Raw genomic sequence first — 57671 nt, forward strand, 5'->3', positions numbered from 1 at the left:
GTTGGAAAAAATCTTGGTGGAAGTCTAAGTGATATGACAGTTTGGATGCTAGAGCGTAGTATGAAAACTTTAGGATTGCGGGTAAAAACACAAACAAAAAACGCTAAGAAGTTAGCAAAATGGTTAAATAATCACCCAAAGGTTTCAAAAGTATATTATCCTGGCTTAAAGTCGCATCCAGAACATCAATTAGCTAAATTACAAATGAGTGGTTATGGAGCAATGCTATCTTTTGAATTGATAGATAGTTTAGACTCGCAGCAATTTCAAAAACAATTAAAGCTCATAAAGTCTTCTATGAGTTTAGCAGGAATTGAGAGTACTATGATTTCTCCGCATTTAACGTCTCATGCTTTATTAACACAAAAAGAGAGGGATAATGTTGGTATTAGTAATCAATTGATTCGGTTTTCCGTTGGAATTGAGGAAATTAAAGATTTAAAACGCGATATAAATCAGGCAATAGGTAAATTAAAAGAATAAAAAAGAGCCCATTTCTGGGCTCTTTTAACATGGAATTATTAAACATGGTCGTTTAAGTGATGATGTTCATCAATTAATGGACCGCCTTCAATGATTTGCTCTGATGCTTCACTTGCAAATTTTTCAAAGTTTAAATGAAATGAATGTGCCAATTGAATAGCTTTACTAATGTAACCTCCTTTTTGCAACCAAGTATTCATTGGGTCCAAAATTTCCGTTGGAACATTAGGACAATACTTAGGCATAAATAATCCGAAAATTGGATGTTGTTGGTAATCTACATTATCTAAATCTCCGTTTAAAATTGAAGAAATCATAGCTCTTGTATATTTTAATTTTATACGAGAACCAACACCGTAAGGGCCGCCACTCCAGCCTGTATTAATTAACCAAACATTAACGCCAGCTTCTTGCATTTTTTTACTTAGCATTTCGGCATATACTGTTGGATGTAAAGGCATAAAAGGCTCTCCAAAACATGCTGAGAACGATGGTACTGGCTCTGTAATTCCAGCTTCGGTACCTGCAACTTTAGCAGTGTAACCAGAAATAAAGTGGTAAGCAGCTTGTCCTGGTGTTAGTTTAGAAACTGGAGGTAACACGCCAAAAGCATCTGCAGTTAAGAAGAAAATATTTTTTGGATTGCTAGCGTACGATGGCTTTTGAATATTGTCAATATGATAAATAGGATAACTTACACGTGTATTTTGAGTGATAGTACTATCCATATAATCCACTTCTCCGTTTTCTTTAAATACTACATTTTCGAGTATAGCACCTGGTTTAATAGCTCTAAAAATGTCTGGTTCTTTTTCTTCAGTTAAGTCGATAACTTTTGCATAACAACCTCCTTCAAAATTAAAGATGTTATTTTTAGCTGTCCAACCATGCTCATCATCACCTATTAGTTTTCTGTTAGGGTCAGCAGATAAAGTTGTTTTTCCAGTACCAGATAATCCAAAGAAAATAGCGGTATCTCCATTGTCGCCAACGTTTGCAGAACAATGCATAGGTAATACGTTTTTGTCAACTGGTAATATCATATTTAAGGCAGAGAATATACCTTTTTTTATTTCTCCTGTATACCCAGATCCACCAACCAGAGCGATTTTTTTAGTGAAATTTAAAATTGAAAAATTGCCTTGGCGAAGACCATATTTTTTAGGGTCGGGTGATTCGTAGCCTGGTGCACATAGTACTAACCAGTCTTCTTTAAAATTCTCTAATTCAGATTCTTCAGATCTTAAAAACATATTGTAAACAAACATGTTAGACCAAGGGTATTCTGTAATCGTTCTAATATTTGTTTTATATTCTGGATCTGCACAAACGTATGCGTCTCTTGCATAAATTTCTTTCCCGCTCAGGTAGTTTACAATTTCTTTTTCAAGACTATCAAAGTTCTCTGGTGTGATTGCTTTATTAGTTTTTCCCCACCATACTCTGTCTTTGGTGTAATTGTCTTTAACAATAAAACGGTCTTGTGGTGAACGTCCTGTAAATTTTCCTGTATTGACAGCTAATGTACCATTCGCTGTTTCTTTTCCCATTCCTTTTTCTACAGTAATGGCTTGTAATTCTTCTGGTGAAAGATTCCAATGCACTTTCGTGTCTCTCAGTCCATACTTTGTTAGGTCTCTTGTCTTCATAATTGTTTTGTTTAATAAAGCTTCCATGATTTAATCTTTTTTAGGTTAAACTTTCGATTTAAAATGGCCATATTATTGGCGCTAATAATGTTAAAATTGTTCTTAGATAATAGTAGAAGGACCAATGCGCCTACTTAAATTATCTTTAAATTTGAAACCAATAGGTGATATTACCGTGGTATTTTTTGCAGTATAAAACAGTGCCAAGAATGCAGTTAAACTTATTTCCGTAGGAATCAGAAAAATTGCTACTTTAGAAATTTTGGCAATAAGGCTTGGTGAGAATTTCCTCCAAATTATTGAAGGAATTATAATAATTGATATGGCAATTACTAAGTTCAAACCAAGATGATATTTTAATTAGTATCGTAAAGGTAAAAGCATTAATAAATAATATTTATGACGAAAGTCATACTTTTAGTAAATAGATGATTTTTTAATTTATTGTTGAATTGAGTCTATAAAACCTTTATTTATGTAAACGAAACCGTTTGCGAAATAGAAGAAAATTAGTATTAGGCACTATTGTTAATATTTTTGATAATTGAAGTATGTCTAAAACATTCATTAAATTATATTATTTAAATAGAATAAAGATTTTATATGTTCTATCTTTCCTTCCGGAAAAATTAAAACTATGCAGATAAAATTAGACATATTAGCGATAGGAGCACATCCAGATGATGTAGAATTGGGATGTGGAGCAACTTTAGCAAAAGAAGTTTCTAAAGGAAAAAAAGTAGGAATAATAGATTTAACTAGAGGTGAATTAGGAACTAGAGGTACAGCTGAAACAAGAGATGAAGAAGCTTTTAATGCGGCTAAAATTTTAGGAGTTCAATCTAGATTTAATATGAGATTTTCGGATGGTTTCTTTTTAAATGATAAAAAGCATCAACTTGAAATTATAAAAATGATTCGTTTCTATCAACCAGAAATAGTTATTTGTAATGCTATTGCCGATAGACACATAGATCATCCAAAGGGAAGTGATTTGGTGAGTGATGCTTGTTTTTTAAGTGGATTAAAGAAAATTGAGACAATTTATGGAGAGAGTAAAGAGCCGCAGCAACCATGGAGGCCAAAGGCAGTTTATCATTATATTCAATGGAAGGATATAGAGCCAGATGTTGTAGTTGATGTTTCGGGTTTTATGGATAAAAAAATGGAATCGGTATTAGCTTATAAAACACAGTTTTATGACCCTAATAGCAAAGAACCTGAAACTCCTATATCTAGTAAAAATTTTACAGATAGTGTAGAGTACAGAGCAAGAAATTTAGGAAGATTAGTTGGTGTAGAACATGCTGAGGGTTATACAGTTGAGCGTTTTGTTGCAATAGATTCTTTTTTTGATATAAAATAAATATAAAAACACTTTGTAGAAAAATGTAATTATTCTACATTTGCAATCCAATTTAAAATGGTGGTTGTAGCTCAGCTGGTTAGAGCGTCGGTTTGTGGTACCGAAAGTCGCCGGTTCGAACCCGGTCTTCCACCCAGAAATGCAAAGCTTCTCTAATTAGAGAAGCTTTTTTTGTGGGTTTAAACCGATAAAAAAAGTCCTTTTTATTAAAGAGGACTTTTTTTACAGAATTTTATTGCAAACTTTTTATTGGGTCTTGTCTACCATAATGCGATTTTCTCTATTAGCAAGTTCCCATGCAGTATAAAACACTAAACGTGATCTTGTTTCTAATAAATCGTATTCAATCTTGTCTGGTGTGTCAGACGGTTGATGGTAATCATCGTGTGTGCCATTGAAGTAAAAAATTACAGGAATATTATTTTTAGCAAAATTGTAATGATCAGACCTGTAATAAAAACGGTTAGGGTCGTTATCATCATTGAATTTATAATCTAATTCCATTTGTGTGTATTTTAAGTTTGCTTCTTCAGAAATATTATGTAATTCTGTGCTGAGTTTGTCGCTACCTATGAGATAAATATAATTTCTAGTCCCAATTGTCCGTTTAGGGTCAGTTCTACCAATCATATCAATATTAAGATTTGCAACAGTATTTTCTAATGGGAAAATAGGATTATAATCTGCATAGTACTTTGACCCAAGAAGCCCTTTTTCTTCACCTGTTACATGCAGAAATAATATAGTTCGCTTTGGTCCATAACCTGCTTTTTTAGCTTCTTTAAAAGCTTGGGCTATTTCTAATATTGCAACAGTGCCAGAGCCATCATCGTCTGCGCCATTATATATTTTGCCATCTTTTATTCCTTCGTGATCTAAATGCGCAGAAATTACTATGACTTCATCAGGTTTTTCAGAACCTTTAATATAGGCTAATACATTTTCAGAGTTAATTGACTCAGATCTATTTTCAATCTCTAAATTAATAGTAGATTTAATTTTTTTAGATATTGTATCCTCAGAAATGGAGTTGTGTATAGTTTGAGCTAATTCTTTATTTATTAGTAGCGTAATTAACTTTGTATCCTTGCTTTTTATAATGAGTTGTTTAGAAACATTGGATTCTAGTTGACGCTTGTAAAAAGGCGCATATTTTGTAAATAAATCGTTATCCATATATAATAGCCCTTTAGCTCCATTTTCTTTTGCAGCTTCAATTTTATTTGATAATGATTTATAGCCACTAGACCATATTGTTTCTTCGGTAGTTCCTGAAGTAATAAAATTGCCTTCTAGGTCTTTTGGCTCACCAGTTTTTGCTAAAACAAATTTGCCTTTTACATCTATATTTTTATAATCTGAATAGTTTTCATCATCAATGCCATATCCTACATATATAATATCATCTAAGGTTATGTTTTCATTTTTAGTAACACTCATTACTATAAACTGCTTAAAGTTTTCAAACTTTTTTCCGTTAACATTTAATTGAGCATCAGCCACTTTTTGTTTTTCTAGAGGCACTTCTTGATAATAATCATCTTCACCTAAAGGCGAAGAAATAGCCATTGATTGATATTTTTCTTTTAAATATTCAACTGCCATTTTCTGTCCTTTTTCTCCAGTGTTTCTGCCTTCAAATTCATCTGAAGCATATTTATACAACATGGTCTTTAATTCATCTGACGTAATGGTTTCAGCAAATAGAGTGGGATCAATTATGGATTCTTTTGCAAGTTGAGTATTAGTTTTTTTCTGTGTTGAACTACCACAACTTAAAATTAGAAAAGCAATACAATTTACAATTAGTATCTTTTTCATTATTAGCTTTTGTTAAAATGTTTATTCAATTTAAATGATTTCAGCTTTTAGCCGTTCTGAAGAATTTGCTAAATACCAAGCTGTTGCAAATATCAATTTCGTTCTTTTTTCTAATAACGGATAATTGATTTTTTCTGCAGTATCAGTTGGCTTTGTATAATCTTCATGTTCACCGTTAAAAAAGAATATAACAGGAACCCCTTTTAAGGCAAAATTGTAATGATCGGATCTATAATAATAGCGGTTTGGGTCATTATCGTCATTATATTTATAATCTAATTCTAAATTTGTAAAAGTTGAATTCGCTTTTTGCGCTATAAAATCTAATTCTGTACTCATTTTATTTGATCCAATTAGATATATATAATCTTCATTGTTCTCATGTCTTGGGTCAACTCTACCAATCATATCAATATTTAAGGTAGCGACAGCATTCTCTAGAGGGAAAATTGGATTTTCCGTGTAGTACCTAGATCCGTGTAGTCCAACTTCTTCACCTGTTACATGTAAAAAGATAATGCTTCGTTTAGGTCTGTAACCATCTAACGTGGCATTACTGAAAGCTTCAGCCATTTCTAATACAGCAGCTGTGCCAGAGCCATTATCGTCTGCACCATTGTAGATTTCTCCATTTTTTATGCCTTCATGGTCTGAGTGTGCAGAAATATAGATGTATTCATCAGGAAATTCAGATCCTTCAATATACGCTATTATGTTTTGCGAACTATTAAGGTCGTTAGGAAGTACTTCTTTAGGAACAATTTGATAATAATTTGGATTCGTTTTTGGAGGAAGAATGTTTAGACTTACATATTTATTTCTTATAAAATGACATACCTGATTATGTCCTTCTTCTCCTGTCATTCTACCTTCGTATTTATCAGCAGATACTTCAACAACATAAGACTTTAATTGTTGGGTATTAATAGTGCTTAGATATTTTTTTACAATATCTTCATCGCTATAATAAATGCTCTCTTTAAGATTGTCAATTTTCTCGCTATGTCTTATTGTGGCGCATGAACCGACCAAAATAAGGGCAGAGGCAATGAGTATTTTCATGTATAATTCTCTTTGGATTTTTAATTGCGTTTCTGTAAACGATTGATTTTGGTAAAAGTAAGATAATTTGATTGAAATGTTTGCGCGGACTAAATTGAAATTAAAAAAATGAAATTTGATTAAATCTTTCCTTCTATTTGTTTTAATTCAGATTCAGATTCAGAATCTATGGATTTATTTTGGTCGATTTGTTCCGTTTCAATATTTTTTGGTTTAACGGTTACATTTTTATAAATAGTTAAGGTTAAGGATATAATAGCTAGAAGGAATATATATTGAATTGATTTTGTATTATTTTTTACATTTTTACTAATAAATAATAAAACTAAACCACAGACAAAGGCAATAATAATAGGAAGTATAGAAAAACTGTAAAATTTTGAAGAAGATAGTATTGCAGCAACAATTGCTGAGGTAAACCCAATAACGACAAGAATATTTTTCATGCTAATATAATTTTTAATTGTATGACAGTCATTAAAAATGACATTTAAGTAAAATTAATTAAGAATATTAATCAAAATTATAAATAAGTCATCACTAATTATGCCTAATATAAAAATCCCCTTCAAATAGAGATAATTATGACGTACAAAATTGTGAATTTATTTTTTTTGAAAAAACTAGGTTAAAATATTTGCCGAAAACAAAAAGGGGTTTATATTTGCACCCGCATTTAGGGAATACCTAATGAGACTAAACACTGGAGAAATGGCAGAGTGGTCGAATGCGGCAGTCTTGAAAACTGTTGAGGGTCACACCTCCGGGGGTTCGAATCCCTCTTTCTCCGCAAAACGAAACCCATAACGAAAGTTATGGGTTTTTTTTATTAAAAAAATATTGAGTTTGATAAGTTAATTTAGATTATAAATTATTTTGATTCAATATTTTAGAAAAATATAATTAGTTAAATTGAACTTTACTTTTTTCTAAAATTATTTTTGCTTTGGTATAGCCTAAATTGAAAATTGTATCAATATTATTCATATTAAAAGTACTAAACTTCACTAATTCTTGAGGATTAACTACAATATCACAATCTTTAAATTTGTTAATAGACTCTGCCGCTAGTTTTATTTTATAGGCACGTTCTACTATAGAATACGTGTGTTTTAAATCTTTTATAGCAACTTTTTTTAATGGACTTACATTTACGCCAATAATTTTATCACAAATGGATATTAATGGCTCTGTTGGGAAATTATTCAATGTTCCTCCATCTACATAATAATCACCATTGATTTCGGTAGGTGTAAAAACTCCAGGAAAAGAAGCTGATGCAATTATAGGTTTAATAAGTTCTCCTTCACTAAATATTTTTGAGGTTCCTTCAACAATATTTGCAGCAGTTACAAACAAGGGTTTTTCTAAAGCATCAAAGTTATCTCTTGGAAAAAAAGCTTTTAGGTCATCATAAAAATTAACTGAATTTATAAATCCAGGTTTATTGCGAGCGTATCTATAAGCGCTAAAAATAGTGATAGTTTTAAAAAAACGTAAAATCTCAGACCAAGAAACACCAGCTGCATATAATCCACCAACTATAGCTCCTGCGCTAGAACCAGAAATATGTGTAGGAAATATACCTTCTTCTTCCAAAGCTTTTATAACACCAATGTGAGCAGCTCCACGTGCTCCACCTCCAGAAAGTACAAGTCCAATATTCATAGTGTGGTATATAATTGTTAAACCAAAGGTATTAAGTAGAATTTATTATATGCTGATAATCATTAATTGATTTATTCTGATTTCAAGAACTAAATTAATCTAAAAAATTAAGATTATAAAACAATACTAAATACGTCGATAATTCCTTATATAATCATTTTGATTTTAGATTTTATCTAATCTACAATATGTCTTTTTTGGTTTGGAGTTCTTTTTTTAATAATGGTTAAGTCTTATGCTTGAGAAGTTACAAAAATAATGAGCGTGTTTTTCGCTCAATAATTTAATAAAATTAAAAGATAAATTATACTGACAAACGTCATGTTTAATTCTGCTTCTGATCTTTAATTTTACTCAAATTTCATTATTAAATTTTCAATTAATTGATGAATGAATTTATTCACTTGTTATCCATAAAAATGATGCGTCTTATTAATACAACATTGCTAATAATACTTTGTATTGTTAATACCTATGGACAAGAAAGAAAAATCAGTCTTTCTGAAGCTTTAGAAATGAGTTATTCTAATAACGAGAATATAAAACGCTACGCAGAACGTGTTGAGCAAAAGAATTACGAGGATAAAGCCGCAAAGGGTAATTTTTTACCTTCCATTAATCTTCTTGGAGGTTATACTTATTTAAGTGAAAATATGGAGGTAAATACATCTCAAGTTCAAAGTTCTTTAGATGATTTAGGAGGAAAATATGGTGCTGCTTTCATACAAGCGTATGGAGATCAGATAGGCCTATCTGGAGTATCTGCAGAAAGTGCATTCAGTACTTTAGTCGGAGTTTTAGAGCAATTTCCTGCATATCCCAATGTAACTGTGGACAACCAACAGATTTATACTGCTGCATTAACTGCGACACAACCCATTTTTACAGGTGGAAAAATTATAGCAGCTAAGAAGTATGCCAAGGCAGAGCTAGAATCTTCTGAAATAGAATTTAAACAAGTTAAAGACGAAATAGCAACTGAGCTTATAGATCGTTATCTCACAGTTGTTTTGTTAAAACAAGTAATTAAAACACGTCAGCAGGTTTATGATGGTATGGAAACTCACAAAGCACAGACAGAGCGTGCTATACAGTTAGAAATTTTGCCGAAGCATGTTTTATTAAGAGCAAAAGTCGCTGTGGCTGATGCAGAAAAAGACCTTAATAATGACAAAAACAAACTAAAACTAGCTGAGTTAGCATTGCGAACTACTATGAATTTACCAGAATCTGAAGTGTTTACAGTAATGGATAGTATTGGTTACCAAAATCTTTATTTTGATTTTAAAGAGCTATTAGATACAGCTAATTCTAATCAGCCAATATTAGAATTGATTGACCAGAAAGAAATTATGGCTAAACAGGCTTATGCGTTAGAACGATCTAAGTTTATGCCTAATATTGCTGCTTTTGGTACTTATAACATGTTTCGTGAAGATTTACCCATTATTCCTCCAAAATTTATAGTTGGAGTGCAAGCACAGCTTAATATTTTCAATGGTTTTAAAGATGTCAATAAATTAAAAGCTAGTAAACATCTACAACAGGAAGTAAAGAATGCCAAAGCGTATACCTCACAACAAATTAAACTCCTCGTGGAAAGCAATTATATTAATGCATTGAATCAACAAAAATTATATAATAGCCAAATAGCTACTGTAGAACTCGCTAAGGAAAATTTGAGAATTAATATTAGACGTTTTGAAGAAGGTCTTGGTAAATCTATCGATGTTATTGATGCATCTTTACTTTACGAAAAGTCTAAAATAGAACAGCTTGTTGCTTTAGATGGTTATTACAAAGCTATTGCTCATTTGTATAGTGCTATTGGACAACCAGAAAGAATAATACCAATCATTAGTAACCAAATTTTACCATGAAAAAATCATACATCATATTAGCTATTCCGATACTTATTATACTATTCTCTATTGTATATTTTTTGGTTAGGTCTGCTACTCCAGAACAAGAAATATATGTTGGTATGCTAGAAACTACAGAAGTGAATGTATCATCAGAAATTCCTGGACGTGTAAATTCTATTTTAATCGAAAAAGGAAGTGTTGTAGAAAAAGGACAAGTTTTAGCAACACTAGAAGCTGATATTTTAGATGCCAGAAAAGGCCAAGCGGAAGGTATGGTAAAAGCTGCACAATCTTTAATTGAAAAAGCACAAACAGGTGCACGTAAAGAGGAAGTTAGTGCATTACAAAATCAATACTTAATGGCTAAAAGTCAATTTGATTTTGCCGATAAAAGTTATAAACGATATCAAGCACTTTATGCAGATAGTATTATTTCTAAACAAGAGATGGATGAAGTACAGTTTAAATATGATGCCGCTAAAGAACAAAAGAATGCTGCAAAATCCATGTGGGAAATGGGTAAAAAAGGCACTAGAATAGAAGATATCAAAGCAGCGCAAGGAAGTTATGAAAGAGCGCAAGGTGCATACAATGAAGTAGAGGCTTATTATAACGAATTAGATATTGTTGCGCCAGCATCTGGTATTATTAGTAATCAAATTGCAGAAGAAGGTGAGGTTATGGCTTCAGGCTATCCAATTGTTACAATTCAAATACCCGAAAAAATATATGCTATTTTCAATATAAGAGAAGATCATTTATCTGATTTTAAAATGGGAACAATATACAAGGCTAAGGTGCCTGGATTAAATAATGAAGTGGTTAATTTTAAAGTCACTTATATTTCTCCTATGGCAGATTTTGCAACTTGGGTACCTATAAAGGCAAAAGGTGAATATGAACTTAAATCATTTGAAATTCATCTAAAACCACAAGAACGTATTGCAGATTTGCGTCCAGGAATGTCGATTCAAATTATTAAATAATCATCTCCATGAAATGGTCTGTATACCATATTTTTAAAAGGGAAATGAAAAGATTGTCTCGGCAGAAATCTACTAGAAATCTATTTATAATAATTCCTGTTGCTGTCTTTATTTTATTGGGTTTAATTTACTCTGAAGGTGCACTAAGAGAAGTTTCTATTGCGGTTTATGATAATGATAATAGCGAATTAAGTAGAACTTACATTCGCTCATTAGAAGCATCTCCCAATTTAGATGTTATCTATTATATGTCTTCAGAAGACGACTTAGAAACTGTGTTTGTAGAAAACGAGGTTCAAGGTATATTTTATATTCCAAAAGACTTTTATAAAGATGTACTTAAAGGTATTCCTGTTGATGTAAAAATTTATACCAACTCTACAAATATTGTTTTTGGAAATCTGTTATACAGATTAGCTACGGAAGTAACACAACTTATGAGTGCTGCTGTAGTTGTAAAAAACATGGCGCCTTTAGGTATTAATCCTGATAAAATATTGGGAACGGTAATGCCAATAGACGTCAATACTAAAGTTTTAGGGAATCCTCAATATAATTATATTTATTATCTATTACCAGGTTTGGCAACGGTTTTAATACAGATGATTCTATTTTTTGCAGCTTCACAAGCGTTTAATAATGAATGGAAATTAAAGACTTACACAGATTTATATGCCACAGCTAATGGAAATATATTAACTATGATTTTAGGCAAGTATTTAGCATATCTTGTATTTGGTTTAAGTCTATGTGGGTTTTTATTTGCTGTTGTATTCCCTGTTTTTGGAATTCCTATTTATGGTAATATAGGTTCTCTTTTAGTGCTCCTTTTACTATTTCTTACGGTTAATATTTTTCTTGGGTTTGGTATTTCTTTGCTGTTTAAAGATGAAATAATTGCCCTAGATATTGCTATTTTTTATAATTCACCAGCCTTTGTGTTTAGTGGGTTTACGTTTCCTATTTGGGCAATGCCTTGGTTTAATAGTTTGTATGCTCAAGTGATTCCTTATACACACTTTTTAACAGGCTTCTTAAAGATTTATCAATTAAATACACCTTTCAAATTCATATTACCAGAAATTGAGAAACTATTCATATTCCTTGTTATTGGAGTTGTTATAATTAGTATTGGTTTAATAATTAATAGAAAGATTATATTTCTACAACCTAAAATGAGTACAATATGAACTTAAAACTCATTTGGATATTGCTCAAAAAAGAAGCCAGCTTGGTCTACAACGACCATAGTATTCTATTGGCTTTGTTGGCAGCACCTTTACTTTATTTTGCTTTAATGGGTTCTACTTATTTTAATAAAGATGAAGAGGAGGTAAGTGTAGGTATTGTAGATTTAGATAACTCGCAAAGCAGCAAGTCTTTTTTAAATAAAATTAACGCCACACAAAAAATAAATATAACGCATAGTTACATCAACTTGGCTGAAGCTAAAAACGGATTTTATAGTTTTGATGTGCAAGGATTAATACATATACCAAAAGGGTTTGAAGAGAAATTAATAGCACATCAAAGTACACCAATTGGCTTAATTCTTAATAATTCTAAATTTCTATCCTCAAACGATATTAACAAAGCGGTTAATTTGGTGGCCATGGAATATGCTGAGAATTCTCGTCAACAGTTTTTTCAATCTAAAGGGATTAATCCATCATTGGCAACATTAAAAGCGCAACCTATAACGGCACAAATTAATGCGGTTTATAACCCAACCAACAATTATGGTAATTTTCTATTACCAGCATTATTTATTCTTATTTTACATCAGACGTTGCTTATTGGTATGTCTGAAAGTGTCGCTCATGACCGAGAAAATAATGTTCTAAAATCTAATTTTGAAGAAAGTAATTACAGTTTTCTTAATTATATATTAGGTAAAACAAGTTTTTATCTATTACTCTATTTTGCTTACATGCTGCTTACTTTTTTTGTTGTGTTTCCTGTTTTTGATTTACCATTAAATGGCAGTTTTTTTACATTGATTATGGTCTCTTTTTTGTTTTTTATGGCGACGATATTATATGGATGGTTTGTGTCGTCTTTTTTTAAATCTCAAGTTAGAGTTATGGAGATAATGGCTTTTACATCATATCCTGTTTTTTTAATTACCGGAATCACGTGGTCTTTTAAAGATATGCCTTTAGTATTACAATATGTTTCTAACTTAATTCCGCTAAAACCTTATTTTTCATTTCTAAAAAAACAAACGGTAATGGGAGTTGATAGTCATTTGTATAATTCTGAAATTATTCACATACTCCTTTTACTCTTATTTGGTTATGTTGCTGCTTTATTGAGGTTCTATTATCTGAAAAATCGAGTTTTAGAATTAAAGTCAAAACCGATTTAATAAATTATTGTAATAGGTTGAAGACTTTCTACAATGCTCCAGTAATGGCAGCTATAAATGCTATTATAATAAGGAGTGTTAATATTCCTAATGCTAAAGCATAAATTTTTATTAAGGTATTTTTTTGGGTTTTATTAGGACTAAAGTATTTCTGAAAAAAAGGAATACTGATAGGTATAAAAATAAGTAATAAAGTATATGCTATAGAATTAACAAATGTTGCGTCGCTATTATTCTTTTTAACATAAATAGCTCTTGCAGAATAATGACAAATAACAGGATAGAGAATTAATAAACCTACAAAATTGATAGTTTCTCTTGTTGCATATAAAACCCAAGTATAACTATCGTAAGAGTTCCTTAGAAAAGCAAACAAAGGCTCATAGGCTAAATTATAGATTAAATAAAACAGAAATAATCCAAAGGCAATCTTAAACCATTTTAAAGGAATGCCAAGTTTAATTGGCTCGACTGAAAGTGTTGTTGCTCTTAGCCATAAAATCCAGAGTAAAAAAGCTAAAGCAAATAATATATAAACACCAATTAAAAGGATGGAAATCACTTGTGTTTGCGATTCTAGGCCTTCCTTTAAATTACGAAGAGAAACCGAAAGAATTGTATAAAAGGCTATAACTATGAGCGGATAAATAATTAGATAAATTGCTAATTTTTTAGGAGATAACTTTAATATAGAATTTGAAATTTTCTGCATATAATTGGCAACTTAAACCTAATAATTGAACTTTTGAGATTTAAAAAATTTATGTATTAGAAGCGAGACACTTCAATACCATTATCTTTTGCATAAGGAATTGCAATATCCATTAAATTGGTGTGTAAATCCCAAAATTCATCTAAATAAGATTGTTCAAATCTTATTATTTCTTGATGAATCTCTGTTTTTGAAGCTTTATTGTCTATAAGTTCTGCAATTTTTACGTACTCTGTTTTGTATTTATCTAAAGTGAATTCATGTAAGTTTAAAGACGCATTAATCATTGCTTCTGTGCTTGCAGTTACTTTTAAATCTTTAATTTCATTAATGCTTTTTTCAATATTAGGAATAATATAAGTTGTTAAATGCGGAACAAGCATGCCTTGCATGTCGTACTCATCATTTTCAAGTTTAATATATAATGCTTTTTGTGATTTTGCGTTCATATAGTTTTCAAAGTCTTGTTTACCAAACCCACCTAATAAGTTAGTGTTTAGGGCAACTTTGCCAAAATATTTTTCAGGACTTACACTAAAGCTACACGATTGAGAAATTAGAATAAGTATTAAAATTGTAAATAGTTTTGTTTTCATGATGGTTAAATTTTAATTTTTTATCACATTACAAAACTAGTTTGTATTCTAATCTCGCAATACCCTGAAAACCGTTAAAAAATAAATGAATTCAGTGATTTAAAGTTGCTAATTCACTTTAACTCGTAAAATAAATCAATACTTTAATTCCGTATTTTTACAAAAAAAAGAATACGATGTCTATCATAGAAAAATTAAATTGGCGCTATGCTACCAAAAAGTTCAATGACACCAAGAAACTTTCCGTAGAACAACTTGATACCTTAAAAGAAGCTTTTAATTTAACAGCTTTATCTTATGGGTTACAGACCTTAAAAATGGTTATTGTAGAAGATAAAAGTAAGCGCGAAAAACTCGTTGGTATGTCTTATGGTCAGCGTCAAGTAGCAGATTCATCACACTTATTGGTACTTTGTATTCAAAATGAAATTGATGAAAACGATGTGGATGAGCATTTTGAAACCATTAAAAGCATAAGAAATACACCAGATGCAATTCTATCTCCATTTAAAACTCAATTGAAGTCATCGATTAACGAGATGACAGTAACTAAAAAAGTAGATTGGGCAACAAGACAAGCCTATATTGCTTTAGGAAATTTAATGACAGTATGTGCAGTAGAAGGTATAGATAGTTGTCCTATGGAAGGCTTTGTTCCTAAAGATTTAGATACAGAATTAGGTTTAGAAGCGTTAGGGCTTTCATCAGTATTGCTTTTGCCTGTAGGTTTTAGAGCCGAAGATGATATGTTTGCAGACTTTAAAAAAGTGAGAAAACAAGTAAGTAAAACAGTTATAGAATTGTAGCTGTTTTAATACGTGTAAAATTGTAATATTCTATATATTTACGTTAAAATTAAAATTTTCAATATGCCAGGATTCGAATTGTTTAGTGATTTAGAGCGAAAAGAAGTTAATGATGTATTAGATAATGGCGTTTTAATGCGTTATGGTTTTGATGCCATGCGAAAAGGCCATTGGAAAGCAAAAGAACTTGAAACAGAATTAGCAACTACGTTTCAGTCTAATCATGTGCAATTAGTATCTAGCGGAACAGCTGCGGTTTCAGTTGCTTTAGCATCAGCAGGTGTTGGTGCAGGAGATGAAGTTATTATGCCAACTTTTACTTTCGTTGCTAGTTTTGAGGCCATTATGATGTTGGGCGCAATTCCTATTCTTGTTGATGTAGATGATACATTAACATTAGATCCAAAAGCGGTTGAAGCAGCAATTACGCTAAAAACAAAAGCGGTAATGGTTGTACAGATGTGCGGAAGTATGGGTAATATGGATGCATTAAGTAAAATTTGTAACGAAAATAATCTTATTTTTATTGAAGACGCTTGCCAAGCCATTGGAGGCACCTACAAAGGAAAACCGTTAGGTAGTATAGCGGATTTAGGTTGTTTTTCTTTCGATTTTGTAAAAACCATAACCTGTGGAGAAGGTGGAGCAGTAGTTACTAATAATAAAGAATATTACATTAATGCAGATCATTATAGCGACCATGGACACGATCATGTAGGTAATGATAGAGGAGCAGAAACGCATCCTTTTTTAGGTTATAATTTTAGAATTTCAGAATTACATGCTGCCGTTGGTTTAGCGCAAGTAAGACGCTTGCCAGAATTTATTGCAATACAGAAAAGGAATTATACCATTATTAGAGATGCGCTTTCCAAAGTGCCAGGTGTGACTTTTAGAAGGGTTCCAGATGGAGGAGAGGAAAGTTACTCATTTTTAAACTTCTTTTTACCAGATACAGAAACGGCATTAAATGTTTCTAAAGGATTTAAAGAAAACGGTGTAGATGTATGTTGGAATTATTACGAAAATAACTGGCATTACATTAATAAATGGAATCATCTCAAAGATTTAAAATCATTGTTTCCAATTTCTAAAGAAGTAAAAAAAGGTTTAGAATATCTTAAAACTAAATCTTTTGAGCAGTCTGATCATTTTATAGGACGAAATATTTCCTGTCTAATAAAATTGTCATGGACAGAAGATGAAGTAAGAATAAGAGCCTCAAAAATGGCAGAACTTATAAAAGCTATTAATTAATTTTTAGATCATATTTATGCATAAAACCTTATTACTAATTGCAGTTGTTTCGCTATTCTCTTTCAACTGTATCGCACAAAACAAAGACTATACTAAATTTTGGGATCACTTATTGGCAAATGATAGAGTTGAAGCTGGTAAGTTTTTAAATAAAAATAAGAGTTCTGATTTAGAATGGCTTATTATAAATGAACTTCTTAGAAATGAGTCGGGTAAAATTAAACGAAATGACGACTTTTTAAAAGCATTCTTAACGAAAGATGATTTTGAATATTATCTCTTTGCATTTTGGGATAGGTCTTTTCTTTTTGATGATTATATAGATGAAGGTTTTAACAGTAATACCTTTGAAACCTTAGACAAAATAAAAGCACTAAACTTAAGCAATATTGATTTAAAAGACGCTATTACTTATATTGATGCTATCAGAAATAGACATAACAATAACTGGGAAGCCTATACTACACTTAATGAAGAAATAAATGCAGTATTGTGGCAGTTTTGAAAACATGAATAAAAGTGGATTAGATAAATTCTATGAACCTGAAATAACTTCTGCGAGTGATGTAGATTTTGATGCAAAAAGTAATGGAATTATTAGATGGTATAATGGCAAGAATCCTAAGGAAGCTTATCAGTTTTTTTCAAACCATAATGAATATGGTTCTAGTGTAAATTATGCACAAACCTTTTTAAATTCAGATATTGATCAACGTGTTATTTTACGAGTTGGTTGTGGTTCTGCTTTTAAAATCTTTTTAAATGATATTGAAATTTATAAATATGATAAAGATGTTTCTACGGATCTTAATGGGTATGAAGTCTTAGTTAATTTACCAAAAGGTAATAATCGTTTATTAATAAAGTCTGCAGAGAGTAATACTAACTCTTATTTTATGGTTGCTGTTTTCGACGAGAATAAAAAACCATTAACAAATATAGCTACTTCAAATAAGCCAACAAGTTATAATAAATCAACACTTTCTGCATTAAACCCTATTGAAAAGAAAAATGATTTTGAGAATTATTTTGAAACTAAAATAGCTTCCCAACCCGATAATTTTCTTTATTCTTATGCGCTTTATAATACATTTATTAGAAATTCAAAATATAACGAAGCGAGAGATGTTTTAATGCCATTTTATAAAAAGTACCCTAAAAGTTCTTTATTGAGAAGTGCATTAATGACTACTTATAATTTAGAAAAAGATTATACGTCTTCTAATGAATTAAGTGAGAACATTGAGCGGGACGATCCAGATTATTATTTACCAATAATTAATAAACTAAATGAATACAGTGAACTTTCTAGACTTTCAATGGATGAGTTTGAAGAGTATATAGAAAAGTTGAAGAATGCTTTTGATTCTGAAATGATTAAAGGTGCTGCAGATTTCTTATATCATGCAAGAAAAGAAGATTTAGCAGGTATAAAAGCAACGCTAGAACATTTAAACACTTTAGCAATAGACTACAACAATACTAATCTAAAATTGAGATACGCACCATTATTTGATCAAATATTTCAAGATCAAGATAGATCTATAGCTGTATTAGAAGAAATTTCAACTAACAACTTTAGTCTAAGTGCAGAAAACAAATTAATCAATTATTATGATAAGAAAAACGAAAAAGATAAAGTCTTAAATTTAATTGATAAACACTACAATGAATTAAAAAATGATAATTCTTATTTAAAACGCATTGTTAATCGATATGTAGAATATCAAATGTTTGACAAAGCATTACCTTATACAGAAGAAATGCTTCAAAATTATCCTTACAGTTTTACAACTATGGAACTGAGAGGTGATATTTTAAAGCAATTAGGTGAAGATAAGGAGGCTTTAGAATATTATGAAAAAGCACTAGCGCATAATAGTGGTGATACTGGGTTAAGAAAAAAGATTAATGATGTTTCAAAAAAATCTAATTTAATTAATGAACTCGTTTTAGAAGAAGCTTACGGTTACATCACAGAGCACAGAAATAAAATAACAACTAATAATTATGGTTTTAATATTTTATTAGACGAAGGTAATATTGAAATTTTTGAAGAAGGAGGTTTTAAATATAGATATGTTTACATCTATGAAGTAACATCTAATAACGGAATAGAATCATTTAAAGAGTATAACCTTGGTTTGGGTGGTTCTTATAAGTTTTTAAAATCAGAGTTAGTAAAACCAGATGGAAGTATCGTTCCTGCAGCACGTAGCGGCTCTAATTTAGTTTTTAATGACATAAGTATTGGAGATGTTGTTTATATAGATTATGAAGGTGTGGCTACAACAACGGGTCGTTTCTATAAAGATATATCAGACAGCATGCAATTCGATTCTTTTCATCCTATGGTTTTTACATCAATGGATATTTTGGTTCCAAAATCTAGTCATTTAAATTATAAGTATATCAATGGTTCTATAGAACCAAAAATTACAAAAAAGAAGGATCACATATTATATCAATGGGAATTAGAAAATGCTAAAACCATGGAATATGCTGAAGATTATATGCCTAATTCGGTAGATCATTTAGGACATCTTCACTTTAGTACTATAGAAAGCTGGAATGATATTGCCGTTTGGTATTCTGATTTAGTAAGAACAAGAATTGAAATTAATTCTAAGGTAGAAAGTGAGTTTAATAAGCTTTTTCCAAATGGACATAAAGATTTAACTGAAGATCAGCGAGCTAAAATTATTTATAATTATATCACATCTAATTTTAACTACAGTTATGTGAGTTTTAAACAAAGTGGATTTATCCCTCAAAAACCAGCTAAAACTATTAATACAAGTTTAGGTGATTGTAAAGATTTTTCAACTTTATTTGTAACACTAGCTAAAATGGCTGATTTAAACTCTAACTTAGTATTGGTGTTAACATCTGATTACGGAAGAAATAACCTGGTTTTACCAAGTACAGATTTTAACCATTGTATTGTAAAAGTAATGATTGATGGTAATCCTCAATTTTTAGAATTAACAAACAAGTATTTACCATACAAAGCATTGCCAACAAGTTTAAGAGGTGCAACAGCATTAGAGATTCCGTTTGATGCTGAAAAAACGAAGGAGACTTTTGATTTAATTCATTTAGATAAGGTAAACCGAATTAAATCTCAAGTGAATAATAAAATTCAGATTAATATTTCTGAAGACAGCATGAATTTGAACATAGCATCTGAAGTAATAGGACATAATACTTCTTATTATAAAGAAGTATTTAGCGAGCCAAATGAAGATGTTGTTAAAAAATCAATGACGGAAGATTTTAAGTCTAAACTAATAGATGATTTTACTTTAAATTCGGTGTCAGAATATGAGCAAAATAATGACATTGCAGCGATTTCTTATAAAGCTGATATTACACTAAATAAAAAAATGAGTAGTATTGGTTCAATTAAAATTCTACAATTACCAATTATTTCGCACCCTTATGAAAATTCTATTATTCAGTTAGAGGATAGAAAATATCCTATAAATTATATTCAATATGAAACTGTAGACGATTATTATACAGAATATACTATAGAAATAGAAGAAGGGCAGAGTTTTGTAGAAATACCAGAAAGCAAAAGCTTTGAGTTTAAAAATCATAAGTATTCCATTACTTATGAAAACCCTAAACCTAATAAACTTAACATTGTTATTAATGCTACAACACCATACGATGATGTAATGCCTCAAGATTACAAATCGTATAAAGCATATGTTAAGAATATTTTAGATGCTGAAGTAGAGTATATAGGTTTCAAATAAATCTCTTAATCGAGTTTTACCACATATAAATTAAAAAATAGTCGCTTAAACGCGACTATTTTTGTTTAGTATTCAACATACTCAACAATCTCTAAACCATAACCAATCATCCCAACTCGTTTCGTTTGAAGACTATTGGAAATTAACTTTAGTTTGCTAATTTTTAAATCGTGTAAAATCTGTGCACCAATCCCAAAATCTTTAGTATCCATCCCTAAACTAGGGGCTTTTATTAATTTTCCTTCAACTTGGTTTTCTTTTAAAATTGATAGACGTGTTAATAAATTAACCGATTCTGGTTGTTGATTTATAAAAATAATAGCTCCTTTTCCTTCAGAATTAATAACATTAAACATGTCATCTAATTTTTGGTCTGCATTATTGGTTAATGTACCAAGTATATCATTATTAACTAGAGAAGAATTTACACGTGTTAATATAGGTTCATCAGATTTCCAATTACCTTTTGTTAAGGCAATATGCACTTGATCATTGGTAGTTTGCTGATAGGCTCTTAATCTAAATTTACCAAATCGAGTTTCGATGTTAAAGTCCTCTTTCTTTTCAATTAAAGAATCGTATTCCATTCTGTAGGCTACCAAATCTTCTATAGAAACAATTTTTAAGTCGAATTTCTTAGCAACTTTTAAAAGTTGTGGTAAACGCGCCATTGTGCCATCTTCGTTCATAATCTCCACAATAACACCAGCAGGCTCAAAACCAGCTAAACGTGCAAAATCTATTGCAGCCTCTGTATGGCCAGTTCGTCTTAAAACACCTCCTTCTTTTGCAACTAATGGAAAAATATGACCAGGTCTAGCCAATTCAAAAGGTTTTGTTTCTTTGTTAACTAATGCTTGTACGGTTTTTGCTCTATCGCTCGCTGAAATTCCGGTGCTCACACCATTACCACGCAAATCCACGGAAATGGTAAAAGCCGTTTCCATTGGGTCTGTATTATTTCTTACCATCATGTTAAGCTCTAAGTCTTCACATCTATTTTCTGTAAGAGGAGCACATATTAATCCACGACCATGAGTTGCCATAAAATTTATCATCTGAGGCGTCACCTTCTCAGCTGCGGCTAAAAAATCACCTTCATTTTCACGGTTTTCATCATCTACAACAATAATAACTTTACCTTTTTTTATATCTTCAATTGCTTCTTCAATAGTATTGAGACTAGTTTTTGTATTTATAGAATTAGTGGTCATAATGCGTATGGATTTAATATACCAAAGGTAAGCTTATTTTATATTTTGAAGACAGCTTAAATAAAAGTCTTGAGAAATCTTATTACGTAACACAAGATATTTTAACGGATAAAGTGGAAGTGTAATAATATGAATTATTGGGTTAAGACGCTTAGCTTCTAAGGCAATAGTTTTGTAAAATTTTGAATATACAAAAGCATCTACAATTACATAAATTCCAAAAAATATAAAGCTTATGATACTTAATGTAATTGAGGATTCTGCTAATTCTGGAAGCTTATTGTTTCTAAAAACAAAAAATAACAATAATAAAACTAAACCAATACAAAAACTGATTAAGCTTGTTTTAGAATAATCTTTGTAATCTTTTAATAATACTCGTGCTTTTATTAGGTTCTCAGGTATAACTAATCCTTCTGACCTTAAGCCTTCAAGTGGAATTTTTCTTTCTAATAAACTATGAAGCGCAATTTCTTTTGGTTTTTTATCTATATCAAAGTCATCTTGTTTTTTTATAATTCCTACTAATTCTTCAATAGAATATTTTTTATAGAAATTAAATGTTTTGGTATCACTTTCAGATAGTTGCACTTTGTTTTTTGAGGTAAAAAGTCTTTTGATAGGTACAGTAATGGCATCAAACTGAAAAACGCCTTTGTCATTTGTAGCTCTTCTTGTTAAATAGATACTTAAGGGTAACATAATTGCAGTAGAAAGCCAAGAGCCAATTATAGGATTAAAACTTCCTTTTTCTGCACTATTTTTGGCAAATATTCCAAAAAAGTGATAGGTTAAAAAGAGTACAATTGCTATTACCATTGGTAATCCAAGTCCACCTTTACGGATTAATGCACCTAAAGGAGCACCTACAAAAAATAGAATTACACAAGCAAAAGCGAGTACAAATTTATCATGTAGAGAAATGACATGTTTATTTATAATAATTTGTTTTACTTCAAATGTTTTTTTGTTAGAATCAATAATCTGCCTTGTACTATTAGCTGAATTAATGGCTAAGTTTAAAATCTGAACTTTTTGGGTATTATTAAAAAGCTTTAGAATGCTTTTGTCTTTGTATACGGAATCTGTTTTAGTTGTATCAATATTTAAATTTAAAGCGGCATAAGAACTTCTATTATATAAAGTATTAGACAGGGCAAAGTAACTATCTTTCTTTTTTCCGTTTAAACTATCAATTGTATATCTTAATTGACCAACATCTAACATGTTATATCGATCAGAGTGTTTTTTTTCGTCTAAATCTTCGTTGTTTAAATTCTCAAGATCTACGTTAATGACGTAGTTGTCAAAATAACTCCTTACATGCGGTTTGTCTGCATTGATAGATCGGCTGTTAGATAGAATTTCCTCGTAATAATTTCCGTTAATTAACTCTAGTTGCAAAATATTAGAATCAGGACTACTTTTTAGCTCGCCTTTTTCTGCTTTTATAACAATGAAATTCCCAGATTTTCTTTTATCACTTTTTTTATGAATAATAACACCATCTAAAAATTGACCTCTATCGCCAGATTTACTATCAACCTTAATGTTAATGTTACCTATCTCGTTAAATTGTCCTTCGGCAATAGCTAAAGCAGGTTTAACTTTTGCAATATTTCTTCTTAAATTATAAAAATTATATTCTCCCCAAGGAATAACATTATTAGCAAAAAAAAACGAAGCAATACCTAAGCCTACAATAAAAACGCTTAAACTCCTCATGGCACGTTGTAGAGAGATACCAGTAGATTTCATGGCTGCAAACTCATAGTTTTCTGCAAAATTGCCAAAAACCATTATTGAGGATAGTAATATGGTTAATGGTACAACTAACGGAATTAATTTTGGCATGTAGTACAAAATAAATTTTGCCGTTACCATAACATCTAAATCTTTACCTGCAAGTTCGGCAATATAGAGCCAAACACCTTGCAAAATAAAGATGAACATGAATATAATAAAGACGCTAAAAAACGTCCTTAAGAATGTGATAAGTATGTACCTATCTAATATTTTCACAAAGAAATGATTTTGAACTTAATCTAATTTATTGATGTAATAATCGCTGTATTTACTTTCGTCAAATGTAAATAAGGTTTTTGAAATAGGTTGGTCGGTTTTAAAAGAATTAACAGTTAATGTTGTTTTAGTTCCGTTTTTACCTACTTCGATTAAGTTATAAATGTGCTTTGTTGTAGCGTCAATGCCTAGTAATACATGTTTTATCTCAGAATTTGTATCGATAGGACTAAGTTTTACATATTGTATTTTTCTTCCTTTTACCGTTTGAACAATGTCCATCTTAAAGATATAGCCATCCTCGTAAAACGATAACATTTTACTTGGTGTTATGGTACTTTCGTCTTCTGAATTGTCTGTAGAAATAGTTACTTCTTCATCTTCAGGGCTTATGGTGTATAAGGTTTTACCGTCATAGATACGTGTAATACCTAATATGTTGAGTTTATATTTATCACCTTGCATAACAACGTCTCCGCGAGTTTCTTGGCTAATGTTTTCACTTGTATTGTTTAGTTCGTATTTAAAATCTAAGCTAATGTTTTTATAAGCTTTAATTTTAGAACTCACTTCGTTAAGTAAAGTTTCTGCTTTAGTATCACTTTGCGCAAATGCTGTAAATCCTAATGTTAAAAATGCAATTACAAATAATTTTTTCATCTTTCTTTAAGTATAAATAATCTTATTGATTGTTTTCGTTTTCTAATAATTGGTCTAAAGCTACTAAATCTGGTACCAAAACTTGTCTTGCTTTACTGCCCTCAAAATTACCTACAATTCCTGCAGCCTCTAATTGGTCAATAATTCTACCAGCTCTATTGTAGCCTAATTTTAATTTTCTTTGTAATAAAGAAGCTGAACCTTGCTGTGCTGTAACAATAAGTTCTGCTGCTTCTCTAAATAATTTATCTCTATCTGATATATCTATATCAAGATTTGTGCCACCTTCTTCACCAACATATTCTGGTAATAAATGTGCATCAGGATATGCCTTTTGTGCACCAATGAATTCGGTTATTTTTTCTACCTCTGGTGTATCTACAAAGGCACATTGAAGTCTTATTAATTCATTACCTTGTGTGTAAAGCATATCTCCACGGCCAATAAGTTGGTCTGCTCCAGAACCATCTAAAATAGTACGCGAATCTATTTTACTAGTTACTCTAAAGGCGATACGTGCTGGGAAATTGGCCTTAATAATACCTGTAATTACGTTTACGGAAGGACGTTGTGTGGCAATTATTAAATGAATACCAATAGCACGAGCCAACTGAGCTAAACGCGCAATTGGAGTTTCTACTTCTTTACCAGCTGTCATTATTAAATCTGCAAATTCATCTACTACTAAAACTATATATGGTAAAAATGCATGGCCATCGTTTGGATTTAATTTTCGAGCTTTAAACTTAGCGTTGTATTCGGCTATATTTCTACAAAAGGCATTTTTTAGCATTTCATAGCGATTATCCATTTCAATACAAAGGGAGTTTAAGGTGTTTATAACCTTTGTATTATCTGTAATAATAGCTTCTTCACTGTCTGGAAGTTTTGCTAAATAATGACGTTCTATTTTATTAAATAGTGTTAATTCTACTTTTTTAGGATCTACTAATACAAATTTTACTTCTGCAGGATGCTTTTTATATAATAAAGATGTTAAGACAGCATTTAAACCTACTGATTTACCTTGTCCTGTTGCTCCAGCCATTAATAAGTGAGGCATTTTGGCTAAATCCACAACAAAAGTTTCATTACTAATAGTTTTTCCAAAGGCAATAGGCAATTGCATTTCGGATTTTTGGAATTTTTGAGAAGCAATAACAGAACGCATTGATACAATGGTAGAGTTCTTATTAGGTACTTCAATACCAATAGTGCCTTTTCCAGGAATAGGAGCAATGATTCTAATACCTAATGCCGCAAGTGATAATGCAATGTCATCCTCCAGATTTTTAATTTTAGAAATACGTATGCCAGCTTCTGGAACAATTTCATATAATGTAACCGTAGGACCAATGGTTGCTTTAATACTAGAAATTCCTATTTTGTAATTGTTCAGAGTTTCTACAATACGATTTTTGTTTTCTTCTAATTCTTCTTGGTCTATTGAAATACCTTCATTATCATATTTTTTCAATAAATCTAAAGGTGGAAATTGATATTTACTTAATTCTAAAGTAGGATCAAACTGACCAAAGTCTTCCACTAATTTATCTGAGAGGTTATCTGCTTCAGATTTTTCTTCTTCAATAGCTTCAACTTCAACTTTTAATTCGGGTACATCTACGGTTTCTTCTTTTGGTTTTTCGGTAACCTCCATGGTTAGATTTTCTGCTTTTACTTCGGTTTTAGTGGTAGGCGCAGAATGTTTGGTTATCGTTGGTTCTGTTTTTTCTAACGGAATCTCAAAAGCAGATTTAATAGCTTCAGCTTCTTCGGTTAAATTATTATCAAAAATTATTGTAGGTTCTTTTTCCTTTTCTTCGGATTTTAAATCTTCTTTAATAGAGGTTTTAGCTCTTTTAAATGTATTAAGGATACTTTCTCCTGTTACTTTAAATCTTATAGCTAAATAGGCGATAAGGCCAAAAACTAGAAGGAGGACTGTGCCAATTTTACCAATATAATCTTGAAAAAATGTATTCATTTCAAAACCAATGGTTCCACCGAGTAAATCGAATTTATGCGTAAAAAAGCCAAATAGAATAGATAACCAGATTACAATTAATGTTCCCCAAATCCAATGTTTTCTGAGTTTTGCTTTGTTTAAATTTAGAGTTACGTATACACCAGAAAGGAATATTAAACCAGAAAAGATAAAAGACGGTAAACCAAATCCTTTTGTAATAAAAAAATCACTTACCCAAGCACCTAATTGACTTGCCCAATTTTTGTACTCTGTTGAGCGTTCTGGGAAATTATGTAAAACACTTTGATCTTCTTTTCCTGTAAAAACAAAAGATAAAAATGATATAAAAAGAAGAAGACCAATAATTATAAGTAAACTGCCAAAAATGAGTTTATGTTGGCTAGTTAGCTTAAACGAAGGCTTCTTTACTTTAGCTGTTGGTTTTGCTTTAGGTTGAGCCTTTGTAGTGGTTTTCTTTTTTGTTGTTTTTTTTGCCATATTTATTTTCCGAGAAAACGAAAATCTAAATTTTATTTATAATTTTTTGCTTTTATAGAAATACCATTAACATAGTTTTCTATAATATTTAATTCTTTTGCCATTGCTTCACCCTTAAATCCATTAATATCTTTATCTGTGATATTTACATTATAGAATTCTAAATAAGCACTTGCTAAAGGTAAATAGGACCAATGCCATTTTTCTAGATTGTAACCTGTTCTGCCACTATCTTTATCTGTATAGACTTGGTAAAATCCATATTCATTAGCATTTTCATTGAGCCAATTATATTCGGCTTTTCCATTTCCGCTGCTAAAATACGAATTAGTTAAATTATTTAGGTCTAAATCTGTTCCCCAATGATGACGAGAAGAACTTGGCATAGAACTATATTCTAAAATTTTTATTGCTCTGTCTTTAGGTTTCAGGTTATTGTATTTTTGCCATTTACGTTCCCAAATGGCTTTTTGTTCTTTAAAATTACGGGTTCCGGATAATATAGTTAAATTAATGTTGTCCTTTTTAGCTGCTTTACACATTTCTAAAAATGCTGTGTAAACATCCTTATTAAGATATATTGTTTTTACGGAATGCTCTGCACTTACTTTTATAAAAGTTGAATCTGTTTTGTAATCAAACTTACCCAAAACAAGTGCTTTAGAAATGTTTAACTTGGGTTTACTAATAGAATCTAATGTGTCTTTTTTTATTTTAAAATCTTCCTTAACAGCTATATTATTAGAATTTGTATGGCAGCTACATACAAAGAAGACCATAAAAAATGTAGCAAGTAATGATTTCATTATAACTCTAAAAGTGTTGACAAATTTGAATAGCACAAAAATACAAATATGAAACGTTATTTAAGGCGTTTTGGTATTTATAGAATTTTAGGAAAATAAATAATGCCAGCAATTATAACCGCTATAATTGAAGCGATAAAAACAGCACCAGCTGCAACATCCTTTATTAATCCTATTTTTTTGTGGTATTCTGGATGAATAAAATCTGCAATATATTCTACTGCAGTATTCATGCCTTCCATACTCATTACAATACTAATCATAATAAGTTGAGCCATCCATTCACTTTTAGAAATATCAAAATAGAAGCCAGCAAAAGTAACTACAATGGCTATAAACAATTGCACCTTTATACTGGCTTCTGTTCTTATTAGAATAAGCATGCCTTTAAAAGCAAAACCGATACTTTTTATTCTATTAATTAAGAAGGATTCTTTTTTCGGCATCCAATAAATTAGCTTAAGCTTTTTAATGCAGCTTCATAATTTGGCTCGTCTTTAATTTCAGAAACTTGTTCTGTATGAAGAATAGTTCCGTCTTTATCAACCACAACGATACATCTAGATAATAATGTTTCTAATGGGCCAGTTTTAAACGTTAAGCCGTAATCTTTACCAAAATCACCTGTTTTAAAGTCAGATAGGCTTTCTACATTATCTAAACCTTCTGCACCACAAAAACGTGCTAACGCAAACGGTAAATCTTTAGAAATGCATAACACTTTTGTGTCTGCTAATTCACTCGCTTTTTCGTTAAATGTTCTTACCGATTGTGCGCAAGTTCCTGTATCTATACTCGGAAATATATTTAATACTAATCTGTTGCCTTTATAATCTGACATAGATTTAGTAGATAAATCTGTTGCAGTTAGTTTAAAATCTGGAGTTTTACTGCCAACTGCTGGTAAGCTTCCTGTTGTTTCTATAGGATTTCCTCCTAAAGTTATATTTGCCATAATTATTAATTTTTAGAGTGTTAAAAATAAGAACTTTTAAGTGTAATAGTATTAAATAAACTATAATATTTATTTAGATATGTGATAATAAAAAACCACATAAAAACTTTTGTCTTTATGTGGTTTATATATTTTAAGCACTTTTATTGATAATGTAAAATTGCTAGTACATAACAATAAAAATGTCTTTTATTTTAATTGAATAGATAGGCCTTCTAAAATTAATTCTGCAGGTATTGCAAAACCTAACCCTTCTACACCAAAACCAGATAATTTGGCATTTACAACACCTAATAGTTGCCCATCTCCATTAATTAATGGACCACCACTGTTTCCGCCATTTACACTAGCATCAGTTTGAATTAATTGAACTTCAGTGTTTGTTCTTTCTCCAGAAATAATTCCTTTACTTAAAGTCTGACCTAATTCTATTGTTTTTGGAGTACCTACAGCAAAAATATCATCACCTACAGAGTAATTCTTAGTACTAGGAATGTTAAAATGTTTAGAAAAAGTAGCATCTACTTTTAATAAGGCTAAATCTAACTTTTCATTTTGACGAACCAATTCTGCATTGGCTTCTGTGCCGTCCTTAAAGATTATAGTGATATCATCTTGTGATTTTGCTACAACATGAAAATTTGTAATGATGTAACCATCTTTACTAACTTTAAGTCCACTTCCGTGCCCTTCGCTAACTTTAACAGTAACTGAAGATTCAATAGCATCACTTAAGCTAGAAACTAAAGCGCCTTTTTGCAAGGATATAACATCTAATTTCTCTTCTGTATCTGTACCTTTTTTAAGTAGTTCTTTTACTTTTGGGTTAGATATAAACTTTAAAAAAGATGTAGAAATAGCATCTTTTACAGATAATATTACGGTTTCTCCACCATTATGGTCGTAAGAAAACTCACCAGATAAGGTTTTGTATTTTTTCTTATATAATGATTGTCCGTAGACATCTTGAAAATCCCATTCAATCTCTAATTCAGATTTTAAAAAACTCATATAACTCCTAGCAGCAGTTTGGTATACGTGTTGTAAATCTAATTTCTTTACAGTAGCACTTAAGTAAGCTGAATTTGTCTTACTCTTAAAAATAGTATTAGTGGTATCAGTGTATTTATAGTTTACTAAAATTTCATTTAGAGCATCTGTAAAAATGGAGTTATCAAAGTTTACACTTTCTGAGTTAGAGTCTACATCTTTAAACTTATTTTTCTTGTTCTTTTTTAAAGAACGATGTCTAATCTTTCTAATTTTTAAATCGTCTTCATCAATATCAAAAGCTGTATTAGATACAAAAAGATATTTGTCTTCTGCATCTTTTTCTTTAATAGGAATTAATTTTTCTCTAACCGATACACTCTTTTTGTAATTAAAACTTTTAGCACCAATATCTAAAAATGGAGGATAAAGTAAAATACCAAAAGGTACCCAAGACATGATGTATAATGGCGACTTTTGGTTTTGATAATGAATAATATATTGGTCTTTGTAACCTTCTGTTTCAATTTTTATTTGTTTAACGTCAGCATCTCTTCGCATTTTAGATTTAACTGATCGTCCTTTTCCTTGACTCACATCATCTACAAATACTTCAGATTTTGCATTTTTTGTACCAACAGTTACATTTTTTTGAACTTTACCATTTAAAAATGAGGCACAATTGTTAAATAATAGAGGTGCTGCAATTAGCAGCATTAAGATTTTTTTCATTTTAAGCGTTTGTTAGGTTATTGTACTGCAATATATATGAACTAGATGATTAGAGCAAATATGTAAGTATTAATCTCTTAAAAAAACGTTAATAAACAAATAGAAGGTTCTATTTTTGAGATAAATAGGTTTAAAAGCAAAAACCTCAAATCATTAAATTTGAGGTTTTCAATATAGTAATGCTTATGCAAATAATCTATCTTAACTCTGCGCCAAGCTTAGTCTCAAAGTTAGATTGTAGTTTAGACATTATTTTATCTATCTGCTTATCGTTTAGTGTTTTATTCTCGTCTTGAAGAATAAAACTAACCGCATAACTCTTTTTGCCAGTTGGTAGTTTTTTTCCTTCATAAACGTCAAAAAGATTTACACTTTTAAGCAATTGTCTTTCAGTTTGTTTGGCAATAGTGTCTATTTCTTCAAAAGTTACTTTGTTATCTAATAGTAAGGCGAAATCTCTTCTAACTTCTGGATATTTAGAAATAGCACTAAATTTAATTTTATTATGTTTTGCCATCTCTAATACGTTATCCCAATTAAAATCGGCAAATAATACATTCTGAGCTATGCCAAAATGTTTTAAAACTGATTTTTTAACCAATCCAAAATCTGCCAATTTTTTCTTTCCAACAGATAAAGTAATGCCTTCACTAAAAATATCAGATTTTATTGGTGCAGACTTAAGCTTTGTTAAACCTAAACGTTGTAAAACAGCTTCCACAGTTCCTTTTAAGTAAAAGAAATCACTTGGACTCGCAGTGCTATTCCAACGTTCTTCAGCTTTATTTCCGGTTACAAAAACAGATAAATGCTTGTGCTCTTCTCTAGCTTCAGCGTATTGATGATAGGTTTTTCCAAATTCAAATAATTTTAAATCATCACGTTTTCTGTTAATATTATGTGCTACGGCTTCTAATCCAGAAAATAATAACGACTGACGCATTACTTCCAAATCATTACTCAGCGGATTTAACATTGTTACGTTATGCTCTTCGTTTAAATCAGCACTTAACTCAATATATTTTGGTGATGTTAAAGAATTAGCCATAATCTCATAGAACCCTTGAGAAGCCAGTTGGTTACCAATAATATTCTGAAGTTTATAATCTTCAAATCTAGACGAATTAGAAATAGATGCATTCAACTTTGTGGTAGTTGCAATATTATTGTAGCCATAAACTCTTAAGATTTCTTCAATAATATCGGCTTCACGTTGCACATCATTTCTATAAGCTGGCACTGTTAAGCCTAAGCCAGCTTCGGTTACATTGTTTACTTTTATTTCTAGTGATGTCAGAATACTTTTTATAGTTTCTTCTGGGATTGTTTCACCAATTAATTTTTTGGCGTTATCAAAACTCAATCTTACTTCAAAATCTTTAATTTTTTTTGGGTAAGCATCAACAATATCACTTGTAATTTCACCACCAGCAATATCAATGATTAATAAGGCAGCGCGTTTTAATGCGTACTCAGTTAGGTTTGGGTCTATACCTCTTTCAAATCTAAAAGAAGCATCTGTATTTAAGCCGTGACGTTTTGCGGTTTTACGCACACTCACAGGATTAAAATAAGCACTTTCTAAGAAAATACGAGTAGTGTTATCTGTAACACCAGAATCAATTCCGCCAAAGACACCAGCAATACACATAGGTTTTTTAGCGTCGCAAATCATTAAATCATCTTCGTGCAATTCGCGCTCAACACCATCTAAAGTGGTGAATTTTGTTCCAGCTTCACAGGTTCTTACTTCAATTTTATTGTCAGTTATTTTGTCAGCATCAAAGGCATGTAGCGGTTGCCCTAATTCATGCAAAACATAATTAGTAGCATCTACAATATTATTAATAGGCGCTAAGCCAATAGATTTTAGGCGATGTTGTAACCAAGCAGGAGAACTTTCTACTTTTAATCCAGATAGTGTAACACCACAGTAACGAGGCGCTTTTTCAATGTCCTTAACATCAACATCTATTTTTAATGCTCTAGCATCTACGTGGTAAGAACTTACTGAAGGCGTAATTAATTCTAAAGAAACATCCTTTTGTAATAAGCCAGCTTTTAAATCTCTTGCTACACCATAATGACTCATGGCATCAGCTCGGTTTGGCGTTAAACCAATTTCAAAAACCTGATCGTTTTCTACTTTAAATAAATCTGAAGCCAACATACCAACTTCAAGTTCAGCGTCTAAAACCATAATACCATCATGAGATTCACCAAGACCTAATTCATCTTCAGCACAAATCATTCCGTGGCTTTCTTCGCCTCTAATCTTACCTTTTTTAATTTTCCAAGCTTCACCTTCAGCCGTATAAAGTGTTGTGCCAATAGTAGCCACAGGTACTTTTTGCCCAGCAGCAACATTAGGCGCACCACATACAATTTGCAAAGGCGCATCTGCACCAATATTTACCGTAGTTACTTTTAATCGGTCTGCATTTGGGTGTTGTACGCAAGTTAAAACCTCGCCAACAACAATACCTTTTAAGCCACCTTTTACGGATTCGTAAGTGTCAATGCCTTCTATTTCTAAACCTAAGTCAGTTAATAAATCGCCAGTTTTTTCAGCGTCCCAATCGGTTTTTATAAACTGTTTAAGCCAGTTGTATGAAATCTTCATAATTTTATTTTAATCGAGCTACAAAGATAAAAATACTTATGGCAAAAAAAATAAGTTAGCAGTTAGTTTGATTTATTTATTTTTAATTCCATTTTTTGTGACGTACATTACAAAATAGTGTCTCTATATACATAGGTTCAATTGTTTAATATTTAAACCCAAATTTTATGAAAACATTTTTTAAAGGCTTAATTGTTTTAAGCATATTATTAACAGTTTCTTGTAGAGAAAGCAAGAAAGAAGATGCTCAAACAGCAGAAGAACAAATAGAAGTAATTGATGAAACGGTGAATGCTGTTGATGCTACTGAAGTAGATTTAGATGCTGCCGAAGAGGTTATTAACCAAAGCGAAGAAAAATTAGAAGACGCATTAAATGAATTAGATAATATATAATTTAACGAAAAATAATTATGAAAAAAATAATTAATATTTTAGTAATTGTATTGTTTGTTGCTTTTAATAGTACAACAATATATGCACAAGGAAAATCTCAAGAAGCTAAAGAAAAGATTGAAAAGAAATCTAAGAATGCTAAGGATGAATTAAAAGCGGAGAAAAATCAAGCAAAAGAAAAAATGTCCAAAAAAGCTGAAAAGGCAGAAAAGGATGTGAAGGGTAAAAAAGAGGAAATACATGCTCGTAAAGAAGAAGTAAAGAAAAATTTAAATGCAGAAAAAGCAAGTGAATTTGGACAAAATAAGGCTACTGAAGCTAAGAATAAGCTGAAAAGTAGGTCTGATTTTATTCAAAAAAAGGAAGAGAAATATAGGGCTTCTGAGGATAGAATTACAGCAGCAAAAATGCGTTTAGCTAAGCTTAAAAAGGAAGGTAAGTTATCTCCGGAACAAATAAAAGAGAAGGAGGGAATTATAGCTAAAGCTGAAGAGCGATTAGCAAAATATAAGACTTCAATAAGTGCAGCTAAAGAGAAGGTGAAAGGTAAAACGCAAGCCTTAGAAAAATAAAATAAAAGATAATTTTTTAAAAAAAAAGGTACTAATTTATTAGTGCCTTTTTTTATTTGTAAAGTATTTGTTGTTATTTCGAACTTAATTAAAACTCTTTTCTATATGCGACAAATATTTGCCTGCCTTATTCTTTTAGTTTGTTTTTCTTGTAAAAATGAAACAAAAGCTGAAAACATAAAAGTGCAAGAGTTAAAGTTAGGTGCTTACAGAGCTGTTTTAGAATTACAAGACCATGAAATATTACCTTTTAATTTTGAAGTTACATCTGCGACCAAATTAAAAGTTTTTAATGCCGAAGAAGTTATAGATGTTGATGAAATCACCTATAGAAATGATTCAGTATTCATTAAATTACCAGTTTTTGAAGGTTATATAGCCGCAAAATTCAAAGACAATAATCTTACAGGTAATTTTATAAAAGCCAGTTTAGATAGAGTAGTGCCATTTTCTGCAGAGTTTGATAATACGACTCGTTTTAATACAAAATCTGAATCTACCCAAAACGTTACAGGTATCTGGGAAACTGTTTTTAGCAAAGGCATTGCTGAAGACGAATATGTTGCAAAAGGTATTTTTAAACAGGAAGGCGCAAAGGTGACCGGAACTTTTAGAACCACAACTGGTGATTACAGATATCTTGAAGGAGCAATGGACGGAAACACCATGAAGCTTTCTACTTTTGATGGCGCACATGCATTTTTCTTTACAGCAAAGGTTAAAGATTTTACTATGGAGGGTACATTCTATTCTGGTAATCACTGGAAAGAGCCTTTTGTAGCAAAACGAAACGAAACTTATGAATTGCCAAACGCTGACAATTTAACTTTTTTAAAAAAAGGTTATGATGCTTTAGATTTTACGTTTCCCAATACGTCAGATGAATTAATGTCAATTAAAGACGATAGATTTAAAGATAAGGTAGTCGTGGTGCAAATTATGGGAACGTGGTGCCCAAATTGCTTAGATGAGAGCAAATACTATGCTGAGTTTTATAAAAATAATAAAGCTAAAGACATAGAGTTTGTTGCATTAGCTTTTGAATATGCTAAAACCAAAGAAGAGGCTTTTAGTAGAATAGACCGTTTACAAAGCAAAATAGATATTAATTATCCAGTGCTTTTAGCACAATACGGAACCTCAGACAAAGCCAAAGCACAAGAAAAATTACCAATGCTCAACCATGTCTTATCTTATCCAACCTCCATATTTATTGATAAAAAAGGAAAGGTTAGAAAAATACATACAGGTTTTAATGGACCAGCAACTGGTGAAAAGTATCTTGAGTTTAAGGAAGAATTTGAAAGGTTTGTTGATTTGTTATTGAATGAGTAGATGGTTTGTTCTTTAATGGTTTCGCTTAAGTTTAGTTGCGTTTTTCAATAACTAATATAGTAAATACAAACCGAATAGAAAATCATTGAGGATTTTCGTAAGTAAGCTATAAATAGCAATGAATTATTCACATTGTTGTACTGCGTTTATTTCATTTTTGATGTAAATATATTCTTAATTGTATCTAATTCTTTTTTGTATTTCAAATCTGTTCTTGATGCAAAATATAAGGTGTTTTCCGTTTTTACTTTTCCTTCCCAAACTAAATTTATTTCGTTTCTTAAAATTTGTTCTTGGCATAAAAAATCTGGAACTAATGCAAGTCCGTTTCCATTATTTAAACACCTTATAATAGAAGTTATGTTTGGTAAAATGTAGTTGGGTTTAAAAGCAGGTTTCTTATTAAAATTCTCAAACCAAAAACGTCTAAAATGTTCCATTTCGTTTGATGAACTATACCAAACATTTTGAAGTAGTTCGTATTCTAACTTACTTAAATTTTTTGATTTAATGTGTTTTTCTATTTTAGTTACATTCGTTTTATTTCCTGCGATTAAAACGATTCTTTCTTTTGAAAACGGAACATACTCAACCAATGATTTTTTTTCATTCTGTTTTTTAGGTGTTATTACTAAATCTAAAATGCCATTGTTAAGGTCTTTGATTAAATCTGTATGTGCTCCAAATCTAGCGACTAGGTCAAAGTCTAGCTTGGAAATTTCGGGTTCAATAATGAGTTGAAACATTTCTGAACACATTCCAATGTTTAGGGATGGATTTTTTTCTTGAGTTGTTTTTTTAAAATGCTGTTCTGCTATTTCAAGTTTTTTTAAAGATTCAATAATATATTCGTATAAAAATTTTCCATCCTCTGTTGGAATCATTTTTCTAGAAGTACGTTCAAATAGTTTTTTGCCAACATAAGCTTCTAAAGCATTTAAGTGTACACTAACTCCGGGTTGGGAAGCATATAAAGCAATAGAAGCTTTAGTTAAAGTTCCGTTTTCATATATTTCTTTAAATGTTCTGTACCATTCTAAATTTACCATAGCTATTAAAATATTTATACAAAGGTATGATTTGTATTATTTTTACAATAATAAATATTGCTATAATTTTGCCTCAAATAAAATAAGAGACAAATGAAAAACATATTTATAATTAATGGAAGTCATCCATTTGCACATTCTGGAGGAAAATTTAACGAAACACTTTTCACTAATACGATTTCATATTTTGAATCCTTAAAAGGATTTGAAGTTAAGGCTACACAAGTAGGTGACAGTTATAATACAAAAGAAGAAGTAGAAAAATTTAAGTGGGCAGATATAGTGATTTATCATACGCCAATTTGGTGGTTTCAAATCCCTTTTGGATTTAAAAAATATATAGATGAAGTTTTTACGGAAGGTCATCAAAATGGAATTTATGCAAGTGATGGAAGAAGTAGAAAAAATCCAGAAATTAACTACGGAACAGGAGGTTTAATGCACGGAAAAAAATATATACTTACCACAAGTTGGAATGCACCTAAAACCGCATTTACTTTAGAAAATGAATTTTTTAATCAAAAAAGCGTAGATGAAGGTGCTATGTTTGGGTTTCACAAAATGAATGCTTTTACAGGAATGGAATTATTAGCAACACATCATTTTCACGATATGGAAAAAAATGCAGATGTTCCTTTTGAGTTGAATAATTACAATAGCTTTTTAAATGATATAATGATTAATTTGTAATTATCTGGTTTCATTTCGAAAATGCAGTACAATGTCCACTGCGTATTGCGAAGTAAGGTGTGCCTCAAGGGAAGTTATTGTAGCGCCTCATTCTTTGTAAACGTTGATGTGTATAGTTTTGCATGGAGTTATTGAAGACTTATTTAAAGAAAATATAATATTTGATGCGGAGCAATTAACTTTAATAAATATATGTCTGATTCAGTGACATATATCTGCTGTTATACGATGTTAGGACTTTTGAAATAAAAGTCAATGGATTGCAATGTAAACAGATTAAGACGTTATCAATAAATTCTATGTTTTAATTGTTAGAAATCAGGATTTTGAAGAATAGGTTATTCAATTCTAAAGTAGCATTTTTATCTGTTTATTTATCTTACAAGAGTAATTGAAGTTAAAAACGGAGTGAATGTTTTTGGTTTAATAAAATTTAATCAATTAAAAACCATGTTAGAGTTATGCTAAATTCTTTTATAAACGCTCGTAGATATATATCTTTGTTTTAACTAATTAAATTAAAAAATGGAAAAACCAAAGATTGGATTTATAGGACTTGGCCTCATGGGAGGAAATATGGTTGAAAATCTACAAAAAAGAGGCTATGAGTTAACTGTAATGGACCTTAATAAGGACGAAGTTGCAAAAGTTGTTGCTCGTGGTAATGCAACTGAAGCAAGTTCTCCAAAAGAATTGGCTGAAAATAGTGATATTGTTATGTTTTGTCTCACAACATCTGCTGTTGTAGAGAAAATTGTTTATGGCGAAGATGGCGTTTTAGCTGGTATTAAAGAAGGCGCTGTGCTAATTGATTTTGGTACTTCAATTCCGGCTTCTACTATTAAAATTGGTGCTGCACTAGCTGAAAAAGGAGCTGGTATGATTGATGCGCCTTTAGGACGTACTCCTGCGCACGCCAAAGATGGATTACTTAACATAATGGCAGCTGGTAATAAAGATACTTTTGAAAAGGTAAAGCCTGTTTTAGATGAGCAAGGCGAAAATGTATTTTACTTAGGTAAGCTTGGTGCTGGTCATACAACAAAGTTAATTAATAACTTTATGGGAATGACATCAGTTGTGGCAATGTCTCAGGCATTTGCTGCTGCAGAATTAGCTGGTGTAGATGGACAACAATTGTATGATATTATGTCTGCAGGACCATCAAATTCGCCATTTATGAAATTTACTAAAAACTACGCTGTAGATCATGTTAGTGATTTAGGGTTCTCTATTGCTAATGCAAATAAAGATTTAGGATATTTTGTACAAATGATTGACGATTTAGGTTCAGTTTCAGACATCGCAAAAGCGACTTCTGGTAACCTTCAAGCTGCATTAGATGCTGGTATGGGAAGTGGTAATGTTCCTGAAATCTTTGATTATTTCACAAAATTGAAGAAATAAATTGAGGTTATAGTTCTTCGGAATATAAACTTCTAAATTAAAGTCCTGGTATATTAAAGCCTGGTTCTAGTGTTAGCTTATCTATTTTAAGGTTAAGTTAATTTAAAATGTAGTATCTACTATTTTATAGTGTCTAGACCATTGTTTTAACCTACCAGGATTTATATTTATAGCAATGAACAATTCCGGACTAATAACATGTGGCAATCCCCAAACATTTACTTTATTCGTTTTAAAGTCTCCAGTTTCACTAATTTTAATGTCGCTTTTGTGGTTGCTTAATTCCCATCCAGCTTTTTCATACTCACTACCACTAAGGTTACTGAAAAAGAATTCTTCCTCAATTAAGTCTTTAAACTTTAAATAATCTTTGCCAATATTTACTTTGTCTTCAGGATTTACGGTTTCTTCAAATAATTCTGGTTTCAAGTTAAACGGAAAATTCAATTCGTAATTATCACTTATGGTATCATTATTTATGGCCATAAAATTATGAACATATTCATCTGTAATAATGGGTTTATTGCCAGTATTTTCTAGTCTGTAACTTATAGTAAAACCATCGTTTTGCAATTCAATTTCCTTTGATAAAAGATAAGCGTAACCATGCATAGGTTCAGGTTTACAGTGTATAGTAATCTTGTTGTTATGTGTTTTTACAGTGAATTTAGCGGGTTTTATTTCATGTTTATGAAGAAAGTTATAGGTGTCGTCTGTCTTTTTTAATAAGCCTACACCAATCTTATGAAACCAACCACCAATTTTAGCATCTTTAAACCCAAGTGCAGTATCAATACCAAATTCATTATAAAAACCTTGACCTAGACTATTTGCATTTGCGCTTTTAGGATTTTCTATAGCCGAGAGTAAAATGTTTTTAAATTTTAGGGTGGTTATTTTTCCTGAGTAATCAAATCGAGACCCATTATAGCCTTCTTGTGGTAAATCTATATGGATTTCAATAGTGTTATTTTTTAATATATGTGGCATGTTTCAATGTTCTGTCTATAGACAAGCGAAGTTAGTTTTTTAGTTGAAATTTAGAAACTAAAATTAAGTGCTATATAGGAATTTCAGCTTAGTAGCTGAGATTCTTAAAGTTTTCCCAATTTAGTATTTGCATCAATATCGTCATCATTTGCGCTAAACAATAGCCTTTCTTCTATATAATTTTGTGTCGAACCAATAAAACACATAACATGTCATTATTAACAATTATTCTCAGTATTCTATTACCACCTTTAGCAGTTTTCTTAAAGCATGGTGTAGGGACTGAATTCCTAATCAGTATTCTATTAACATTAATAGGATGGTTGCCAGGAGTTATATATGCATTTTATGTAAATAGTAAATAAAAAGAAATATGGAAAATATATTAGTAGCTGGTGCCAATGGTACCACAGGAAAAAAAATAGTAAACCTTCTAAAAGCATCGCAATACTTTAATCCTATTGCTATGGTTAGAAAAGAAGAACAGTTAGAGCAATTTAATGTAGATGGCGTAGAAACCGTTTTAGCAGACTTAACCAAAGATTTAACAAATGCGGTACAGAATATTGATAAAGTAATATTTGCCGCAGGTTCAGGTGGGAAAAATGTAGTTGAAGTTGATCAAGAAGGTGCAAAACGATTAATAGATGTTTCTAAAATGGCTGACGTTAATAAGTTTGTAATGTTAAGCTCTATGGGAGCAGATAATCCGGAAGCTGTTGAAGGCATGGTAGATTATATGAAAGCCAAGCAAAATGCAGACGAACATTTAAGAAATAGTGAATTAAATTATGTAATTGTGAGACCAGGAACTTTAAATAATTCTGAAGGGAATAGCAAAATTGAATTAAGTGAAAAATTAAACAAAGAAGGCGAAATTAGTAGAGCAGATGTGGCACAAACTCTAGTAAAAGCGTTACATGATGATGCACCAAATAAAACGACTTTTGAAATTTTACAAGGTGAAACCTTAATAGGTAAAGCTATGAATGCGATACAAATTAATGAAATAAATATGAGTGTTAATTAGGGTTTACCTATAGTCTTAAAAATTATTACCGAAAAGAATAAAAGTAAAAAACAAATTAAAACACATATACAGAAATGGAAAATTTAAATAAAAAGACAGTAGCAATTTTAGCCACAAACGGATTTGAAGAAAGCGAATTAAGAGAGCCGAAAAAAGCCTTAGAAAACGCCGGAGCAGATGTACATATTGTATCCTTAGAATCTGGAGAAATTAAAGGTTGGGCCGATGGAAATTGGAGTAACTCTTATAAAGTAGATAAAACGTTAAATGAAGTTAATCAAAAAGATTACAACGCGTTAATGCTACCTGGAGGACAGATAAATCCTGATATTTTAAGGAAAAATGAAGATGCTGTAAATTTTGTGAAATCATTTTTTGAAAATCATAAACCAGTAGCAGCTATTTGCCATGCACCATGGTTGTTAGCAGAAGCAGATGTTCTTAAAGATAGAAAAATCACATCTTACGATTCTATTAAGACCGATTTAATTAATGCAGGTGCAAATTGGGTAGATGAAGAAGTAGTTGTAGATTCTGGATTAGTAACCAGTCGTTCACCAGAAGATTTACCAGCATTTAATGCAAAATTAGTAGAAGAGGTTTACGAAGGTAAGCATGAGGCGCAAGTTGCCTAATATAAAATTAGCTTTGAAAAAGAAGAAAGAGGAGATACGTACTGTGTCTCCTTTTTTTGTATGTTTTAACTTATGTAGTTCCAAATGTTTTTAAACTTACTCATTTGTCGGTAAGTAAAAAGAATCATTTTATGGTCAGGTAGAGCTAGGCTTGGGTCTGTTTTAAGTACGTTTTTAGCATAATAACGTGCTTGTTCTAATATATCCTTGTCTTTTACAATATCTGCAATTCTAAGGTTTAATACACCGCTTTGTTGTGTTCCCATGATGTCGCCTGGTCCACGTAGTTTTAAATCTACTTCGGCAATTTCAAAACCATCACTACTGCGTACCATCGTTTCTAATCTTGTTTTACTATCTTGACTTAGTTTGTGGCTCGTCATTAATATACAATAACTTTGTTCTGCACCTCTACCAACACGTCCACGTAACTGGTGTAATTGCGATAAACCAAAACGTTCCGCACTTTCAATTATCATTACAGATGCGTTTGGTACATTTACGCCAACTTCAATGACGGTTGTAGCTACCATTATTTGAGTTTCGCCTTTTACAAAACGTTGCATCTCATAATCTTTGTCATCTGGTTTCATTTTTCCGTGTACAATAGAAATTTGATAATCTGGCATTGGGAATTCTCTAGAGACACTTTCATAACCATCCATTAAATCTTTGTAATCCATTTTTTCGCTTTCTTGAATTAATGGATAGACAATATAAATTTGGCGACCTAAAGCAATTTCGTCTTTCATAAACTTGAAAACTTTGAGTCGATTATTGTCATATCTATGTACCGTTTTTATCGGTTTTCTTCCGGCTGGTAATTCGTCAATAATTGAAATATCTAAGTCGCCATAAACAGACATGGCTAAGGTTCTCGGAATTGGCGTTGCAGTCATTACAAGAATATGCGGCGGAATAGTTGCCCCTCTAATCTCCCCAGAAGGGAGACTTTTTAGCTCCTTTTCTATATGGCTTATTACATTATCTATGTCTCCAATGATTTGTTCATTTGAGAATCGAATAACTTTAAAGCCTAAATCTTTTAATATCAATGTCCTTATTTCATCAACCTCTTTTTGTTGTAAACTGTTATGATATCCTCCATCAATTTCAATGACTAAGTTTTTTTCAATATTAACAAAATCTACAATAAATTCATCAATAATATGTTGACGCCTAAATTTGAAATCTAATTTTTTAGCTCTTAAACATTCCCATAAAATTCGTTCAGCTTCTGTGCTATTTTTTTTGTTTTCTTGCTGAAATGTTTTCATCAAATTGTAAGCCGAAGGACGAGCGGTCATATATTTTTTTAGCACGTTTTTGGCTTCCTCCTTTTGGGAGGATTGAGGTGGGCTTTTATGCCATAATTTACTTCTCTGTTTTACGCCAAATCGATGTTGTTCATCAATAATTGCGAGTCCTAAATTTTTAAATTTCACTTTGTCCTCAAGTAGCGCGTGTGTGCCAATTAAGAGTTGTAAACTACCGTTTTCTAGATTTTCATGAATAATTTTTCGTTCTGAAGTTTTAGTTGAACCTGTGAGTAATGAAATGCTGATTCCTAAAGGTTTACATAGTTCGTGTAGTCCTTGATAGTGCTGAACTGACAAAATAGCAGTTGGCGCCATGAGACAGCATTGAAAACCGTTGTCAAGTCCCATGAGTATTGACATAAATGCAACTATGGTCTTCCCAGAACCTACATCGCCTTGTAAAAGCCTATTCATTTGGGCATTACTACCCAAATCGTGTCTAATTTCTTTTAAAACGCGTTTCTGCGCATTGGTCAATTCAAAGGGTAAATGGTCTTTGTAAAAGTTGTTAAAATAAGTGCCAACTTTATCAAAAGCAAAGCCTTTTATTTTAGATTTATGAATGAGATTTTTAATAATTAATTGCAGTTGAATGTAGAATAATTCTTCAAATTTTAATCTAAATTTTGCTCTTGCTAGCAGCTCTGGCGTCTTGGGAAAATGAATATTAAAAAGTGCTTCAGATTTCGAGATTAATTTTAATTCTTTCAAAATAGAATCTGGTAATGTTTCAACAAATCGACCTTTAGTTTCCAAAAATAATTGCTGCATTATTTTGGAAGTAACTTTGTTTGTAATGCCTTTATTCGATAATTTTTCGGTTGAAGGATATATGGCTTGCATGGCAGAACGCAGATTGCTTTCGTGTTCTTTTTGCAATTCAATTTCAGGATGTGGCATACTGTATTTTCCGCCAAACCAATTGGTTTTGCCAAAAATCACATAGGTTTGTCCTGATTTAAGACTTTCTCTAATCCATTTCTGACCACGAAACCAAACCAATTCCATTTGTCCGGTGTCATCTCTAAAGTCAGCAACCAATCGTTTACCACGTTTTTGAGCCACTTCTCTAAAGCCCATTAATTTGCCTATAATCTGTACTTCAGCACCATTACGTAATAACTGATTTATTTTGTAATAGTGTGTGCGGTCTATGTATCGATTTGGGAATAAGTTGATGAGGTCTTGATAGGTGTGAATACCTAACTCCGAACGCAATAAATCCGCTCGGTTTGGACCAACACCTTTGAGGTAATCAATGGGAGTTTGTAAATTCGCACTCATAATTGCGAATTTACCCAATTCCTTTGAAAAAAGGAATCTCATTGATTAATTGTCATGCACTAATTTTTATACATGATATAGCTCTTCATTTGGTTAAGGTTTATTAAATGATAAGCGTTTATTGCTTTTTTTGCCTGTTAGACTCATTTTAATAGATTTTTCAAATTCAATTTTTTGTGGGATTTTGTAATGTGATAAATGTTTAGAGCATTCTTGGAGTATTTTTATTTTCAGTTTTTTCTCATCATTACTATCTTTTAGTACAACGGTTGCAAGAATTGCTTCGCCTAATAAATCGTCATCCAAACCTGTTATTGTACAATCAACAACTTCTGGGACTGATAGAATAACAGCCTCAATTTCTTTAGGGCTAACTCTTTTGCCGCCTACTTTTATGATTTCTTTTTTTCTTGCCATAATGTAGAAAAACCCATCTTCGTCCATTTTGGCAACGTCACCTGTATGTAACCATCCATTTTTAATAGCAAAATCTGTTTCTTTTATATTCTTAAAATAGCCGAGCATTATGTTTTCTCCTCTTGCAAGTAATTCGCCTTCTTCATTTATTTCTGCAGTTTCACCTTTAGGGTTTACAACTTTTAACTCTACGTTTGGGATGGCTTTACCTATTGAACTTGTTTTGGTTTTTAAAAATTCTGGTGGTAAGTAAGATAGCCTTGCTGTGGCTTCAGTTTGCCCATACATTACGTAAAATTCTTTGTTAGGGAAGGCTTTTGTGAACTCTTCAATAAAAATAGCATGCAATTTGCCTCCTGCTTGTGTAATGTATCTTAAATCTGGAAATTCTTCAGTTTTAAAGGTTTTCGATTTTTTTAATAATATTTGAAAATGACTTGGTACACCTGCAAAGCCTGTGCATTTATATGTTTTTAAATCATTGATAACTGAACCTAAAAAGATGAAGCTGTTATTTAAAACAATAGAGCCTCCAACTTTTAAATGGGTGTGTAAAAGCGATAATCCGTAACAATAGAAGAACGGAAGAACTACACTTATAATGTCTGTTGAGCTTAGTTTTAAATATTCAATAATAGAATCTGTATTGGCTATAATATTCTTATGACTAAGCATTACACCTTTTGGTTCACCTGTAGAACCCGAAGTGAAAATAATTTCTGCTACTCGGTTATTATCAAAATCTAAGTTAAAGTCAACAGGTTGTTGCGTATTTAAAATAGATAATGATTTTCGTTCTTCTATTGCATGGATATCTTCATCTAATTTTAATTTGCGTTTTATTCCTTTTGCTATAAAAACGGTTGTACTTTCTGTTTTTTTAAGGATGTAATCTAAATTACTTTGCTCTATGGCATAATTAAGCGGAACACATGTGTTTCCAGATTTTAGAATTCCTAAATAGGCTGTTAAAAAAAACACAGAATTCGGACTAATTAATAACACATTTTGGTGTTCGCCAATAGTTTCCTTTAAGTAAGAAGCTATTTTTAAACTGTCGTTGTATAGCTTTTTAAATGAAATTGTTTCTTTAGAACCCAACAAGAAATCCTTTTCTAGGTCTTTAGTTGAATTGAATAGGTAGTCAAAAACATTCATAGGATTACGTTTTAAAATATAGGTCGCATTCTTAGGTATGCTGTCGTTTTTCTTTTTCGTTCAAAATTTCTATAGATATTCTCAATATCTTTAGTTGTTCTGCCCATTACTTTGCCAACTTCATCTGCAGGATAGTCATTTTCCCAACCATACCAGATTAAATCCATAGATTCAAAAGGCATTTGGTAGAAGAAATCCTCTTGTGTTTGTTCGGCAGTATAAGTATCTGTAGTTGGTGTTCTGTCAATAATTTCTTGAGGTATACCAATATATTTTGCTATTTGATAAACCTGTGTTTTGTATAAATGACCAATTGGCATTACATCTGCGCCACCATCACCATATTTAACAAAAAAGCCTTGTTCTACCTCATGTTTATTTGGCGTGCCAATGACAGCATAATGCAATCTTTCTGCGTGATAATACAACATGCTCATTCTGCTACGTTGTTTAAAATTAGTCGATGCTACAATTTGAAGATATTCTTTAACAGGTAGTAGTTTGCTTATCACTTCTCCATCTGGTTTAATAACTGTAATAGAAAAAGCTGGAGGTAAATTTGAAGCTACGTCTTGCTTAATTTCAATTTTGGCTTTATCAACTTCTGGATTAAAATTGGTAATTACTCTTGCTATGGCTTCATCTCTTCTTTTATAACATCCAAAACCATCTAAAGCTTTAGTAATGTCCTCTATTAAAGTTTCGGTAACACCGAATTTGGTAGCTAATTTTTTTGCTAACATTTTACTGTCGTCACTAGAATCTTGCTCTGGAAGCATAATAGCAGTCACTTTTTTTGGTCCAAAAGCTAGAGCTGATAATGCCATACAAACAGAAGAGTCAATGCCACCACTTATACCAATAACAGCACCTCTGCGCTGTAATTTTTTAGACACATCTGTTCTTAATTTAGTTATTATGTCGTTACAAACGGCTTCAATATTATCGATATGTAAAATATCTTTTGAAAAAGGTTTTCGTGTTGATTTCATGTGTTTGTTTTTATTAATTTTTAATTGTCACATGCTATTCGCAATTAATCATTCGTTTGATTGATAAAAAATTGAACATGCTCGTTTCATAATTAAGTTTTTATAAATTTTAGTAATCTAAAATGGTTTTATTTAAGGTTACAAGGTCATTTTCTTGTAGTTTTGGTATGGATTGTTTAACATATAAATCATATAATATTTGCGTTGATAGTATTGCAGTGATAGCCATTTTATCAATTTCTGAAACTTGCTTATTTAGTTTCATTTTTTTAATTAATTGATTCACAAATTTTGGATTGAAAATGCCGAAATTTTTTATTGTCTCGTCCGAAAGCATTTGTTTTAGGTAAACGGGTAAGTCTTCAGAGAAAAATGTGCTTCTAATTGGTGCTCTGTAGGCTTGTTTTGGTCGGTTTAAGATAGAGTCTGGCAATCTACCTTTCATAAGATGCTTTAATAGATATTTTTCATTTAAACCATTGAGTTTGAGGTCTGGGTTTAGTTTCATGCAAAATTCTATTACTCTATGGTCTAAGAAAGGATAGCGTCCTTCTACAGAGTTTGCCATTGCCATTCTATCACCTTGAGAGGATAGAAGGTATTTAGACATAAAGTAATTAAGTTCAATCCATTGTGCTTTTGTGAGGTAATCGTAACCTTTAAGTTTGTCACGTAATTGTTCTTCGATTTTAGCAATTGGGTTATAATCATTAATGACTTTTTTGAAATCATTAGATAAGAAATTGTTGATTCTAGATGTGTTATTCCATCGTAATAAATGTGAATAAATAGGGGATTTTGTTTCGTTTAGTTTGAAGCCAAAAAACACTTTTAAGATGGTGCTGTTTGCATTTTTTATTTGAGGAATATATGGGTATAATTTTCTTAATAACAACGGACGGTATTTAGATTGAGTATCTTTGGCCCAAAAATGTTTGATTTTTGTTTCTTTAAAAATATTATAACCTCCAAAAAGTTCGTCAGCACCTTCGCCTGTAATAACTACTTTAATATTTTGGTCGCGCACGCTTTTGGCAAGCAAGCTCATTGGTGTTGGTGCTGTTCTTAGTAATGGTGCTTCTGTGTGCCATATTACATTTTTAAAATTTGTTGATATATCGTTTGGGCTACATGTTATGCTAGAATGCTCTGTTTTAAAAAAGCCTTGTGCAATAGATTGATAAGATGATTCATCAAAGTCTTTTTCTGTAAAACCAATAGAAAACGTTCTAAGATTATCTGCGTTTATTTTTTTAATAAATGATGTGGTGATGCTAGAGTCTAATCCACCGCTTAAATAAGCAGCAACTTGAACATCTGCTCTTAATCTAATTTTAACGGCATCTGTAAAAATGGTTTCAAATTCTTGAGACGCTTCTTTTGCGTTATTAAATTTATATGCACCAGTTTTTTTAATTGGTAATTCCCAATATGTTTTTTGGGTTTTAGAATTGGCGTTAATTATCATGTAAGTTCCTGGAGGCAATTCAAAAACATTTTTAAATATGGTGCTATTAGATAAAGGTGTCCAGAAAGTAAAATATTCAGACAATACTTTTTCTGATATCTTAGCTGTGAAATCTGGAAATTCTAAAAAAGCCTTAATTTCCGATGCAAAAACAAAGGAGCCATTTATTTGGGTGTAAAATAGTGGTCGTATGCCAACTCTGTCTCTTGCTAAAAATAATTCTTGTTTATTTTTGTTCCATATGGCAATTGCAAATTGACCATTCAGTTTTTTAACAAAATCAGGACCGTATTCCTCGTATAAGTGAATAATGACCTCAGTATCACTGTGTGTTTTAAAAATATATTTTTTTGCCAATAGCTCCTCTCTGAGCTCTATGTAGTTAAATATTTCGCCATTAAAAACAATCCATAACGAGTTGTTAGAATTAGATAAGGGCATTGTGCCTTTATTTAAATCTATAATGCTTAAGCGTACGCTGCCAAGCGCTATTTTGTCAGATAAATAAATTCCACTTTCATCTGGTCCTCTATGCTTAATTCTGGTAAGCATATGTCTTAAAGTGTTAGTTTTATTATCTGAGCTTGAATTAAAATTATAAAAGCCGGAAATACCACACATGTTTTTAAGGTTAAAATGAATGGTTACATTTTACTTTCTATAAAAGTTAGAATGCTATTTATTGATTGAAAATTCTCAGCCACAAGTTCTTCGTCGCTTGTGTTTATTTTAAATTCTTCGTTTAAGAATTCAATTAAAAATAATAAGCCCATTGAGTCTAGGATGCCTTCTTCAAAAATAAGTGTGTCATCCTTAATTTTTTCTACATCATCAAAAGTAGATTCAATAATGTATTTTCGTATTATGTCTTTTTTCTCTGTTACTGTATTCATGTTTTGGGATTTTGCTTTATTAAATATGTGTTATAATAGTATTCTTAATTCTTGTTTTAGTTAGCTTCTTTTTTCGTTAAGAAATTCTTGTTTTTTTACTAACAAATCTTTTGATCTTTTGGTTAGCTTTTTTAGTGGATTTCCAATGTAAATCATCCATGATTCTAGGTTGGAGCTAACAAGGGATAAAGCACCAACAGAAACACCTTCTCCAATTATTACATTTGGGAGAATTACACAACCAGCACCAATAATTGAGTGCTCATTAATTATAACTTCTCCTTTTTTCATGCATTTATAGGCGTTTGGTACTGTGGGATTTGTTAAGAAATGACCAGAATAGTCGTCTGTTTTACTGTATATTTTTACGCCTTGAGATAATCCGCTAAAATCTTTTAGTTCTATGCCTTCGCATGCCAGTAAATGACAGAAAGAAGCAATGTGTACATGCGATCCAATTTTTAAATATCCACTTTCAGAAGCTATAATTGAGCAAAAAGAATCAATAATTACATTGCTGCCAATTGAAATATTAGGAATGCCTATAATTAAACAATTTTTAGCGATTTTAACGTTTGTGCCAATTTGCTTAAAGCCTAATAGTTTTAGTTCATTTTCGTGGTAATAGCCAATTTCAAAAGGTGACTTATTCATAGGTTGGGTTTTAAAATGAATTTTGAATAAATGGATAGTTTAAATGTATAAAAAGGTGTAAAATATTGAACTGATAATTATCAGCTTAGTAATTGGCTTTTAAATAGTTTGAGGTTGTTTTAGGAGTTCGGAAACTGAATTTATTTAAAAGGTGACCAACCTTTGTATTCATATTGTGATTCTTTAATAAAAAGTTAATTAATGACGGCTAATTTGTTTTTTAGATTTGAGTTATGTGATTTTAGTATTGAATTGCGTAATTTGGTCTCATTCTTGTTTTAAAAACATCTATGAAGCGACTTCTTGCCCTTTTTTGCCTGTTTATTGCTAGTTTTTCATTCGCTCAGCAAACGGATTATGTGGATTTTTTAAATGTAAATGCTAATATAATTTTGGTACCAGATTCTTTAAAAGTTACTGGGAAAGTAAAATACAATTTAAAGATGCTTAAAAACTCTGATTCCATTTTTATTGATGCAATAAATATGAAGTTTGAAAATGTTTTGTTGAATAATGAACAGGTTGAGTTTAATAATGATTCTAAAAAAATATGGATTAAACATAATTTAAAGAAGGATAGTATTTATAATCTTTCTTTTAAATATATAGCATATCCTAAAAAAGCACTTTATTTTTTAAATAGAGAAAACGAGCGCAATATTTGGACTCAAGGACAAGGGAAATATACAAGTAATTGGTTGCCAAGTTTTGATGATGTTAATGAAAAAGTTGAGTTTGATTTATCATTTATTTCTGAATCAGAATATGAACTTATTTCAAATGGTAAGATGTTAAAAAGAAAATGTGTTCAAAATTATTGTGAATGGATTTTTAATATGAAAAAACCAATGTCTAGCTATCTAGTTGCATTAGCCATTGGTAAATACAATAAGAAAACGGAAACTTCTAAAAGCGGAATTCCATTAGAATATTACTATTACCCAGAAGATTCTTTAAAGTTTGAGCCAACGTATCGTTACTCTAAACAAATGTTCGATTTTTTAGAAGAAGAAATCGGCTTTCCGTATCCTTGGCAAAATTATAAACAAGTTCCAGTTCATGATTTCTTGTATGCTGGAATGGAAAATACGAGTCTAACCATCTTTTCAGATGCATTTGTAGTTGACTCTATTGGGTTTAATGATAAAAACTATGTAAACGTTAATGCACATGAGTTGGCGCACCAATGGTTTGGTGATTTGGTTACAGCAAAATCTGGTAAGCATCATTGGTTACAAGAAGGTTTTGCAACGTATTTTGCTCTTTTGGCCGAACGTGATATTTTTGGTGATGACTATTTTTATTTTAAACTATTGCAAAATGTCCTCGATTTAAGTCGGCAAGATTTAACAGGTAAAGGCACATCTTTGTTAGACGAAAAGGCAAGTAGTTTAACGTTTTACCAAAGAGGAGCTTTTGTTCTGCATGCTTTAAAAAATAAGGTTGGCGATGCTGTTTTTAAGAAAGCTGTAAAAAACTACCTTACAAAATATCAGTTTGGTAATGTTGAAACAAAAGATTTTATTGCTGAGGTGCAAAAAGTATATGGTAAATCTTTAACCAGTTTTGTTAATTATTGGATTGTAAGCAAAGATTTTCCATACGAGCAAGCATTTGAAATCCTTAAAAAACAATCAAGTTTTGTTAATGAGTATTCAATGATAGATTGTGAAGCAAAATCTTCTAAATGTGCAGAGCAGCTAAAGTATTATGTGTCAGATGAAGCCAAAGCGAAGATTATTTCGCAAGTACCAGAATTGGTAACAGCAGATACATTTAATAATGGACTTAAAGTAAGGCAAGCTATTGCGCAACATGTTAAAAATATTCCAGAAAATATTAAAACAGAATACGAGTCTTTACTAGATGATGACTCTTACATTACAATTGAAAATGCATTATATAATCTTTGGACTAACTTTCCTTTAGAGCGTGCCAAATATCTTTCTAAAACACGAAATATTAGTGGTTTTAGCGATAAAAATATAAGATTATTGTGGATTGTATTAAATTTAAACACACCTTATTATGAGGCAGATAACAAGTATGAGTTGTTTAATGAATTAAAACAATATACTGGCGCTGGGTATAATGCAGACTTGCAGATAAGTGCTTTTAATTATTTAAAGCTAATGAAGTCTTGTGATGACGACTGTAAATTAAATTTAGAGAAGGCAAAATCTCATCATAACTGGAGATTGGTTAAGTTTGCAAAGGAATTATCAGAACAATTAGAAGAAAACAAGGATTAATGCGAGCATTAGTAATATCAGGAGGAGGGAGTAAAGGTGCTTTTGCAGGTGGTGTTGCTCAGTATTTAATGGAGCGTGAAAACCATAATTACGACATGTTTTTGGGCACCTCTACAGGTAGTCTTCTAGTGCCTCACTTAGCTGTAGGGAAAATAGGTAAGCTTTACGATATTTTCACTAATGTACAACAACACGATATTTTTAGTGTAAGCCCTTTTATACAAAGAAAAAAAGGTGATAGAGAGTATGTATCTATAGATTTTATAAACTCGCTTTGGCAGTTTATGAGACGTAAACGAACTTTTGGAGAAAGTAAAGCGCTTAGAAAGCATATTAGAAAACATGTAACGTACGAGGAGTATTTACAAATTAGAAAAGAAAAGCATGATGTTGTAGTTACGGTTTCTAATTTATCTATGAATAGAGCAGAGTATAAGTCTATTCAAGAGTGTTCGTATGAAGAATTTTGTAATTGGATTTGGATTTCTTGTAATTATATTCCGTTTATGTCTTTGGCAAAAGTTGATGGCTATGAGTATGCAGATGGAGGATTGGGAAGTGTAATTCCTATAAGAGAGGCAATACTAAGAGGAGCAACCGAAATTGATGCTATTGTATTAGAAGCTGAAAATTTGGGTAAACAAAAAGTGTTGGGTAAAAATCCATTTTCCTTAATGATAAGTTTGTTTAGTCATTTATTAAATCAGGTAGAACATAATGACATTATGATAGGAAAGCTAGCAGCAAGAAATAAAGGTGTAAAGTTGAATTTGTATTATACACCAACAAGTTTAACCGAAAATTCTTTAATTTTTAGTAAGCGATTAATGGAAAAATGGTGGCATGAAGGCTACGATTATGCAGAAAAACGACATGAATAAGAGTTTTAAATCTTAAAGCGATTAATTACAATATTAAATAACTACCAACTACCAATTACAACTACCACATTTCACTAACTTCTTCTTTAATAAAAGCAAGAGCAGCATTACTAGGAGCAGGTTTATCCATTAATTCTGTTAGCACAACCTCACGAAGTTTATTCGCAGTATCAGTTTGTTCTTTCATGGTTGCTTTTCTAATTAGTTGAATCGTTGCGTTTTTTGCTGCCTGAGTTATAGACCAACATTGGTCACTCACATAAATTTGTTGTGATAAATTGTGTTCATATTCTTGCTCAATAGTTGCAATAAGTAAAGCTTCGTAATCCTCTTTATTAGAGGATGTTGGGTTAACTCTTGTTAATAATTTAGATGGTGATATTCGCTCTAAAAAAAGAGCCATACGTTCGTAGGCTTGTAGGCGTAATGGAAAGGTTTCTTTTTGTAAATCTTTCTGTAATAGAAAACGTCTTCTACTATTTTCATTATCCGTATGCATTTTAAAAAAATAGTAGGCAATAGCGCCAACGACTAGAGCAGGAGCAATGTTAAATATTAGTTCTATTATTTTATCGATATCCATGTGTTTTGTTTTTTGAGTTAAGAATAAATCTTTTTTAGTCAAGAATAAATTCTTCATTTAGCTAAGTTGAAACTTGAGCATGTAAAGTTAATTTATTTTAAAAATTAAATTGTTAAAACTATGAAGCAAAAATATAAAAAGAAAGGACTAATAATAGCAGTTGTAATTTCTGTTTTTGTAGTATTAACAATTGTAGCTAATTATGTTGTTGAGAATAAACTTAATAGAGCCTTAAATGGCTTACCAAGATTTATTAAACTAGAGTATACCTCTTTGCGCGTTAACGTTATTGCTGGAAATTTAGAGATAAATGCTCCAGTTGTTACTATTAATGGCAAAATCACCCAAAAAGCTATTCTCAATGCACAATTAAAAAGTATTGTAATTAAAAATCTTAGTTATTGGGATTATTTAATCAATGATGAGATTATAGTTGAAGCAATAATTTTAGACCAACTTAGTCTCAAATACAATTACAATCGGCACGTTGGTAAAGACGAGTACAACAAAAGATTTTTAAATGATTTAAAGCGTATTATAAATGTTGAAACTATAAAAATGAATAAGGCAGACATTTTTGTTTCAAATTTTGATACCGATTCAACATTATTAAGTATTCCTGAATTTAATTTTGAATTAAAAAAACTTCAAATCAATCCAAAAACCTCCAAAATTGAAAATATAATTAAATATGATGATTTTAACTTAAATGCAGATAACGTAAAATATGCCATTAATCAATATGATGATTTATATATAGATTCAATTTTATTAACTTGTGATAATGCGGTTTTTAAGCATTTTGAGATAAAAACAAAGTACAAGAGAAACAAGTATTCAGAGCTATTAAAAGAGGAGCGCGACCATTTCAATCTAACAATTAAAGAAATAAAATGTAAAGAAATAAATTGCGGATTTAGAGCTTACGAAAAATTTTACTTAACATCACAAAAAGTACAAATCATCTATCCTGAAGCTGAAATTTACAGGGATAAGTTGGTGGCAAATGATACAAGTTATAAGTCTTTCTACTCAACAATGTTAAGAAAATTAGATTTTGAATTAGGTCTTAGTGAAGTAGAAGTTTCAAACGGAACAATAGAATATTTAGAAAAAGTAAATAAAGAAACACCAGCAGGACGATTACGTTTTTCTAATATAGAAGCTAAAATTCTAAACGTAGGAAATATTAACCAATTGAAACCAACAGAAATAAAGGTGAATTCATTATTTATGGATACCTCAGTATTAAAATTCAATTGGAGCTTTAAAGTAGCAGATGTTACTGATAAGTTTGAGTTTAAAGCCAATTTAAAACGTTTTAATGCCGATCAACTAGATCAGTTTACAAAAGCTAATCTTAATGTAGATTTTAATGGTGAGTTAAAGCAAACTTATTTTACAATTGCTGGTAACAACAATGTTTCTCGTGTTGATTTTAAAATGAAATATGATGATTTTGAAGTTGCCATTTTAAAAAAGAACGGAAAGGAAAAAAACAGATTTCTTTCAAAGTTAGTGAACATGATAGTTTCAACTAATAGTGAAAAACAAAATAATAATTTTCGTTTTGGACAAGATAAAGAAGTAAAAAGAGATGTAACTAAATCTATATTTAATTTTGTTTGGTTAAATGTTAAGCAAGGATTATTAACTGCTATGACAGGTGATGGACTCCTTAAAAAGCAATAAAAATCAGTACTTTATAACAATGTTTTAATATTTATCGCATTTCAATTCGGATAACTATAAGAGTATCCGTAATTTTACTGCTTCAAAAAATTTTAGCTTGGAAAAATATCTCAGTCAGCTTAATGACGCACAATTAGAACCTACAATTCAGGTAGATGGACCAATGATTATCATTGCTGGTGCTGGTTCTGGTAAAACCCGTGTGCTTACCTATCGCATAGCTTATTTAATGAGTAAAGGTGTCGATTCTTTCAATATTTTGGCATTAACCTTTACCAATAAAGCAGCCAAAGAGATGAAAGGTAGAATTGCTGATATTGTTGGTGACGGTGAAGCTAAGAACCTTTGGATGGGAACATTTCACTCCGTTTTTGCTAAGATTTTACGTTTTGAAGGGCATCATTTAGGTTTTCCGAGTAATTTTACAATTTACGATACGCAAGATTCGCAAAAATTAATGGGTTCTATAATTAAAGAAATGGGACTCGATAAAGATATCTATAAAACCAAACAAGTTTATAGCAGAATCTCTTCCTATAAAAATAACCTCGTTACTGTAAAAGCCTATTTTAAGAATCCAGAACTAATGGAAGCTGATGCTATGGCAAGGCGTCCAAGAATGGGTGAGATTTATAAAGAATATGTAGATCGCTGCTTTAAAGCAGGTGCTATGGATTTTGATGATTTATTATTAAGAACCAATGAGCTGTTAACGCGTTTTCCTAATGTGTTGGCACAATACCAAAATAAGTTTAGATATATTTTAGTTGATGAGTACCAAGATACTAACCACTCGCAGTATCTAATAGTAAGAGCATTGGCAGACCGTTTTCAAAATATTTGTGTGGTTGGTGATGATGCCCAAAGTATCTATGCGTTTCGTGGTGCAAACATTAATAATATTTTAAATTTCCAGAAGGATTACGATGGTGTTAAAATGTACCGTTTAGAGCAAAATTACCGTTCTACTAAAAATATTGTTGGTGCAGCAAATTCAGTTATTGAACATAATAAAACCAAGCTCGATAAAATAGTTTGGACAGCAAATGATGTTGGAGAAAAGGTTATTGTGCACAGAGCAATGACAGATGGTGACGAAGGACGATATGTAGCAAGTACAATTTGGGAAACCAAAATGAACGAACAACTCCATAATAGTGATTTTGCTGTTTTATATCGTACAAATGCGCAGTCTAGAGCCATTGAAGATGCGTTGAGAAAACGAGATATTCCTTACAGAATTTATGGCGGATTATCCTTTTACCAACGCAAAGAAATAAAAGATGTAACCGCATATTTACGTCTTATTCTTAATTCTGCAGATGAAGAAGCGCTAAAGCGTGTTATTAATTATCCTGCAAGAGGTATTGGCCAAACCACTGTAGATCGTTTAATAGTTGCAGCTAATGCAACTGGAAAAACTATCTATGATGTTATTAAAGAAATTGATACAATAAATATCAATATTAACAATGGCACCAAAAACAAGCTTCGAGATTTTGTAACACTTATAGAAAGTTACAAAGTAATGAACCAAACTGCTAATGCGTTTGATTTGGCAGAACATGTATCTAAAACAAGTGGCTTAGTAAGAGAGTTGGGTAAGGATGTAACACCAGAAGGCGTTACTAAATTAGATAACGTACAAGAATTACTCAATGGTATTAAAGATTTTGTTGAAGGACAAATGGAATTGGCAGATGCTGGTGATTCTTTAGCAGAGTTTTTAGAAGATATTGCCTTAGCAACAGATTTGGATGCAGATAAAGGTAATCCAGACCATGTGGCTTTAATGACCATTCACTTAGCCAAAGGATTAGAATTTGGACATGTATTTATTGTTGGTATGGAAGAAGATTTATTTCCTAGTGCCATGAGCATGAATACGAGAAGTGAATTAGAAGAGGAGCGACGTTTATTTTATGTAGCATTAACAAGAGCAGAAAAACAAGCGTACTTAACGTATACCTTATCGAGATATCGATGGGGAAAATTAATAGATGCAGAACCAAGTCGTTTTATCGAAGAGATTGATGACGAATTTATAAATATAACAACGCCATTAAAAGAGCGTTTTAATCCTATGTTAGATGCTTCTATATTTGGAGATATAGAACCAAATCGTGTTAGATTTGCAAAACCTAAAACAGCAAAGATTCAGAAAAAAGAAATGAGCAAAAAACCTGAGAACTTTAAAATTAGTACACCAAAAAAATTAAAGAAAGTAAGTAAAACCGAAGGTGTAACAAATCTTTTTGACAGTAAATTAACTGTTGGTAATACTGTAAATCATCAACGTTTTGGGCGAGGAGAAGTGATGAAGTTAGAAGGTGTTGGAGGCGATGCCAAAGCGGAAATAAAGTTTCAGAATGGAGATACTAAAAAATTGCTTTTGCGTTTTGCGAAACTTGAAATATTAAGAACTAAAAAAGATTAAAGCGTAATTATTTTACCATACAAACGGAGTTAATATTCCCGTTGCCATCATATTCTTTTACCGAATTATGTGGGTCAGTAATCCATTGGCCATCAACTATAAATTTATAATGGTGTTTTCCGCCAGATAATCTTTTGTTGTATGTCCAGCAATTGTCTTGCCATATCATTTTATAGTCCTCTATAGACCAATCATTAAAATCACCACTTAAAATCACGGTTTTGGCATCGTTAAAATCACATAATTGAAAGGTTACGTTTTTTTGTACATCAATTACAGAATTGTAACCACTGTATTCGTTTTCAATTTTTGAAGGGTTTTGTGGGTCTTCCATCCATATTCCATCAATTATAAATTTGTAATGATAGATATCTGGTTTCAATTGTAAAGTCACTTTCCAACCATCGTCTGTTGGCTTCATTAAAAAACCAGTTTCGTCCCAACGGTTAAACGTGCCACTTAAAATAACTTTTTTGGCATCCTTGAAGCCTTTCAGCTCAAAATTAACGTTGCCATAATCTGTAGCAAAAGCACTATAAAGCTTAAGGTTGTAAACCATTAATGGAAAACCATCAGGGTTTTTTGCGTCTACGCTGTTTTCAAAATCGCTTGTTGGTTCTGCCCAATGTTCACTGTTAACTATAAACTTAAATTCCCATCCAAAAT

48 protein-coding genes and 2 tRNA genes (2 of these 50 running past the window's edge) are annotated in these 57671 nt (G+C 31.1%); 24 read left to right on the forward strand and 26 right to left on the reverse strand.

Annotated elements, in window-relative coordinates; genetic code table 11:
* Window positions 1-483, forward strand: partial view of a trans-sulfuration enzyme family protein gene (locus tag HNV10_RS13045; protein WP_173301826.1) — the end only. It extends 675 nt beyond the left edge of the window; 483 of the gene's 1158 nt are visible here — the last part of the coding sequence; its start codon lies beyond the left edge, outside the window; its stop codon occupies window positions 481-483.
* A 38-nt stretch (window positions 484-521) separates the two neighbouring features.
* Here HNV10_RS13045 and pckA read toward each other — a convergent pair whose 3' ends face one another.
* Window positions 522-2132: a phosphoenolpyruvate carboxykinase (ATP) gene (pckA, locus tag HNV10_RS13050; protein WP_241695509.1), complete on the reverse strand. Its 1611-nt coding sequence runs from the start codon at window positions 2130-2132 to the stop codon at window positions 522-524.
* A 643-nt stretch (window positions 2133-2775) separates the two neighbouring features.
* Here pckA and bshB1 point away from each other — a divergent pair.
* Window positions 2776-3498 (forward strand): bacillithiol biosynthesis deacetylase BshB1, encoded by a 723-nt coding sequence (bshB1, locus tag HNV10_RS13055; RefSeq protein WP_173301905.1) that lies wholly within the window; start codon window positions 2776-2778, stop codon window positions 3496-3498.
* Window positions 3499-3557: 59 nt separating this feature from the next.
* Window positions 3558-3633, forward strand: a tRNA-His gene (locus tag HNV10_RS13060).
* 111 nt (window positions 3634-3744) lie between these two features.
* Here HNV10_RS13060 and HNV10_RS13065 read toward each other — a convergent pair.
* The 3 genes from HNV10_RS13065 to HNV10_RS13075 form a co-directional block, all read right to left on the reverse strand.
* The gene (locus HNV10_RS13065) at window positions 3745-5319 is read right to left on the reverse strand and encodes a M28 family metallopeptidase (protein ID WP_173301828.1); all 1575 of its coding nucleotides are present in this window, start codon (window positions 5317-5319) and stop codon (window positions 3745-3747) included.
* 30 nt (window positions 5320-5349) lie between these two features.
* Window positions 5350-6381 carry a M28 family metallopeptidase gene (locus HNV10_RS13070; RefSeq protein WP_173301829.1) on the reverse strand — a complete coding sequence of 344 codons (1032 nt, stop codon included), beginning with the start codon at window positions 6379-6381 and terminating at the stop codon, window positions 5350-5352.
* Window positions 6382-6500: 119 nt separating this feature from the next.
* Window positions 6501-6827: a hypothetical protein gene (locus HNV10_RS13075; protein ID WP_173301830.1), complete on the reverse strand. Its 327-nt coding sequence runs from the start codon at window positions 6825-6827 to the stop codon at window positions 6501-6503.
* A 259-nt stretch (window positions 6828-7086) separates the two neighbouring features.
* Here HNV10_RS13075 and HNV10_RS13080 point away from each other — a divergent pair.
* A tRNA-Ser gene (locus tag HNV10_RS13080) sits at window positions 7087-7171 on the forward strand.
* Window positions 7172-7284: 113 nt separating this feature from the next.
* Here HNV10_RS13080 and HNV10_RS13085 read toward each other — a convergent pair.
* A complete protein-coding gene (locus tag HNV10_RS13085) occupies window positions 7285-8049 on the reverse strand; it encodes a patatin-like phospholipase family protein (RefSeq protein WP_173301831.1) in 765 nt (254 codons plus the stop codon).
* 386 nt (window positions 8050-8435) lie between these two features.
* Between HNV10_RS13085 and HNV10_RS13090 the strand changes: the two genes are divergently transcribed.
* Genes HNV10_RS13090 through HNV10_RS13105 form a run of 4 tightly spaced genes read left to right on the forward strand, consistent with a single transcriptional unit; the run spans window position 8436 to window position 13268 of the window.
* On the forward strand, window positions 8436-9929 hold the full coding sequence (locus HNV10_RS13090; protein WP_173301832.1) for a TolC family protein: 1494 nt from the start codon (window positions 8436-8438) through the stop codon (window positions 9927-9929).
* Window positions 9926-10900 carry an HlyD family secretion protein gene (locus tag HNV10_RS13095; RefSeq protein WP_173301833.1) on the forward strand — a complete coding sequence of 325 codons (975 nt, stop codon included), beginning with the start codon at window positions 9926-9928 and terminating at the stop codon, window positions 10898-10900. The genes HNV10_RS13090 and HNV10_RS13095 overlap by 4 nt, the downstream gene beginning before the upstream one ends.
* A gap of 8 nt (window positions 10901-10908) precedes the next feature.
* Entirely contained in the window at window positions 10909-12090 is a 1182-nt protein-coding gene (locus tag HNV10_RS13100; protein WP_173301834.1) for an ABC transporter permease, read from the forward strand.
* Window positions 12087-13268, forward strand: a complete 1182-nt coding sequence (locus HNV10_RS13105; RefSeq protein ID WP_173301835.1) for an ABC transporter permease — start codon at window positions 12087-12089, stop codon at window positions 13266-13268. The genes HNV10_RS13100 and HNV10_RS13105 overlap by 4 nt, the downstream gene beginning before the upstream one ends.
* A gap of 28 nt (window positions 13269-13296) precedes the next feature.
* On the opposite strand, the gene HNV10_RS13110 is transcribed toward HNV10_RS13105, so the two are convergent.
* Both HNV10_RS13110 and HNV10_RS13115 read right to left on the reverse strand, forming a co-directional pair.
* Window positions 13297-13980: a hypothetical protein gene (locus tag HNV10_RS13110; RefSeq protein ID WP_173301836.1), complete on the reverse strand. Its 684-nt coding sequence runs from the start codon at window positions 13978-13980 to the stop codon at window positions 13297-13299.
* Window positions 13981-14036: 56 nt separating this feature from the next.
* Entirely contained in the window at window positions 14037-14576 is a 540-nt protein-coding gene (locus tag HNV10_RS13115; RefSeq protein ID WP_173301837.1) for a hypothetical protein, read from the reverse strand.
* Between the two features lie 176 nt (window positions 14577-14752).
* On the opposite strand from HNV10_RS13115, the gene HNV10_RS13120 reads away from it, so the two are divergent.
* The 4 genes from HNV10_RS13120 (at window position 14753) to HNV10_RS13135 (ending at window position 20403) form a co-directional block, all read left to right on the forward strand.
* Window positions 14753-15382, forward strand: a complete 630-nt coding sequence (locus HNV10_RS13120) for an NAD(P)H-dependent oxidoreductase (RefSeq protein WP_173301838.1) — start codon at window positions 14753-14755, stop codon at window positions 15380-15382.
* Between the two features lie 63 nt (window positions 15383-15445).
* Window positions 15446-16639 (forward strand): DegT/DnrJ/EryC1/StrS family aminotransferase, encoded by a 1194-nt coding sequence (locus HNV10_RS13125; protein WP_173301839.1) that lies wholly within the window; start codon window positions 15446-15448, stop codon window positions 16637-16639.
* A gap of 16 nt (window positions 16640-16655) precedes the next feature.
* Window positions 16656-17144, forward strand: a complete 489-nt coding sequence (locus HNV10_RS13130) for a hypothetical protein (RefSeq protein ID WP_173301840.1) — start codon at window positions 16656-16658, stop codon at window positions 17142-17144.
* On the forward strand, window positions 17122-20403 hold the full coding sequence (locus HNV10_RS13135) for a transglutaminase domain-containing protein (protein WP_173301841.1): 3282 nt from the start codon (window positions 17122-17124) through the stop codon (window positions 20401-20403). Before HNV10_RS13130 ends, HNV10_RS13135 begins: the two co-directional genes overlap by 23 nt.
* Before the next feature lie 65 nt (window positions 20404-20468).
* On the opposite strand, the gene ribB is transcribed toward HNV10_RS13135, so the two are convergent.
* From ribB to pheT, 9 genes are all read right to left on the reverse strand, one after another.
* Entirely contained in the window at window positions 20469-21617 is a 1149-nt protein-coding gene (gene ribB, locus HNV10_RS13140; RefSeq protein ID WP_173301842.1) for a 3,4-dihydroxy-2-butanone-4-phosphate synthase, read from the reverse strand.
* Window positions 21618-21650: 33 nt separating this feature from the next.
* On the reverse strand, window positions 21651-23639 hold the full coding sequence (locus HNV10_RS13145) for an LptF/LptG family permease (RefSeq protein ID WP_173301843.1): 1989 nt from the start codon (window positions 23637-23639) through the stop codon (window positions 21651-21653).
* 18 nt (window positions 23640-23657) lie between these two features.
* The gene (locus HNV10_RS13150) at window positions 23658-24299 is read right to left on the reverse strand and encodes a LolA family protein (RefSeq protein ID WP_173301844.1); all 642 of its coding nucleotides are present in this window, start codon (window positions 24297-24299) and stop codon (window positions 23658-23660) included.
* A gap of 22 nt (window positions 24300-24321) precedes the next feature.
* Window positions 24322-26766, reverse strand: a complete 2445-nt coding sequence (locus HNV10_RS13155; protein ID WP_173301845.1) for an FtsK/SpoIIIE family DNA translocase — start codon at window positions 26764-26766, stop codon at window positions 24322-24324.
* 32 nt (window positions 26767-26798) lie between these two features.
* Window positions 26799-27572 (reverse strand): M15 family metallopeptidase, encoded by a 774-nt coding sequence (locus HNV10_RS13160; protein WP_173301846.1) that lies wholly within the window; start codon window positions 27570-27572, stop codon window positions 26799-26801.
* A 77-nt stretch (window positions 27573-27649) separates the two neighbouring features.
* On the reverse strand, window positions 27650-28018 hold the full coding sequence (locus tag HNV10_RS13165; protein WP_173301847.1) for a diacylglycerol kinase family protein: 369 nt from the start codon (window positions 28016-28018) through the stop codon (window positions 27650-27652).
* Between the two features lie 8 nt (window positions 28019-28026).
* Window positions 28027-28527: a thiol peroxidase gene (gene tpx, locus HNV10_RS13170; RefSeq protein WP_173301848.1), complete on the reverse strand. Its 501-nt coding sequence runs from the start codon at window positions 28525-28527 to the stop codon at window positions 28027-28029.
* Between the two features lie 189 nt (window positions 28528-28716).
* The gene (locus tag HNV10_RS13175) at window positions 28717-30249 is read right to left on the reverse strand and encodes a S1C family serine protease (protein WP_173301849.1); all 1533 of its coding nucleotides are present in this window, start codon (window positions 30247-30249) and stop codon (window positions 28717-28719) included.
* A 196-nt stretch (window positions 30250-30445) separates the two neighbouring features.
* Entirely contained in the window at window positions 30446-32872 is a 2427-nt protein-coding gene (gene pheT, locus HNV10_RS13180) for a phenylalanine--tRNA ligase subunit beta (RefSeq protein WP_173301850.1), read from the reverse strand.
* Between the two features lie 167 nt (window positions 32873-33039).
* Here pheT and HNV10_RS13185 point away from each other — a divergent pair, with 167 nt between their 5' ends.
* From HNV10_RS13185 to HNV10_RS13195, 3 genes are all read left to right on the forward strand, one after another.
* Window positions 33040-33267 (forward strand): hypothetical protein, encoded by a 228-nt coding sequence (locus HNV10_RS13185; protein ID WP_173301851.1) that lies wholly within the window; start codon window positions 33040-33042, stop codon window positions 33265-33267.
* A 17-nt stretch (window positions 33268-33284) separates the two neighbouring features.
* Entirely contained in the window at window positions 33285-33839 is a 555-nt protein-coding gene (locus tag HNV10_RS13190) for a hypothetical protein (protein WP_173301852.1), read from the forward strand.
* 105 nt (window positions 33840-33944) lie between these two features.
* Window positions 33945-35174, forward strand: coding sequence for a peroxiredoxin family protein (locus HNV10_RS13195; protein ID WP_173301853.1), 1230 nt, complete (start codon window positions 33945-33947; stop codon window positions 35172-35174).
* Between the two features lie 146 nt (window positions 35175-35320).
* Here HNV10_RS13195 and HNV10_RS13200 read toward each other — a convergent pair whose 3' ends face one another.
* The gene (locus HNV10_RS13200) at window positions 35321-36223 is read right to left on the reverse strand and encodes a LysR family transcriptional regulator (RefSeq protein ID WP_173301854.1); all 903 of its coding nucleotides are present in this window, start codon (window positions 36221-36223) and stop codon (window positions 35321-35323) included.
* A gap of 93 nt (window positions 36224-36316) precedes the next feature.
* Here HNV10_RS13200 and HNV10_RS13205 point away from each other — a divergent pair, with 93 nt between their 5' ends.
* Window positions 36317-36913: an NAD(P)H-dependent oxidoreductase gene (locus HNV10_RS13205; protein ID WP_173301855.1), complete on the forward strand. Its 597-nt coding sequence runs from the start codon at window positions 36317-36319 to the stop codon at window positions 36911-36913.
* Between the two features lie 525 nt (window positions 36914-37438).
* A complete protein-coding gene (locus HNV10_RS13210; RefSeq protein ID WP_173301856.1) occupies window positions 37439-38320 on the forward strand; it encodes an NAD(P)-dependent oxidoreductase in 882 nt (293 codons plus the stop codon).
* Between the two features lie 102 nt (window positions 38321-38422).
* Here HNV10_RS13210 and HNV10_RS13215 read toward each other — a convergent pair whose 3' ends face one another.
* A complete protein-coding gene (locus HNV10_RS13215; protein WP_173301857.1) occupies window positions 38423-39310 on the reverse strand; it encodes a hypothetical protein in 888 nt (295 codons plus the stop codon).
* Window positions 39311-39519: 209 nt separating this feature from the next.
* Between HNV10_RS13215 and HNV10_RS13220 the strand changes: the two genes are divergently transcribed.
* The 3 genes from HNV10_RS13220 to HNV10_RS13230 all read left to right on the forward strand — a co-directional run bounded on the left by HNV10_RS13220 (window position 39520) and on the right by HNV10_RS13230 (window position 40975).
* The gene (locus tag HNV10_RS13220) at window positions 39520-39675 is read left to right on the forward strand and encodes a YqaE/Pmp3 family membrane protein (protein ID WP_157363307.1); all 156 of its coding nucleotides are present in this window, start codon (window positions 39520-39522) and stop codon (window positions 39673-39675) included.
* 8 nt (window positions 39676-39683) lie between these two features.
* Window positions 39684-40340: an SDR family oxidoreductase gene (locus HNV10_RS13225; RefSeq protein ID WP_173301858.1), complete on the forward strand. Its 657-nt coding sequence runs from the start codon at window positions 39684-39686 to the stop codon at window positions 40338-40340.
* A gap of 74 nt (window positions 40341-40414) precedes the next feature.
* Window positions 40415-40975: a type 1 glutamine amidotransferase domain-containing protein gene (locus tag HNV10_RS13230; protein WP_173301859.1), complete on the forward strand. Its 561-nt coding sequence runs from the start codon at window positions 40415-40417 to the stop codon at window positions 40973-40975.
* A 65-nt stretch (window positions 40976-41040) separates the two neighbouring features.
* Here HNV10_RS13230 and HNV10_RS13235 read toward each other — a convergent pair whose 3' ends face one another.
* The 6 genes from HNV10_RS13235 to HNV10_RS13260 all read right to left on the reverse strand — a co-directional run bounded on the left by HNV10_RS13235 (window position 41041) and on the right by HNV10_RS13260 (window position 49160).
* Complete coding sequence (locus tag HNV10_RS13235; protein ID WP_173301860.1) at window positions 41041-43578, reverse strand: DUF559 domain-containing protein; 2538 nt, start codon at window positions 43576-43578, stop codon at window positions 41041-41043.
* 93 nt (window positions 43579-43671) lie between these two features.
* Window positions 43672-45153, reverse strand: a complete 1482-nt coding sequence (locus HNV10_RS13240; RefSeq protein ID WP_173301861.1) for a class I adenylate-forming enzyme family protein — start codon at window positions 45151-45153, stop codon at window positions 43672-43674.
* Between the two features lie 11 nt (window positions 45154-45164).
* Window positions 45165-46145: an NAD(+) synthase gene (gene nadE / locus HNV10_RS13245; protein WP_173301862.1), complete on the reverse strand. Its 981-nt coding sequence runs from the start codon at window positions 46143-46145 to the stop codon at window positions 45165-45167.
* A 109-nt stretch (window positions 46146-46254) separates the two neighbouring features.
* On the reverse strand, window positions 46255-48234 hold the full coding sequence (asnB, locus tag HNV10_RS13250; protein ID WP_173301863.1) for an asparagine synthase (glutamine-hydrolyzing): 1980 nt from the start codon (window positions 48232-48234) through the stop codon (window positions 46255-46257).
* 23 nt (window positions 48235-48257) lie between these two features.
* Window positions 48258-48506 carry an acyl carrier protein gene (locus HNV10_RS13255; RefSeq protein WP_173301864.1) on the reverse strand — a complete coding sequence of 83 codons (249 nt, stop codon included), beginning with the start codon at window positions 48504-48506 and terminating at the stop codon, window positions 48258-48260.
* 60 nt (window positions 48507-48566) lie between these two features.
* The gene (locus HNV10_RS13260) at window positions 48567-49160 is read right to left on the reverse strand and encodes an acyltransferase (RefSeq protein ID WP_173301865.1); all 594 of its coding nucleotides are present in this window, start codon (window positions 49158-49160) and stop codon (window positions 48567-48569) included.
* Window positions 49161-49450: 290 nt separating this feature from the next.
* Here HNV10_RS13260 and HNV10_RS13265 point away from each other — a divergent pair, with 290 nt between their 5' ends.
* On the forward strand, window positions 49451-51412 hold the full coding sequence (locus HNV10_RS13265) for a M1 family metallopeptidase (RefSeq protein ID WP_173301866.1): 1962 nt from the start codon (window positions 49451-49453) through the stop codon (window positions 51410-51412).
* Window positions 51412-52293: a patatin-like phospholipase family protein gene (locus HNV10_RS13270; RefSeq protein WP_173301867.1), complete on the forward strand. Its 882-nt coding sequence runs from the start codon at window positions 51412-51414 to the stop codon at window positions 52291-52293. The genes HNV10_RS13265 and HNV10_RS13270 overlap by 1 nt, the downstream gene beginning before the upstream one ends.
* 61 nt (window positions 52294-52354) lie before the next feature.
* Here HNV10_RS13270 and HNV10_RS13275 read toward each other — a convergent pair whose 3' ends face one another.
* The gene (locus HNV10_RS13275) at window positions 52355-52876 is read right to left on the reverse strand and encodes a DUF7935 family protein (RefSeq protein ID WP_173301906.1); all 522 of its coding nucleotides are present in this window, start codon (window positions 52874-52876) and stop codon (window positions 52355-52357) included.
* 120 nt (window positions 52877-52996) lie between these two features.
* Between HNV10_RS13275 and HNV10_RS13280 the strand changes: the two genes are divergently transcribed.
* Window positions 52997-54568 (forward strand): hypothetical protein, encoded by a 1572-nt coding sequence (locus HNV10_RS13280; RefSeq protein WP_173301868.1) that lies wholly within the window; start codon window positions 52997-52999, stop codon window positions 54566-54568.
* A 97-nt stretch (window positions 54569-54665) separates the two neighbouring features.
* Complete coding sequence (locus HNV10_RS13285) at window positions 54666-57005, forward strand: ATP-dependent helicase (protein WP_173301869.1); 2340 nt, start codon at window positions 54666-54668, stop codon at window positions 57003-57005.
* A gap of 7 nt (window positions 57006-57012) precedes the next feature.
* Here the strand turns inward: HNV10_RS13285 and HNV10_RS13290 are convergent, their stop codons facing one another.
* On the reverse strand, window positions 57013-57671 hold the 3' portion of the coding sequence (locus HNV10_RS13290; protein ID WP_173301870.1) for a hypothetical protein. It continues 286 nt past the right edge of the window; the window shows 659 of its 945 coding nt (coding positions 287-945); its start codon lies off the right edge, out of view; the stop codon is at window positions 57013-57015.

The sequence above is a fragment of the Winogradskyella litoriviva genome, assembly GCF_013249065.1.
GTDB classification, from domain to species: domain Bacteria; phylum Bacteroidota; class Bacteroidia; order Flavobacteriales; family Flavobacteriaceae; genus Winogradskyella; species Winogradskyella litoriviva.

Bases quoted from the DNA above. Each gene is read 5' to 3' on its own strand.
- pckA (WP_241695509.1), bottom strand. From the start codon at position 2,132: ATGAAGACAAGAGACCTAACAAAGTATGGACTGAGAGACACGAAAGTG.
- HNV10_RS13065 (WP_173301828.1), bottom strand. From the start codon at position 5,319: ATGAAAAAGATACTAATTGTAAATTGTATTGCTTTTCTAATTTTAAGT.
- HNV10_RS13070 (WP_173301829.1), bottom strand. From the start codon at position 6,381: ATGAAAATACTCATTGCCTCTGCCCTTATTTTGGTCGGTTCATGCGCC.
- HNV10_RS13075 (WP_173301830.1), bottom strand. From the start codon at position 6,827: ATGAAAAATATTCTTGTCGTTATTGGGTTTACCTCAGCAATTGTTGCT.
- HNV10_RS13085 (WP_173301831.1), bottom strand. From the start codon at position 8,049: ATGAATATTGGACTTGTACTTTCTGGAGGTGGAGCACGTGGAGCTGCT.
- HNV10_RS13090 (WP_173301832.1), top strand. From the start codon at position 8,436: ATGAATGAATTTATTCACTTGTTATCCATAAAAATGATGCGTCTTATT.
- HNV10_RS13095 (WP_173301833.1), top strand. From the start codon at position 9,926: ATGAAAAAATCATACATCATATTAGCTATTCCGATACTTATTATACTA.
- HNV10_RS13100 (WP_173301834.1), top strand. From the start codon at position 10,909: ATGAAATGGTCTGTATACCATATTTTTAAAAGGGAAATGAAAAGATTG.
- HNV10_RS13105 (WP_173301835.1), top strand. From the start codon at position 12,087: ATGAACTTAAAACTCATTTGGATATTGCTCAAAAAAGAAGCCAGCTTG.
- HNV10_RS13110 (WP_173301836.1), bottom strand. From the start codon at position 13,980: ATGCAGAAAATTTCAAATTCTATATTAAAGTTATCTCCTAAAAAATTA.
- HNV10_RS13115 (WP_173301837.1), bottom strand. From the start codon at position 14,576: ATGAAAACAAAACTATTTACAATTTTAATACTTATTCTAATTTCTCAA.
- HNV10_RS13120 (WP_173301838.1), top strand. From the start codon at position 14,753: ATGTCTATCATAGAAAAATTAAATTGGCGCTATGCTACCAAAAAGTTC.
- HNV10_RS13125 (WP_173301839.1), top strand. From the start codon at position 15,446: ATGCCAGGATTCGAATTGTTTAGTGATTTAGAGCGAAAAGAAGTTAAT.
- HNV10_RS13130 (WP_173301840.1), top strand. From the start codon at position 16,656: ATGCATAAAACCTTATTACTAATTGCAGTTGTTTCGCTATTCTCTTTC.
- HNV10_RS13135 (WP_173301841.1), top strand. From the start codon at position 17,122: ATGCAGTATTGTGGCAGTTTTGAAAACATGAATAAAAGTGGATTAGAT.
- ribB (WP_173301842.1), bottom strand. From the start codon at position 21,617: ATGACCACTAATTCTATAAATACAAAAACTAGTCTCAATACTATTGAA.
- HNV10_RS13150 (WP_173301844.1), bottom strand. From the start codon at position 24,299: ATGAAAAAATTATTTGTAATTGCATTTTTAACATTAGGATTTACAGCA.
- HNV10_RS13155 (WP_173301845.1), bottom strand. From the start codon at position 26,766: ATGGCAAAAAAAACAACAAAAAAGAAAACCACTACAAAGGCTCAACCT.
- HNV10_RS13160 (WP_173301846.1), bottom strand. From the start codon at position 27,572: ATGAAATCATTACTTGCTACATTTTTTATGGTCTTCTTTGTATGTAGC.
- HNV10_RS13165 (WP_173301847.1), bottom strand. From the start codon at position 28,018: ATGCCGAAAAAAGAATCCTTCTTAATTAATAGAATAAAAAGTATCGGT.
- tpx (WP_173301848.1), bottom strand. From the start codon at position 28,527: ATGGCAAATATAACTTTAGGAGGAAATCCTATAGAAACAACAGGAAGC.
- HNV10_RS13175 (WP_173301849.1), bottom strand. From the start codon at position 30,249: ATGAAAAAAATCTTAATGCTGCTAATTGCAGCACCTCTATTATTTAAC.
- pheT (WP_173301850.1), bottom strand. From the start codon at position 32,872: ATGAAGATTTCATACAACTGGCTTAAACAGTTTATAAAAACCGATTGG.
- HNV10_RS13185 (WP_173301851.1), top strand. From the start codon at position 33,040: ATGAAAACATTTTTTAAAGGCTTAATTGTTTTAAGCATATTATTAACA.
- HNV10_RS13190 (WP_173301852.1), top strand. From the start codon at position 33,285: ATGAAAAAAATAATTAATATTTTAGTAATTGTATTGTTTGTTGCTTTT.
- HNV10_RS13195 (WP_173301853.1), top strand. From the start codon at position 33,945: ATGCGACAAATATTTGCCTGCCTTATTCTTTTAGTTTGTTTTTCTTGT.
- HNV10_RS13200 (WP_173301854.1), bottom strand. From the start codon at position 36,223: ATGGTAAATTTAGAATGGTACAGAACATTTAAAGAAATATATGAAAAC.
- HNV10_RS13205 (WP_173301855.1), top strand. From the start codon at position 36,317: ATGAAAAACATATTTATAATTAATGGAAGTCATCCATTTGCACATTCT.
- HNV10_RS13210 (WP_173301856.1), top strand. From the start codon at position 37,439: ATGGAAAAACCAAAGATTGGATTTATAGGACTTGGCCTCATGGGAGGA.
- HNV10_RS13215 (WP_173301857.1), bottom strand. From the start codon at position 39,310: ATGCCACATATATTAAAAAATAACACTATTGAAATCCATATAGATTTA.
- HNV10_RS13220 (WP_157363307.1), top strand. From the start codon at position 39,520: ATGTCATTATTAACAATTATTCTCAGTATTCTATTACCACCTTTAGCA.
- HNV10_RS13225 (WP_173301858.1), top strand. From the start codon at position 39,684: ATGGAAAATATATTAGTAGCTGGTGCCAATGGTACCACAGGAAAAAAA.
- HNV10_RS13230 (WP_173301859.1), top strand. From the start codon at position 40,415: ATGGAAAATTTAAATAAAAAGACAGTAGCAATTTTAGCCACAAACGGA.
- HNV10_RS13235 (WP_173301860.1), bottom strand. From the start codon at position 43,578: ATGAGTGCGAATTTACAAACTCCCATTGATTACCTCAAAGGTGTTGGT.
- HNV10_RS13240 (WP_173301861.1), bottom strand. From the start codon at position 45,153: ATGAATGTTTTTGACTACCTATTCAATTCAACTAAAGACCTAGAAAAG.
- nadE (WP_173301862.1), bottom strand. From the start codon at position 46,145: ATGAAATCAACACGAAAACCTTTTTCAAAAGATATTTTACATATCGAT.
- asnB (WP_173301863.1), bottom strand. From the start codon at position 48,234: ATGTGTGGTATTTCCGGCTTTTATAATTTTAATTCAAGCTCAGATAAT.
- HNV10_RS13255 (WP_173301864.1), bottom strand. From the start codon at position 48,506: ATGAATACAGTAACAGAGAAAAAAGACATAATACGAAAATACATTATT.
- HNV10_RS13260 (WP_173301865.1), bottom strand. From the start codon at position 49,160: ATGAATAAGTCACCTTTTGAAATTGGCTATTACCACGAAAATGAACTA.
- HNV10_RS13265 (WP_173301866.1), top strand. From the start codon at position 49,451: ATGAAGCGACTTCTTGCCCTTTTTTGCCTGTTTATTGCTAGTTTTTCA.
- HNV10_RS13270 (WP_173301867.1), top strand. From the start codon at position 51,412: ATGCGAGCATTAGTAATATCAGGAGGAGGGAGTAAAGGTGCTTTTGCA.
- HNV10_RS13275 (WP_173301906.1), bottom strand. From the start codon at position 52,876: ATGGATATCGATAAAATAATAGAACTAATATTTAACATTGCTCCTGCT.
- HNV10_RS13280 (WP_173301868.1), top strand. From the start codon at position 52,997: ATGAAGCAAAAATATAAAAAGAAAGGACTAATAATAGCAGTTGTAATT.